General features: G+C 36.6%; 59 protein-coding genes (2 of these 59 running past the window's edge). 51 read left to right on the forward strand and 8 right to left on the reverse strand.

What is annotated here, in order from left to right:
* From rho to IGK72_RS05080, 10 genes are all read left to right on the forward strand, one after another.
* On the forward strand, positions 1 to 1,234 hold the 3' portion of the coding sequence (gene rho, locus IGK72_RS05035; protein WP_002357968.1) for a transcription termination factor Rho. It extends 59 nt beyond the left edge of the window; only the last 1,234 of its 1,293 coding nucleotides appear in the window; its start codon lies beyond the left edge, outside the window; its stop codon occupies positions 1,232 to 1,234.
* Between the two features lie 99 nt (positions 1,235 to 1,333).
* On the forward strand, positions 1,334 to 1,603 hold the full coding sequence (locus tag IGK72_RS05040) for a type B 50S ribosomal protein L31 (RefSeq protein WP_002357967.1): 270 nt from the start codon (positions 1,334 to 1,336) through the stop codon (positions 1,601 to 1,603).
* Positions 1,604 to 1,919: 316 nt separating this feature from the next.
* Positions 1,920 to 3,032 (forward strand): teichoic acid biosynthesis protein TagB, encoded by a 1,113-nt coding sequence (tagB, locus tag IGK72_RS05045; RefSeq protein ID WP_430608909.1) that lies wholly within the window; start codon positions 1,920 to 1,922, stop codon positions 3,030 to 3,032.
* A complete protein-coding gene (locus IGK72_RS05050) occupies positions 3,022 to 3,768 on the forward strand; it encodes a WecB/TagA/CpsF family glycosyltransferase (protein WP_002360559.1) in 747 nt (248 codons plus the stop codon). The genes tagB and IGK72_RS05050 overlap by 11 nt, the downstream gene beginning before the upstream one ends.
* Entirely contained in the window at positions 3,769 to 4,362 is a 594-nt protein-coding gene (locus tag IGK72_RS05055; RefSeq protein ID WP_002363732.1) for a hypothetical protein, read from the forward strand.
* 52 nt (positions 4,363 to 4,414) lie between these two features.
* The gene (gene tagD, locus IGK72_RS05060; RefSeq protein ID WP_002384695.1) at positions 4,415 to 4,825 is read left to right on the forward strand and encodes a glycerol-3-phosphate cytidylyltransferase; all 411 of its coding nucleotides are present in this window, start codon (positions 4,415 to 4,417) and stop codon (positions 4,823 to 4,825) included.
* A gap of 138 nt (positions 4,826 to 4,963) precedes the next feature.
* Complete coding sequence (locus IGK72_RS05065; RefSeq protein WP_070415903.1) at positions 4,964 to 6,028, forward strand: DUF916 and DUF3324 domain-containing protein; 1,065 nt, start codon at positions 4,964 to 4,966, stop codon at positions 6,026 to 6,028.
* Complete coding sequence (locus tag IGK72_RS05070; RefSeq protein ID WP_002357965.1) at positions 6,021 to 6,233, forward strand: hypothetical protein; 213 nt, start codon at positions 6,021 to 6,023, stop codon at positions 6,231 to 6,233. Before IGK72_RS05065 ends, IGK72_RS05070 begins: the two co-directional genes overlap by 8 nt.
* 226 nt (positions 6,234 to 6,459) lie before the next feature.
* The gene (gene scrK, locus IGK72_RS05075) at positions 6,460 to 7,338 is read left to right on the forward strand and encodes a fructokinase ScrK (protein WP_002357964.1); all 879 of its coding nucleotides are present in this window, start codon (positions 6,460 to 6,462) and stop codon (positions 7,336 to 7,338) included.
* 90 nt (positions 7,339 to 7,428) lie between these two features.
* Entirely contained in the window at positions 7,429 to 7,677 is a 249-nt protein-coding gene (locus IGK72_RS05080) for a YtxH domain-containing protein (protein ID WP_002357962.1), read from the forward strand.
* A gap of 57 nt (positions 7,678 to 7,734) precedes the next feature.
* Here the strand turns inward: IGK72_RS05080 and nfsA are convergent, their stop codons facing one another.
* Positions 7,735 to 8,469 carry an oxygen-insensitive NADPH nitroreductase gene (gene nfsA, locus IGK72_RS05085; RefSeq protein WP_002357961.1) on the reverse strand — a complete coding sequence of 245 codons (735 nt, stop codon included), beginning with the start codon at positions 8,467 to 8,469 and terminating at the stop codon, positions 7,735 to 7,737.
* Positions 8,470 to 8,552: 83 nt separating this feature from the next.
* Complete coding sequence (locus IGK72_RS05090) at positions 8,553 to 9,011, reverse strand: S-ribosylhomocysteine lyase (protein WP_002357960.1); 459 nt, start codon at positions 9,009 to 9,011, stop codon at positions 8,553 to 8,555.
* A 206-nt stretch (positions 9,012 to 9,217) separates the two neighbouring features.
* Between IGK72_RS05090 and IGK72_RS05095 the strand changes: the two genes are divergently transcribed.
* The 17 genes from IGK72_RS05095 (at position 9,218) to IGK72_RS05175 (ending at position 26,614) form a co-directional block, all read left to right on the forward strand.
* Positions 9,218 to 10,285 carry an aspartate-semialdehyde dehydrogenase gene (locus tag IGK72_RS05095; protein ID WP_002381968.1) on the forward strand — a complete coding sequence of 356 codons (1,068 nt, stop codon included), beginning with the start codon at positions 9,218 to 9,220 and terminating at the stop codon, positions 10,283 to 10,285.
* 33 nt (positions 10,286 to 10,318) lie between these two features.
* A complete protein-coding gene (gene dapA / locus IGK72_RS05100) occupies positions 10,319 to 11,191 on the forward strand; it encodes a 4-hydroxy-tetrahydrodipicolinate synthase (protein ID WP_002357957.1) in 873 nt (290 codons plus the stop codon).
* A gap of 30 nt (positions 11,192 to 11,221) precedes the next feature.
* Positions 11,222 to 12,910: a ribonuclease J gene (locus IGK72_RS05105; protein ID WP_016634113.1), complete on the forward strand. Its 1,689-nt coding sequence runs from the start codon at positions 11,222 to 11,224 to the stop codon at positions 12,908 to 12,910.
* 124 nt (positions 12,911 to 13,034) lie between these two features.
* On the forward strand, positions 13,035 to 14,417 hold the full coding sequence (locus tag IGK72_RS05110) for a bifunctional metallophosphatase/5'-nucleotidase (RefSeq protein WP_002357955.1): 1,383 nt from the start codon (positions 13,035 to 13,037) through the stop codon (positions 14,415 to 14,417).
* 34 nt (positions 14,418 to 14,451) lie between these two features.
* Complete coding sequence (locus IGK72_RS05115; protein WP_002377795.1) at positions 14,452 to 15,081, forward strand: YutD family protein; 630 nt, start codon at positions 14,452 to 14,454, stop codon at positions 15,079 to 15,081.
* 5 nt (positions 15,082 to 15,086) lie between these two features.
* A complete protein-coding gene (locus tag IGK72_RS05120; RefSeq protein ID WP_002357953.1) occupies positions 15,087 to 15,857 on the forward strand; it encodes a TIGR01457 family HAD-type hydrolase in 771 nt (256 codons plus the stop codon).
* A complete protein-coding gene (locus IGK72_RS05125) occupies positions 15,845 to 16,498 on the forward strand; it encodes a TIGR01906 family membrane protein (protein WP_023894546.1) in 654 nt (217 codons plus the stop codon). Before IGK72_RS05120 ends, IGK72_RS05125 begins: the two co-directional genes overlap by 13 nt.
* Before the next feature lie 126 nt (positions 16,499 to 16,624).
* Complete coding sequence (locus IGK72_RS05130) at positions 16,625 to 17,194, forward strand: DUF1836 domain-containing protein (protein WP_002357951.1); 570 nt, start codon at positions 16,625 to 16,627, stop codon at positions 17,192 to 17,194.
* A complete protein-coding gene (locus IGK72_RS05135; RefSeq protein ID WP_002357950.1) occupies positions 17,187 to 18,047 on the forward strand; it encodes a DegV family protein in 861 nt (286 codons plus the stop codon). Before IGK72_RS05130 ends, IGK72_RS05135 begins: the two co-directional genes overlap by 8 nt.
* Positions 18,048 to 18,164: 117 nt before the next feature.
* Positions 18,165 to 18,866 (forward strand): MIP/aquaporin family protein, encoded by a 702-nt coding sequence (locus IGK72_RS05140; protein WP_002399963.1) that lies wholly within the window; start codon positions 18,165 to 18,167, stop codon positions 18,864 to 18,866.
* 173 nt (positions 18,867 to 19,039) lie between these two features.
* Positions 19,040 to 19,744: a response regulator YycF gene (gene yycF, locus IGK72_RS05145; protein WP_002357947.1), complete on the forward strand. Its 705-nt coding sequence runs from the start codon at positions 19,040 to 19,042 to the stop codon at positions 19,742 to 19,744.
* Positions 19,745 to 19,750: 6 nt separating this feature from the next.
* Positions 19,751 to 21,580 carry a cell wall metabolism sensor histidine kinase WalK gene (walK, locus tag IGK72_RS05150; protein WP_002357946.1) on the forward strand — a complete coding sequence of 610 codons (1,830 nt, stop codon included), beginning with the start codon at positions 19,751 to 19,753 and terminating at the stop codon, positions 21,578 to 21,580.
* Entirely contained in the window at positions 21,577 to 22,887 is a 1,311-nt protein-coding gene (locus IGK72_RS05155) for a YycH family regulatory protein (protein WP_002385989.1), read from the forward strand. The genes walK and IGK72_RS05155 overlap by 4 nt, the downstream gene beginning before the upstream one ends.
* A complete protein-coding gene (locus IGK72_RS05160) occupies positions 22,887 to 23,741 on the forward strand; it encodes a two-component system regulatory protein YycI (RefSeq protein WP_010819928.1) in 855 nt (284 codons plus the stop codon). The genes IGK72_RS05155 and IGK72_RS05160 overlap by 1 nt, the downstream gene beginning before the upstream one ends.
* A gap of 56 nt (positions 23,742 to 23,797) precedes the next feature.
* Positions 23,798 to 24,604: an MBL fold metallo-hydrolase gene (locus tag IGK72_RS05165; RefSeq protein ID WP_002357943.1), complete on the forward strand. Its 807-nt coding sequence runs from the start codon at positions 23,798 to 23,800 to the stop codon at positions 24,602 to 24,604.
* A 210-nt stretch (positions 24,605 to 24,814) separates the two neighbouring features.
* On the forward strand, positions 24,815 to 25,729 hold the full coding sequence (locus tag IGK72_RS05170) for a permease (RefSeq protein ID WP_002379342.1): 915 nt from the start codon (positions 24,815 to 24,817) through the stop codon (positions 25,727 to 25,729).
* 18 nt (positions 25,730 to 25,747) lie between these two features.
* Positions 25,748 to 26,614 (forward strand): TIGR03943 family putative permease subunit, encoded by an 867-nt coding sequence (locus tag IGK72_RS05175; protein ID WP_002379343.1) that lies wholly within the window; start codon positions 25,748 to 25,750, stop codon positions 26,612 to 26,614.
* A 51-nt stretch (positions 26,615 to 26,665) separates the two neighbouring features.
* On the opposite strand, the gene IGK72_RS05180 is transcribed toward IGK72_RS05175, so the two are convergent.
* Positions 26,666 to 27,166 carry a threonine/serine exporter family protein gene (locus tag IGK72_RS05180; RefSeq protein ID WP_002382172.1) on the reverse strand — a complete coding sequence of 167 codons (501 nt, stop codon included), beginning with the start codon at positions 27,164 to 27,166 and terminating at the stop codon, positions 26,666 to 26,668.
* A gap of 5 nt (positions 27,167 to 27,171) precedes the next feature.
* Positions 27,172 to 27,924, reverse strand: coding sequence for a threonine/serine exporter family protein (locus IGK72_RS05185; protein ID WP_002357938.1), 753 nt, complete (start codon positions 27,922 to 27,924; stop codon positions 27,172 to 27,174).
* 435 nt (positions 27,925 to 28,359) lie between these two features.
* Between IGK72_RS05185 and ireB the strand changes: the two genes are divergently transcribed.
* From ireB to IGK72_RS05205, 4 genes are all read left to right on the forward strand, one after another.
* Positions 28,360 to 28,629, forward strand: coding sequence for a regulatory phosphoprotein IreB (ireB, locus tag IGK72_RS05190; RefSeq protein WP_002357937.1), 270 nt, complete (start codon positions 28,360 to 28,362; stop codon positions 28,627 to 28,629).
* Positions 28,626 to 29,048, forward strand: a complete 423-nt coding sequence (ruvX, locus tag IGK72_RS05195; protein ID WP_002357936.1) for a Holliday junction resolvase RuvX — start codon at positions 28,626 to 28,628, stop codon at positions 29,046 to 29,048. Before ireB ends, ruvX begins: the two co-directional genes overlap by 4 nt.
* Positions 29,049 to 29,085: 37 nt before the next feature.
* The gene (locus tag IGK72_RS05200; protein ID WP_002357933.1) at positions 29,086 to 29,391 is read left to right on the forward strand and encodes a DUF1292 domain-containing protein; all 306 of its coding nucleotides are present in this window, start codon (positions 29,086 to 29,088) and stop codon (positions 29,389 to 29,391) included.
* A 500-nt stretch (positions 29,392 to 29,891) separates the two neighbouring features.
* Positions 29,892 to 30,740 carry a helix-turn-helix domain-containing protein gene (locus IGK72_RS05205; RefSeq protein WP_002385984.1) on the forward strand — a complete coding sequence of 283 codons (849 nt, stop codon included), beginning with the start codon at positions 29,892 to 29,894 and terminating at the stop codon, positions 30,738 to 30,740.
* Between the two features lie 72 nt (positions 30,741 to 30,812).
* Here IGK72_RS05205 and IGK72_RS05210 read toward each other — a convergent pair whose 3' ends face one another.
* Positions 30,813 to 31,982 (reverse strand): NAD(P)-dependent malic enzyme, encoded by a 1,170-nt coding sequence (locus tag IGK72_RS05210; RefSeq protein ID WP_002360544.1) that lies wholly within the window; start codon positions 31,980 to 31,982, stop codon positions 30,813 to 30,815.
* Positions 31,983 to 32,013: 31 nt separating this feature from the next.
* On the reverse strand, positions 32,014 to 33,339 hold the full coding sequence (locus IGK72_RS05215; RefSeq protein WP_002363749.1) for a 2-hydroxycarboxylate transporter family protein: 1,326 nt from the start codon (positions 33,337 to 33,339) through the stop codon (positions 32,014 to 32,016).
* A 147-nt stretch (positions 33,340 to 33,486) separates the two neighbouring features.
* Between IGK72_RS05215 and IGK72_RS05220 the strand changes: the two genes are divergently transcribed.
* The 3 genes from IGK72_RS05220 to IGK72_RS05230 all read left to right on the forward strand — a co-directional run bounded on the left by IGK72_RS05220 (position 33,487) and on the right by IGK72_RS05230 (position 37,239).
* Positions 33,487 to 35,037: a Spo0B domain-containing protein gene (locus tag IGK72_RS05220; RefSeq protein WP_002379345.1), complete on the forward strand. Its 1,551-nt coding sequence runs from the start codon at positions 33,487 to 33,489 to the stop codon at positions 35,035 to 35,037.
* On the forward strand, positions 35,018 to 35,710 hold the full coding sequence (locus IGK72_RS05225; RefSeq protein ID WP_070415900.1) for a response regulator: 693 nt from the start codon (positions 35,018 to 35,020) through the stop codon (positions 35,708 to 35,710). The genes IGK72_RS05220 and IGK72_RS05225 overlap by 20 nt, the downstream gene beginning before the upstream one ends.
* Positions 35,711 to 35,895: 185 nt before the next feature.
* Complete coding sequence (locus IGK72_RS05230; protein ID WP_002357926.1) at positions 35,896 to 37,239, forward strand: NADH peroxidase; 1,344 nt, start codon at positions 35,896 to 35,898, stop codon at positions 37,237 to 37,239.
* Positions 37,240 to 37,291: 52 nt separating this feature from the next.
* Here the strand turns inward: IGK72_RS05230 and IGK72_RS05235 are convergent, their stop codons facing one another.
* Positions 37,292 to 38,203 carry an LCP family protein gene (locus IGK72_RS05235; RefSeq protein ID WP_002385983.1) on the reverse strand — a complete coding sequence of 304 codons (912 nt, stop codon included), beginning with the start codon at positions 38,201 to 38,203 and terminating at the stop codon, positions 37,292 to 37,294.
* Positions 38,204 to 38,480: 277 nt separating this feature from the next.
* On the opposite strand from IGK72_RS05235, the gene alsS reads away from it, so the two are divergent.
* From alsS to IGK72_RS05250, 3 genes are all read left to right on the forward strand, one after another.
* Positions 38,481 to 40,133 (forward strand): acetolactate synthase AlsS, encoded by a 1,653-nt coding sequence (alsS, locus tag IGK72_RS05240; protein ID WP_002357923.1) that lies wholly within the window; start codon positions 38,481 to 38,483, stop codon positions 40,131 to 40,133.
* A gap of 11 nt (positions 40,134 to 40,144) precedes the next feature.
* A complete protein-coding gene (gene budA / locus IGK72_RS05245; RefSeq protein ID WP_002357922.1) occupies positions 40,145 to 40,849 on the forward strand; it encodes an acetolactate decarboxylase in 705 nt (234 codons plus the stop codon).
* A gap of 157 nt (positions 40,850 to 41,006) precedes the next feature.
* Positions 41,007 to 42,089, forward strand: a complete 1,083-nt coding sequence (locus IGK72_RS05250) for a PA2928 family protein (protein WP_016627175.1) — start codon at positions 41,007 to 41,009, stop codon at positions 42,087 to 42,089.
* A gap of 113 nt (positions 42,090 to 42,202) precedes the next feature.
* Here the strand turns inward: IGK72_RS05250 and IGK72_RS05255 are convergent, their stop codons facing one another.
* The gene (locus IGK72_RS05255) at positions 42,203 to 42,964 is read right to left on the reverse strand and encodes a WxL domain-containing protein (protein WP_002357920.1); all 762 of its coding nucleotides are present in this window, start codon (positions 42,962 to 42,964) and stop codon (positions 42,203 to 42,205) included.
* Between the two features lie 230 nt (positions 42,965 to 43,194).
* On the opposite strand from IGK72_RS05255, the gene IGK72_RS05260 reads away from it, so the two are divergent.
* The 14 genes from IGK72_RS05260 to IGK72_RS05325 all read left to right on the forward strand — a co-directional run.
* On the forward strand, positions 43,195 to 43,575 hold the full coding sequence (locus IGK72_RS05260; RefSeq protein WP_002392180.1) for a hypothetical protein: 381 nt from the start codon (positions 43,195 to 43,197) through the stop codon (positions 43,573 to 43,575).
* Positions 43,576 to 43,782: 207 nt separating this feature from the next.
* The gene (locus tag IGK72_RS05265; RefSeq protein WP_002382189.1) at positions 43,783 to 44,619 is read left to right on the forward strand and encodes an ABC transporter permease; all 837 of its coding nucleotides are present in this window, start codon (positions 43,783 to 43,785) and stop codon (positions 44,617 to 44,619) included.
* A complete protein-coding gene (locus tag IGK72_RS05270) occupies positions 44,612 to 45,391 on the forward strand; it encodes an ABC transporter permease (RefSeq protein WP_002357916.1) in 780 nt (259 codons plus the stop codon). The genes IGK72_RS05265 and IGK72_RS05270 overlap by 8 nt, the downstream gene beginning before the upstream one ends.
* 38 nt (positions 45,392 to 45,429) lie before the next feature.
* Positions 45,430 to 46,470 (forward strand): ABC transporter ATP-binding protein, encoded by a 1,041-nt coding sequence (locus IGK72_RS05275; RefSeq protein ID WP_002413403.1) that lies wholly within the window; start codon positions 45,430 to 45,432, stop codon positions 46,468 to 46,470.
* A gap of 26 nt (positions 46,471 to 46,496) precedes the next feature.
* Positions 46,497 to 47,561, forward strand: a complete 1,065-nt coding sequence (locus tag IGK72_RS05280) for an ABC transporter substrate-binding protein (protein ID WP_002407115.1) — start codon at positions 46,497 to 46,499, stop codon at positions 47,559 to 47,561.
* Positions 47,537 to 49,321 (forward strand): adenine deaminase, encoded by a 1,785-nt coding sequence (locus IGK72_RS05285; RefSeq protein ID WP_002393188.1) that lies wholly within the window; start codon positions 47,537 to 47,539, stop codon positions 49,319 to 49,321. The genes IGK72_RS05280 and IGK72_RS05285 overlap by 25 nt, the downstream gene beginning before the upstream one ends.
* Entirely contained in the window at positions 49,305 to 50,633 is a 1,329-nt protein-coding gene (locus tag IGK72_RS05290; RefSeq protein ID WP_002393189.1) for an amidohydrolase, read from the forward strand. The genes IGK72_RS05285 and IGK72_RS05290 overlap by 17 nt, the downstream gene beginning before the upstream one ends.
* 184 nt (positions 50,634 to 50,817) lie before the next feature.
* Positions 50,818 to 51,708, forward strand: coding sequence for a helix-turn-helix domain-containing protein (locus IGK72_RS05295; RefSeq protein WP_002382193.1), 891 nt, complete (start codon positions 50,818 to 50,820; stop codon positions 51,706 to 51,708).
* Between the two features lie 219 nt (positions 51,709 to 51,927).
* On the forward strand, positions 51,928 to 52,863 hold the full coding sequence (locus IGK72_RS05300) for an FAD:protein FMN transferase (protein ID WP_023894551.1): 936 nt from the start codon (positions 51,928 to 51,930) through the stop codon (positions 52,861 to 52,863).
* Positions 52,864 to 52,889: 26 nt separating this feature from the next.
* On the forward strand, positions 52,890 to 53,498 hold the full coding sequence (locus tag IGK72_RS05305; protein WP_070415897.1) for an NADPH-dependent FMN reductase: 609 nt from the start codon (positions 52,890 to 52,892) through the stop codon (positions 53,496 to 53,498).
* 18 nt (positions 53,499 to 53,516) lie between these two features.
* Positions 53,517 to 54,773, forward strand: a complete 1,257-nt coding sequence (locus IGK72_RS05310; RefSeq protein WP_070415896.1) for an NADPH-dependent oxidoreductase — start codon at positions 53,517 to 53,519, stop codon at positions 54,771 to 54,773.
* Positions 54,774 to 55,184: 411 nt separating this feature from the next.
* Positions 55,185 to 56,675: a helix-turn-helix domain-containing protein gene (locus IGK72_RS05315; protein WP_002361663.1), complete on the forward strand. Its 1,491-nt coding sequence runs from the start codon at positions 55,185 to 55,187 to the stop codon at positions 56,673 to 56,675.
* Positions 56,626 to 57,300 (forward strand): AP2 domain-containing protein, encoded by a 675-nt coding sequence (locus IGK72_RS05320; protein WP_002397195.1) that lies wholly within the window; start codon positions 56,626 to 56,628, stop codon positions 57,298 to 57,300. Before IGK72_RS05315 ends, IGK72_RS05320 begins: the two co-directional genes overlap by 50 nt.
* A 257-nt stretch (positions 57,301 to 57,557) precedes the next feature.
* Positions 57,558 to 57,671, forward strand: partial view of a metallophosphoesterase gene (locus tag IGK72_RS05325; RefSeq protein ID WP_016633884.1) — the 5' end (the start) only. 777 nt of this gene lie beyond the right edge of the window; only the first 114 of its 891 coding nucleotides appear in the window; the start codon lies at positions 57,558 to 57,560; its stop codon lies beyond the right edge, outside the window.

Genomic DNA, 57,671 nt, shown 5'->3' on the forward strand with positions numbered 1-57,671 from the left:
GTACGCGAAAGAGTTTAAAATTCCTTATTATAGCCAAATGAACAAAAAAGAATTGTCTTTAGCTGTGATTCGTGCACAAGCTGAGAAGCAAGGGTTTTTCTTCATGGAAGGAATTTTAGATATTGTTTCTCAGGATGGTTATGGCTTTTTGCGGCCAATTAATTATGGACCAAGTGCAGAAGACATTTATATTTCTTCTTCTCAAATTCGTCGTTTCGGATTGAGAAATGGGGACAAAGTAGCTGGCAAGGCGCGTCCGCCAAAGGAATCAGAACGTTACTATGGACTCATGCATGTTGAAAGTGTCAATGGGAAAGATCCTGAAGAAGCGAAAGAGCGGCCACATTTTCCAGCGCTAACACCGTTGTATCCTGAAAAACAATTAACGTTAGAAACAACGGCTGGCAGATTATCAACACGAATGATTGATGTATTTGCCCCAATTGGTTTTGGGCAACGTGGTTTAATTGTAGCGCCGCCAAAAGCGGGGAAAACAAGTGTTTTAAAGGAAATTGCTAATGGGATTACAGAAAATCATCCTGATGTGGAATTGATTCTGTTGTTAATTGACGAGCGTCCTGAAGAAGTGACTGATTTAGAGCGAAGTGTTAAAGGCGATGTGGTTTCTTCAACTTTTGATCAACAACCACAAAATCATACGCGAGTTGCTGAATTGGTTCTGGATCGAGCAATGCGCTTAGTTGAAGACAAACGGGACGTAGTTATTTTAATGGACAGCATCACTCGTTTAGCAAGGGCCTATAATTTAGTGGTCCCGCCTAGTGGTCGAACCTTAAGTGGCGGAATAGATCCAGCTGCGTTTTTCAAACCTAAACGATTTTTTGGTGCTGCCAGAAATATCGAAGAAGGGGGCAGTCTGACTATTTTAGCCACGGCATTGGTGGATACAGGTAGCCGAATGGATGATGTCATCTATGAAGAATTCAAAGGCACAGGCAACATGGAGCTCCATTTATCTCGTGAATTAGCAGAGCGCCGTATTTTCCCAGCAATTGATATTAAAAAATCAAGTACGCGAAAAGAAGAGTTGTTAATGACACCAGAACAACTAGAAGAAACGTGGAAATTGAGAAATAATATGTCAGGAGACTCGCTGGAATATACGGATCAATTCATAAAAATGTTGAAACGGACCCAAAATAATCAACAATTATTTGAAGTTTTCCATGATGTTTCGTTTGGCAAACAAATTAAAAGAAATCCAAAAAGATAATTGCATACCAACTGAAAACATGGTAAGATAGCATTGTTGTATACCGACAAAATAACTCTGATACAGCAAATGGATCAGGGCAAAGGAGCGAAAAAACGTATGAAACAAGATATCCATCCAAATTACCAACCAGTAGTATTCATGGATTCAACAACAGGTTTCAAATTCCTTTCAGGTTCAACTAAAGGATCTTCAGAAACTGTTGAATGGGAAGATGGCAACACTTATCCATTATTACGTGTTGAGGTTACTTCAGACTCACACCCATTCTACACTGGTCGTCAAAAATTCACACAAGCCGACGGACGTGTGGACCGTTTCAACAAAAAATACGGTCTCAAAGACGAAAACGCAAATCCAGACGCATAGTCTTTCAAAACATTGTTATGACAAGGTTTATAGAGGTTTTCCACTGTGGTGGGAAACCTCTATTTTTGTTGGATAGGCAGTTTTAAATTCAGAGAAATTATTTAAATATTATTTTATTTAACTGAAAGTATAGCTAGTCCGTATACCGTATAATTTAAATTATTTGGATAGTATACATATTGTAAAGTGCAATTGTCTTTTTAGAATCTTTAAGGTATAATTTGTTTTAATGAGTTTATATGTAAGCTTTTTCTTTTTAAAGACTTTGATCATATCTTTTTTATAAGAAAACTATTGTTTGTGAAAGGATATAAAAGTGCTAAAACAATTGTACTTAACAGTATTAAGATGGAGACCGTACAAGAATAAAAAAGTAAAAATTGTGTACATAATGAGTTTCCCAAGAAATGATGGACATTTAATTGAACAATTAGAACAACAATATCACGGAATGATAATAGTACTTTATACAAAAAATTGTCAATCATACGCAGCATCCTTAAATCAAAAAGGCATAAAGACGATACTTTTTGATAAGAAAACTTTGTTGATTACAACGGCGATTTCATACTTGAAGTCAGCGCCGTTAATTTTTGTAGATAATTATTTTCCAGAATTGGCAATTTTAAAAAAAAAGCAAGTAGTTATCCAATTATGGCATGCTAATGGGGCTTTAAAACAGTTTGGCTGGGGTGCTTATCACACGAAACATAGAAGTAGCAAGGATCAAATCAGGTTTCAAAAAGTTTACGATAAAATGAATTATTTTATCGTTAATTCACTAAAAATGGAAGCAATTTTTAGAAACAGTTATCGTCTCGAGAATGCTCAATTTTGTCATTTTGGTTCGCCGCGTCTTGCTTATCTTGAAAAATTAGAGGTAGGAGAAACAAATCAGAATAATAAAGTTTTATATGCACCAACTTACCGAGAGGGAATGAATGAAATGATGCTTGTGATAAATCAAGCAATGAAGGCTTTTTCTGCTATGCCAAATTTTCATTTTTATATGAAATTACATCCATCAATCCAGTTAGATGCCATTGAACTACCGAGAAATGTTTCTATTTGGGAAAAGCATATTTTTGAAAGCTTTAGTGAAATAGGCTACTTGATTACTGATTATTCGAGTGTGGTCTTTGAATACATGCATGTTAAAGAGCAACCGAACATTTTATTTTTTTGTCCAGATTTAGAAAAATACGCATTAAATCCTGGAATTGAGCCTGATTTTTTTGAATATTTACCAGGACCGTTAGTTGAAAATGAAAAACAGTTGATTGTGGCATTGTCAAATTTTTCAATAAATAGTTATAAAGATAATATTACTAGAATTAACGAAGAATGGAATCAATATCAGTCAAAAGAGACCATTAATAAAATAGTAGAGTTGGTAGAGAGAATCTTGGGGGGATTTTGTGAAAAGTAAGGTACGCACTGAATATATTGGGGGATTACCAGTTGACGTATTAACACATCAAGAAATTATGGATGACTTAGAAAGTTATCTCAAAGCTAAAGAGAAAATGATTGTAACTAGCGTTAATCCGCAGATTTCATTGTTAGCATTTGAACATCCAGAAGTTAAGTTATATTTGAAAAGAGCAACTCATCGGATTGCAGATGGGATAGGTGTGGTCAAGGCATCGAAGCTAATGGGTGGGTCTATTCGTGAAAGAGTTACAGGAATTGATGTCATGGATAATTTTTTAGAGTATGCAAATCAACATAAGGAACGAATCTTCTTGTATGGTGCAAAGCAAGAAGTAGTTGAAGCAGCAGCTAAAAATATTCAACGACAATATCCAGGGATTGTTATTAGCGGTATTTTACATGGCTATACAAAGAAAAAACAGCAAGAAATTGTGGAACAAATTAACAAAGCTGAACCAAGGTTTGTCTTTGTAGCATTAGGTTCACCGAAACAAGAGATTTTTTTGGAACAAACAATTGATCACCTGACAGCTAATGTATTTTTAGACGTAGGCGGTACTTTTGACGTATTAGCTGGATCAGTAAAAAGAGCGCCAGAATTTTATATAAATCACAATTTGGAATGGTTATATCGTTGTTTGACAATGAAGAGATACGATCGGTTAATGCAAATTCCTAAATATATTTATTTGACTATTAAGTATCGGAACAACAAGTCTAGGGGGCAGTAAATGATTATTTTGTTTATTTGGGAAAATGACTTAGACACAACTTTTTATATCGTGAAAATAGAGAAAGATGAGAAGTTCATTTTACGAGTACCACCTATTCACAAACTAAGTAAATTTGTTCAAAATAATCAATGGAATAGTTTGATAGAAGAATTAAGAAAATTGTCTTCATATGAAGTAACTGAGTACATAATTATAAAAAAAGCAATGCTTTTTTCGTATCTTTTTGAAGACGATAAAGAAATTGTTATTTCAAATCAAAGTGAGCGGCATCTAATAGATCAAAATGGCAAAGAATGGTTTTTACCAAAAGGAAAAGTTGCTGTAAATCAAGAGGTGCTTTCAGAATATCTTCGTTTTAGTCATTCAGATGCTGAACGTTCATTTGAGCATCAGGAACACATTTTTCGTTTAACGAAAATTAAATTATTAAAAGATAAAAATCCGTTAAAATTGCAAAAGCAGTTAAAGCAATTAAAAAAAGCTACAACAACGTCTTTCTCTATAAAATCTCTGAGTAAGTTATTACTAATTTATACTGCTACAGAAAATAAAAAATTTGATCGAAAAACCATCAAAGTCAATCAAGAGTAGCCTTTTTTCTATTCACAAAAATTGATAATTAACGAAGAAATATCAAAGTACAATGGAGGTTTTTATGAAAAAAATACTTACTTACGGCACATTTGACCTCCTGCACTATGGTCATATTAATTTGTTGAAAAAAGCGAAACAACAAGGGGACTACCTGATTGTTGGACTTTCAACAGATGCTTTTAATTTAGAAAAAAAGAAACAAAGTTATTTTTCATATGAAAAACGTAAACAATTATTAGAGGCAATTCGTTATGTTGATTTAGTTATTCCTGAAACTAGTTGGAAACAAAAAGTTTCCGATATTGCTGAATTTAAAATTGATACGTTAGTCATGGGCGATGATTGGCAAGGGGCTTTTGATTTTCTAGAAGTTGAAACAACCGCAAAGGTTCTTTATTTGCCACGAACGCCAGAAGTATCAACCACACAGATAAAAAAAGAATTATATTATAGTGAATAATAAAAAGTCTCCTTGGTATTTTTCAAGGAGACTTTTTTCAAGATTATCCTTCCCAAAAGTCAAAGATTGATCAGCATTGTTTCGCTGATTTGTTAGACTAGTAGGTACATTCAGCTTTATAAAGGAGATCTTGAAGAAATGAGTAGAAAAAAAGTCGGTGTTTTCTGTCTATTTCTGTTTTTCACATTTTTTATTATTGTTCCAAAAGTAGAAGCTACAGAAGAAATGAAGACTAAATTTACAGTAACGCCTGTTTTACCAGAAAATCAAGTGTCAGGAACATCAAGTTATTATGATTTAATTCTGGCACCAAAGCAATCTTCCACTATTGTCTTAGATATAAAAAATAAGACAGACGAAAAATTGTCCATCGTATTGACTCTAGCAAATGCATCAACAAATGATAACGGGTTGATTGTGTACAATGATTTTGATAAACCACTTGATTCATCGTTAAAGGTTTCGCTGACAGACTTGGTTACTTTAGAAAATGAGGAAGTGAGTGTGCCGCCTCATCAAACAGTATCAGCAAAGATGAAGGTGAAGGGACTTGATCAGCCTATCAAAGGAGTTGTTTTAGGCGGGGTTTATGCGCATCTCAAAGATGAAAAAACAGAGGAAGAGAACCAAACAACGGGATTAACCAGTCGCTACGGGTTTAATGTTGCGATTGCCATGAGGAGTGCTGAGAATGCTCCTTTAACAGAGGTGAACCAACTGAAATTAGCGAAAGTAACACCTACAATTGCTTTAGGGGCCAAATCACTAAAGGCGGTCATTCAAAATCCATATGCTGCTATTTTTCCAGAAGTTCGTTTAGAAGGTCAAGTGATAAAAAAAGAATCCTCTAAAAAAATTGCACAACGGACACTAAAAAATGTTCGCTTTGCCCCAAATAGTTCCATGAATTTTCATCTTGATTTGGGTAAACAACCGCTAGATGCTGGGACTTATATATTTACAGGACGTGCTATTTTACAACAAGATGAACAACAGTCTTGGCCTTTTCAACAAGAATTTACGATTAACACTCGTGAAGCAAAAAAATTGAATCAAGAGGCTACGGTCAAATGGGTCCTACCTACATGGTGGTTACCGACTTTCTACACGTTGTTAGTAATCACAATTGGGGCAATTTATAGTGTCATTTGGCGCAATAATTATCAAAAAACAAGCGAAAAGGAGAGTGAGAATAATGGCTAGTTGGTTTTGGTTGTCTGGCGGTTTAGCGGTCATTTGTTTTATGTTTTTCCTCTTTTCTTTGCTGACTAGTATGAGTTTTATTCAGCATGCAAAAGAACCCAGAAGTATTCTAAAAGAAACGCTTTTAAGTTGGTTAATGCTTTTACTTAGTGGTGGGTGGATTACAATCGGACTATTGTTATATTTTTCGCTAAAGAATCAATAAACAAAAAACGAGCATTCATTGTTAGATAACCGTGAATGCTCGTTTTTTTGTTTTAGGAAAATGCTCTTTAGCAACTTGCCAGATTTCATTGGGCAACCTGACTGAAATTGTTAAATTGTTCTGTCGAAACGACAAAAAAGTGGTAAACTAAACGTGTATGTTAGTTATTTAATCAAAAGTAATGTATCCGCTTACTTATAAAATGGAAACGAAGGAGCATATTGCAATGACAGAAAAACTTTTAGGAAGTATCGAAGCCGGTGGCACAAAATTTGTATGTGGCGTTGGGACAGATGATTTGACCATCGTAGAACGTGTCAGTTTTCCCACAACAACCCCAGAAGAAACAATGAAAAAAGTAATAGAATTTTTCCAACAATATCCTTTAAAAGCGATTGGGATTGGTTCGTTTGGTCCGATTGATATTCACGTTGATTCTCCTACGTATGGTTATATCACTTCTACACCAAAATTAGCTTGGCGTAACTTTGACTTGTTAGGGACTATGAAACAACATTTTGATGTGCCAATGGCTTGGACAACGGATGTGAATGCTGCGGCATATGGTGAGTATGTTGCTGGAAATGGGCAACATACATCTAGTTGTGTATATTATACAATTGGAACTGGTGTTGGCGCTGGAGCGATTCAAAACGGTGAGTTTATTGAAGGCTTTAGCCACCCAGAAATGGGGCATGCGTTAGTCCGTCGTCATCCTGAAGATACGTATGCAGGAAATTGTCCTTATCATGGAGATTGTTTAGAAGGGATTGCAGCAGGACCAGCAGTTGAAGGTCGTTCTGGTAAAAAAGGACATTTATTGGAAGAGGATCATAAAACTTGGGAACTAGAAGCTTATTATTTAGCGCAAGCGGCGTACAATACTACTTTATTATTAGCGCCAGAAGTGATCATTTTAGGCGGCGGCGTCATGAAACAACGTCATTTGATGCCGAAAGTTCGTGAAAAATTTGCTGAATTAGTCAATGGATATGTGGAAACACCGCCTTTAGAAAAATACTTGGTGACGCCTCTTTTAGAAGATAATCCAGGAACAATTGGTTGCTTTGCCTTGGCAAAAAAAGCTTTAATAGCTCAAAAATAACCATTTATTCGCAGTTCATGCATTATATTTGAAGGAAATGGCTAAGAATGATACTCTTATTATGTAATTAATTATTTAGGAGGGATTAGCATGGCAGATTTAAAAGGACGTTTTGACGATGCAAAAGATAAAGTAGAAGGTACTGCAAAAGAAGCGCAAGGCAAAGTTACGGATGATAAAGGCAAAGAACTTGAAGGAAAAGCTCAATCAACCTTTGCTGACGTAAAAGACAAAGCACGTGATGCCGGCGATGACCTTAAAGAAGGCGCTGAAAAATTAACTGATAAAGTTAAAGAAGGCTTTGAAGACTTAAAAGACAAATTTAGTAAAGATAAATAAAAATTAACAAAAGAGCGTGGGCTTACGTTGAAATAACGTAAGCCCACGCTCTTTTGTTTAGATATCAAATCCTTGCTTCTGTAAAAATGTTTTTACTTCTGGCCGACGATTATAAGAAAAATAGGACAAAGACTTCTGTGACCAATCCGCTGTTTGGGCGTTACTTGAGCGGCTGGCATAATAATCTTTTAATAATTCATCATATGTGTGCATATCTGTCAATTTGTCTGATTGGTAGTGATTTTCGCTTAAAATATTTTCAAAAGGCATCCGTGGTTTTACACCATTTAACGTTTCTGGTACACCGATTGTTAATCCGAAAAGTGGTACAGTTAATTCAGGCAAAGATAAGCGTTTGGCTACTGTGTCTAAGTCATTTCGAATGCCGCCAATATAACAAATCCCTAAATCCATAGATTCAGCCGCAATGGCCATGTTTTGGGCAGCAATCGTTGTATCAACGGCAGCTACTAATAATGATTCTGGTGTCTTTAAGGGTTCCAATGATTGCCCCTCTTTTGACAAAATCGTTGCATGACGATACAAATCAGCAACAAAAACATAGAACACACCAGTGTTAACGACATAGTCTTCACAATTCGCTAAACGTCCCAATTCTCTTCGTAGCTCAGGATCTTTGATTTCTATAATTGTATAAGCTTGTAAAAAATTGGAGCTTGATCCTGCTTGAGCTGCAGTAATTAACTGTTGTTTCTGCTTGTCCGTTAACGCTTGCTTTTTAAAATGACGAACGGAACGGTGACTTAGTAATTGTTCGATTGTTTGATTCATAAAAAACCTCCGTTTAAATTAAGAAAGAGAACAGAAAAACCCACAGCTTAATAGTGGGTTTCTCTGTCGTTAATTGCTAAAGATTACAGAATACGTTCAAATGGATCTAAACTAATTCCTTGGTCTAAGACGATTTTTGCGTATTCTTTCGCTGCAAATAAAGAATGATCTTTGTAGTTTCCGCACTCTTTTGCAGAGACTGCTGGAACAACTTCTGTATTGATTACTTTGTTTAAAACGTTGACTAATGCATCACGGATTTCTTGTGGTGAATGTTGATCCCACATAATCATATAAAAACCAGTGCGGCAACCCATTGGCGAAATGTCAATGATTCCTTTTAATTCATCACGCATGTTAACTGCTAATAAATGTTCCAACGTGTGTAATGCGCCTGTTGGTAGGGCATCTTTGTTTGGTTGTAAGAAACGTAAGTCATATTTTTCGACTAACGCATCACCATTTTGTTCTGTGCCAGCAAGGCGAACATATGGTGCTTTTACTGTGTTGTGATCTAATTCAAAACTTTCTACGCGTGCCATGAAATTTCGCTCCCTTTATAATTAAATTCGTTTTAACTATAACAAATTTAAGTCAAAAGTCAATGGATAGTCCTTTGATGGGTAATAGTTTTAAAATATCATGGGAAAATAAAAAAATCATTTTTTTGACTATGTAGGTTTTTTCAATACTATGGTAAAATAGGACAAGTAGCTTTTATAAGAAGGTAAGAGGGGAGTATGAAAATATGGGAAAAGAATATCATGTTGCCGTGGTAGGAGCAACAGGTGCTGTCGGGACAAGAATGATTGAATTGTTAGCAGAAACAAGTTTGCCAATTGCCAGTGTGAGGTTGTTGGCGTCTAAGCGTTCTGCTGGACAAGAGATTCAGTTTAAAGGGCAACCTCTTATCGTGGAAGAATTAGTCCCGGAATCATTTGAAGGAATCGATTTAGCATTATTTAGTGCTGGTGGGAGTATTTCCGAAAAGTTTGCACCAGAAGCAGTTAAGCGCGGAGCTGTTGTTGTTGACAACACTAGCCATTTTAGAATGGCAAAAGATGTTCCTTTAGTTGTTCCAGAAGTGAACCCGGAAGCCTTAAAAAATCATCAGGGAATCATCGCAAATCCCAATTGTTCTACGATTCAAATGATGGTGGCCTTGGAACCAATTCGGCAAGCGTTTGGCTTAGAACGAATCATCGTTTCAACGTATCAAGCTGTGAGTGGCGCAGGTATCCGTGCAATTAATGAGCTAAAAGAACAAGCCGAAGATTTTTTAGAGGGAAAACCTGTCAGCGAATGGTCAGCTGAAATTTTACCAGCTGGCAGTGACGAAAAACATTATCCAATTGCTTTTAATGCGTTGCCTCAAATTGATGTTTTTTCAGAAGCAGGGTATACCTACGAAGAATGGAAAATGATGAATGAAACAAAAAAAATCATGGGAGACAACAAGCTAAAAGTCGTTGCCACCTGTGTCCGTATTCCGGTAATTTCAGGACATTCTGAGTCTGTTTATATAGAAGTGAAACAAGCAGATGCATCGGTCTCAGCCATCCAAGAATTAATGGCGCAAGCTCCAGGTGTAATTTTGCAAGATGAGCCAAGTGAACAACTATATCCACAAGCGCTAAATAGCGTCAACCAGAAAGAAACATTTGTCGGCCGTATTCGTCAAGACGTTGACGTGAAGAACGGTTTCCATTTATGGATTGTGTCAGACAACCTATTAAAAGGAGCTGCTTGGAACTCGGTCCAAATTGCTGAAACGCTACACGAAATGAATTTGCTTCGTGTACCTGAAAACGACTAGAAGGTTTGTATTGTATACTCGGGAGGGAATAGGATGGATTTAACGAATGCAACAATTATTACGGCAATGGTTACGCCGTTTCAAGAATCGGGAGAAATAGATTTTGATAAACTACCGCAATTGGTAGACTATTTATTGGCCAATCATACAGAAGGCGTTATTTTAGCAGGAACAACTGGTGAATCACCCACGTTAACTCATGAAGAAGAATTACAATTATTCCAGCGAATGATTGAACTGATCGATGGACGTATTCCGATTATTTGTGGTGTAGGTACGAATGATACACGTGACTCAGTCGCTTTTGTGAAAGAGTTAGCGACAATCGCTGGTATCGATGCTGTTTTGGCGGTTGTTCCTTATTATAATAAACCAAATCAAGAAGGTATGTATCAACATTTTAAAACCATCGCAGAAGCAAGTGAACTGCCAATTATTTTGTACAATGTTCCTGGTAGAACGGCTGCATGTCTAGAAGTGGAAACTACTTTGCGCTTAGCACAATTGGAAAAAATTGTGGCAATTAAAGAATGTGCAGGGTTAGATGCAATTACTGAGTTGATTGAAAGAGCGCCAAAAGACTTTCTAGTGTATACTGGAGAAGACGGGTTGGCTTTTGCCACCAAGGCACTTGGCGGACAAGGGGTTATTTCGGTAGCCAGTCATGTCTTCGGTTCGTCAATGTATGAGATGTATCAAGCGCTGGAGCAGGGGAACTTGCCGGAAGCGGCTAAAATTCAACGACAGTTATTACCAAAAATGAACGCATTGTTTTCAGTGCCTTCACCGGCACCCGTGAAAGCGGCCTTAAATCATTTAGGTATTCCTGTTGGAAATTTACGTTTACCTCTAGTTGCTTGTACACCAGAAGAAGAGCAAAGAATTATTCGCACGTTAGAGATTTAAAGAACGTGTAATCATAGAGAGGTGAAAAGAGTGAGTACAATAAAAATCGTTCCATTAGGCGGCGTTCGTGAAAATGGAAAAAATATGTACGTTGCTGAAGTGGAAGATGAAATTTTTGTACTGGATTGTGGATTACAATATCCAGAGAACGAACTTTTAGGAATTGACGTTGTCATTCCGGATTTTACGTATTTAGAAGAAAATAGTGAACGAATTGCAGGGGTCTTTTTAACACATGGCCATGCAGATGCAATTGGGGCCTTACCGTATTTGCTTTCAAAAATTCAAGTGCCTGTTTTTGGGACAGAATTAACGATTGAACTAGCAAAACTAAGTGTCAACAGTCATGCGGAAACGAAGAAATTTAAAGATTTCCATGTGATTGACCCGCATACAGAAATTGATTTTGGTCAAGCAACGGTGAGCTTCTTTAAAACAACGCACACCATTCCAGATTCGATTGGCGTTAGCATCAAAACAAAAGAAGGCAACATTGTTTATACTGGTGATTTTAAATTTGATCAAAGTGCGATTGAGATGTATCAAACCGATTATGGCCGCTTGGCTGAAATTGGGAAAGAAGGCGTCTTGGCGCTACTTAGTGATTCATCAAATGCTGAAAACCCAGTCCAAGTTGCTTCCGAAGCCCAAATCGCTGATGAAGTGTTCGACACGATTCGCTATTGGGAAGGACGAATTATCGTGGCATGTGTGGCAAGTAATTTGCAACGGGTTCAACAAGTATTGAATGCAGCGGATTGTTCTGGTCGTAAAGTCGTTTTGACAGGCCAAGATTTTGAACGGATTATTCGGACGGCGATGAAATTGGAAAAATTACAATTGCCAAGCGAAGATCTATTAGTGAAACCAAAAGAAATGAAAAAATATGCACCCGAACAGTTATTAATTTTAGAAACAGGCCGAATGGGAGAACCGATTAAGTCACTTCAAAAAATGGCTAATAATACACATGGTGTCGTTCGAATTGAAGAAGGCGATTTAGTTTATATTACGACAACGCCGACAACGGCCATGGAAACAACGGTTGCCAAAACAGAGGATATTGTCTATCGGGCCGGTGCTACGGTGAAGCAAATTTCCGACAATTTACGTGTGTCTGGTCACGCTAATCCAAATGACTTGCAATTGATGCTGAACTTAATGAAACCAAAATATTTCATTCCTGTCCAAGGTGAATACCGCCAGTTAGCTGCGCATGCGGACTTAGCACATGAAATTGGCATGCCTTATAAAGATATCTTTATTACAGGTCGTGGGGACATTCTAGAGTATACAAAAGGTAGAATGTCGGTAGCTGGCAGCACAACGGCCGAAAATATTATGATTGACGGGATTGGTGTCGGCGATATTGGTAATATCGTTTTACGGGATCGTCGTATTCTTTCCGAAGATGGTATTTTTGTGGCTGTTGTGACAATTAATCGCCGAGAAAAACGAATTGTTTCCCCAGCTAAAATTACTTCTAGAGGTTTTGTTTACGTTAAAACAAGTAAAGACCTAATGAAAGAAAGTAGCAATATTGTCACAGAAATTGTTGAAAAGCATTTAGAAAGTGACGATTTTGAATGGAGCAAACTGAAACAAGAAATCCGCGAAAACTTAAGCCGTTATTTATTTGAACAAACCAAACGTCGTCCTGTGATCTTACCAGTTATCATGGAAGCGACGCAACGCAAGCGTCCCAAAAATAACGCATAGTTCGTCCTGATAAAAGCAGGTGATTTTAGGAGAAATTCTTCTAAAGTCATCTGTTCTTTTTTGTAACTTTCTTCTATAAATATGGTACTATTAATCAGAGCGCTGAATAAAGGAGGCGATTTTAGTGGAAGAGATTGTGTTGTTCCATACCAATGATCTTCATTCTCACTTTGAAAATTGGCCCAAAATACGGCGTCTGGTTAAAGCCAAACGTTCGCTGTACCAAAAAGAGGGCAAAACAGTCGTAACCATTGATTTAGGTGACTTTTCAGATCGGTGTCATCCTTTGACCGAAGCAACAGATGGTCGAGCAAATGTAGCTATAATGAATACATTAGCGTATGATCTGGTTACAATTGGAAATAATGAAGGAATCGGCAATTCAAAGAAACAATTAGAGCATTTATATGATCAGGCAACATTTGAAGTGGTCTTAGCTAATTTAGAAGATCCAAAAACCCAAACGTTACCAGATTTTTGTCAAGCATATAAAATTATGACAACTAAAGAAGGCACAAAGTTAGGGTTTATTGGCTTAACCGCACCATTTCCTTTAACGTATAATCCCAATGGCTGGACAATCAAACAAGTGGAAGCAGTCCTTCCTCAACTGATTACAGAAGTTGCGCCTCAATGTGATGTTCTCATTTTGCTTAGTCACTTGGGGATAGATACTGATTTTATGATTGCGGCGAATTATCCTGAAATTCAAGTGATTTTAGGTTCCCATACACATCATTTATTTAAAGATGGTGAAAAAATTAATCATGTGCAACTAGCAGCTGCTGGCAAATATGGACAGTATATTGGTGAAGTGCATCTGTTTGTGGATGCCGACACGAAGCAAGTCACAAGTTATGCAAAAACGATTGAAACAGCAAGTTTAGAAGAGCAAGCAACTGATGCCAAGGAAATTGCGGGTTACTTAACGGAAGGTCATCGACTATTGCAAGCGCAGCAAATTGCACAAATCCCTGAAACCTTGTCAACGGACTTACGGCAACCGCATGCCTTTATAACTGTTGCCTTGAAGGCGTTAAAAGAAGCGGGGCAGACCGAAGCGGCTGTGTTGAACAACGGGTTATTTTTAGCAGATTTACCAGAAGGAATAATCAATGCAGACCAATTACATGAGGCCTTGCCTCATCCAATGCATTTAATCAAGGTTACCTTGAAAGGGTCAGACATGAGCCGTTTGATTCGTGAAATGGAAAAAAGTCGTCAATTTCTGCGGAAATTTCCGATTCGCGGGATGGGCTTCCGCGGGAAAATTTTTGGCGAATTATGTTATGATGGGATTCGTTTTGAGCGAAATAGCCAGACCGTTTTTTGGCAAGGGAAACCTATTCAGCCAGAGCAGAAATATACGCTGACAACAGTGGATCACTTTCAATTTGTTCCGTTTTTCCCAACGATTGAGTTAGTTGGAGAAGTCGAATTTTTATTTCCAGACGTTTTAAGAACTGTCGTGGCGAACTATCTGCATGCCCACTATCCAATCAAATAAAAACAAGGTATAATAAAAACTAGGTGGTGAAAAAATGACAGACAAAAAGACAACCGAAAAAAAAGAAACAGAAACTGCTGCAACCTTTACAGAAGAACTAACAGCAGTTCTTGAAGAAATAAAAGAAGAACCTGTAAAAGAAAAGAAAAAAGGGGAAATTGTCACCATTGTGAATGAAACAGATATTCAAATTGGTGAAAGAGAGTACCGAATTGTTAAAAATCATCGTGATGCCTTTGATCCTGAACGCTTAGGTGAACGGTTTAGTGAAGTATTAGCGCGTTATGATTATATCGTAGGAGACTGGGGCTATGAACAGTTACGCTTGCGTGGCTTTTTTGATACTTCTAATCGTCGGGCAGCGCCGGATCAACGCATTGATACACTAGAAGACTATTTGTATGAATATTGTAATTTTGGCTGTGCCTATTTTGTAATTGAACGAACAGGGGAACGTAAAGAAAAAACAACGCATCGTCGTCGTCGCCATAAAAAGAATAATCGTTCTAACGCGTTTGTCGAGGAAAAGAGTGCGCCCGCTAATAAAAATAGCAAGCCAGTGATTCGTACGAGAAAAGAAGAAAATAAAAAAACGACTACACCCAAACAGCCTAGTTCCAAAAAATCTGGCAAAGGCTTTACGATTCGTCAACGTGAGGAGTAAACAGAGTGAAAAAAGACTATCAAGGATATTTAATTGATTTAGATGGAACGATTTATTTAGGAAAAGAACCAATTCCAGCCGGAAAACGTTTTGTCGAGCAGTTACAGGAAAAAGATTTGCCTTTTTTATTTGTAACGAATAATACCACTAAATCTCCTGAAACAGTGGCACAACGTTTAGCAAATGAATTTGATATTCATGTCCCAGCATCCCTTGTTTATACAGCGACTTTAGCGACGATTGATTACATGAAAGAAACCAATCGAGGCAAGAAAGTCTTTGTCATCGGCGAGGCTGGTTTAATTGACTTAATTTTAGAAGCAGGTTTTGAATGGGATGAAACAAATCCTGATTATGTTGTCGTGGGACTTGATACAGAATTATCTTATGAAAAAGTGGTTTTAGCTACCTTAGCCATTCAAAAAGGGGCGTTGTTTATTGGGACCAATCCAGATAAGAACATTCCGACAGAAAGAGGCTTATTACCTGGTGCAGGTTCAGTTGTGACGTTTGTGGAGACAGCTACTCAAACAAAACCAGTTTATATTGGCAAACCAAAAGCGATTATCATGGAACGAGCGATTGCGCATTTAGGCGTGGAAAAAGAGCAAGTGATTATGGTTGGAGATAATTATGAAACCGATATTCAATCAGGGATTCAAAATGGTATTGATAGCTTGTTAGTTACATCAGGTTTTACCCCTAAGTCAGCTGTTCCAACTTTGCCAACGCCACCAACCTATGTTGTTGATTCCTTAGATGAATGGACTTTTTGAGTATGATGAGGTCGAAATTGCGTTTAAGGGAAACACTTGGACTCATTTGTTTGTTTTTAACGATTGTGGCTTTAAGTATCACGATCACGATTAATTTTCGTCCATTGTATCTTTTTGATATCCAACACTTAAATATTTTAAAAGACGTAGAGGTTGATCGTGTGACCTTGATTAAAAATTACGATCATTTAATGATGTACTTAAACAATCCTTTTGAAAAAACATTAGTATTTCCTGACTTTCCAATGTCTGATAGCGCGGCTTTTCATTTTTATGAAGTGAAAAAATTATTTTTATTGTGCTATGGCGTATTACTAGTTACGTTGTTGCCTAGTGTCCTTTATTTAAAATATTTGGTGAAAAATCAGCGTTTATGGACATTGATACGGCCATTTCAGTGGGGAATGTTTTTGCCTGTGCTTTTTGGCTTTTTCATGCTGATTGGCTTTGATCAATTTTTTATTGCGTTTCATGGATTATTTTTTAACAACGATGCTTGGTTATTTAATCCGCTGACTGATCCGATTATCAATGCCTTACCTGAAGCCTACTTTATGCATTGTTTTATCTTGTTTTTTATTTTATTAGAAGGCCTGTTTTTGATAGGTATTTTAATCGGAAAACGTTCTTTAAAAAAATAAAGAGAGAAAAGTGAACAATTCCAAAATTGCTCGCTTTTCTTTTTTATTCAATCTAGTTTTAAAAACTAGATTGAATAATTGTCAAAAGTATGATATTCTTTTTTAGAAATGGTTAGGAGGGTTTTTATGGACGAGATAGAAAAATCACTACAAAATTGGGGCCAACAATTGGAAAACGTTCATTTGCCAAGATGGCATGAGTTACCAGATATTGAATTATATATGGATCAAGTGATTACTCTGATAGAAAAATACTTATCCCCATTGATTACACTGGAAAAACATACTTTGTTAACGTCCTCAATGGTTAATAATTATGTCAAACACGGGTTAATCCCGGCCCCAGTGAAAAAGCGCTACAATCAAAAGCATTTAGCGTTTTTAATTGCGATTACGTTGTTGAAACAAGTGTTAACATTGCCAGAAATTAAGCAAGGCATTTTATTCCAAGGAGCTACGGTTGGTATTCGTGAAGCGTACAATTTATTTTGTCAAGAACAGGAACGAGCGATTTATGTGATTGCTGCTCAAGCGCAAGAAAAAGAAGTTCAGGCCAAATCACAAGAACCTATGGGGATTGAATATTTGGCTGTAAAAGCAGCGACAATGTCTTTTGCTACTAAAATGTTTAGTGAAAAAGTGATTGAATTGGAACAAGAATACTTAAAAGAAATGGATGAGATGACACATGAATAAAGAAAAAATCGCACTACTAGTTGATTCTGGGACAGATGTTCCAGAGGCATTAGTCAAACAATACGGCATGTATGTCTTGCCCTTACAGATTATTTATCCTGAAAAAACCTATACAGATAAGGTAGATATTACACCAGAAGAAGTGTATCAACGTTTAGAGAAAGAAATCCCTAGTACTTCATTACCTGATGGTGCAACAATCCAAGCTATTTTTGACAAAATTAAAGAAGCGGGTTACGAAAAAGTCTTAGCGGTGACCATTTCTAGTGGTTTAAGTGGAACGTATAATGTAGTTCGCTTGCTTGGAGAACAAACCGAAGGACTAGATGTATTTGTTTTAGATACAAAGAACATTGGTATCGGGGCTGGCATTCAGGCGATACGAGCAGCAGAATTAATTGAAACAGGATTAGGATGGCAAGAATTACAACAAAAATTAACAGAAGAAGTAGCCAACGCAAAAGTATTTTTTAATGTAGCCACTTTAGAATATCTACAAAAAGGTGGACGAATTGGTTTAGTCACTTCTATTTTAGGGAATGCGCTAAAATTAAACCCCATTATTTCTTGTAATGAAGAAGGCATTTACTATACGGTGGCTAAGTCTCGCGGCCGTAAAAAAAGTCTTGATAAAACGTTTGAGTTGGTGACGAACTTTATAGGTGAGGCACCCCGTTTCCGTTTGGCAGTCGCTCACGGTGCGGCAGAGGAAGAAGCAAAAGCAATGATGGAACGCTTGAAAGCAGCTTTTCCACAAGCAGAAGAAATTTACTTTGGAACAATTAGTCCGGCATTAGTTGTTCATACAGGACCAGGACTTTTAGGTGTTGGCATACAGTTATTAAATGATTAATTAAATGAAAAATCCCCTCAAATTTTTTTGAGGGGATTTTTCATTTAAGATTTCTCTTTTTCATAGAAATATCATTTTGCTGGAAAAACAACAAAAATTATATTGAAAATTTCACGAATGTGTTACAATTCATCTACAAAGGGGGAATTTTTTGTGAAAAAAGCAATAGCAGAATGTTTAGGAACATTTATTCTTGTCTTTTTTGGGACAGGAACAGCCGTTCTAGGAAATGGTATGGAAGGGATTGGAACAACGGGGATTGCCTTAGCATTTGGGTTAACAATCGTTGCTGCTGCCTATAGTATTGGCACAATTTCAGGTGCACATCTAAACCCAGCTGTTTCTATAGGAATGTGGCTTAATAAACGAATGACAACAATGGAACTAATCTACTATGTAGTGGGACAAATTGTTGGTGGCTTGATTGCCTCATTTGCTTTATTAAGCATTCTAAAAGGTGCTGGTAAAAGTATTGAGAACTTAGGTCAAAATGGCGTAGGGGAATTAAGTGTTGCTGGTGCATTGACAGTCGAAATTATTTTAACATTTATTTTTGTTTTAGTTGTCATGACAGTTACAAGTGCTAAGAAAGGCAATGCTTCATTAGCAGGAATCGTAATTGGGTTAACACTAACAATGATTCACTTAGTCGGCATTCCTTTGACAGGAACTTCTGTCAACCCAGCTCGTAGCATCGCGCCAGCCGTTTTTGCGGGTGGTTCAGCGTTATCTGAGTTGTGGATTTTTATCGTTGCGCCATTAATTGGTGGATTATTAGCCGCTCTTGTAGCAAAATTCGTCTTAGATACGGAAGAATAGATTAGCGAAAGAAGAATCTTTGATAACAAGCGTCAATTGTTGTCAGAGATTCTTTTTTTGTTATACTAGGAGAACCTAAAGGCGCATTTTTAACCAAAGATGAAAACATCATCAAAATAAGGTATAATAGGAAAGTATCAAATAAGATTAGAAGGAAAAAGAGGTGTCTCTTTGTGAAGAAAATTTTAGTAGTTGATGACGAGAAGCCAATTTCAGAGATCGTTAAATATAATTTGGTTAAAGAAGGATATGAAGTATTTACTGCTTACGATGGAGAAGAAGCACTTGAAAAAGTGGAAGAAGTGGAACCAGACTTAATTATTTTAGACTTAATGCTCCCTAAAATGGATGGCTTAGAAGTCGCGCGAGAAGTGCGCAAAACACATGATATGCCAATCATTATGGTGACTGCCAAAGATTCTGAAATTGATAAGGTTTTAGGATTAGAATTAGGAGCCGATGACTATGTAACGAAACCATTTTCAAATCGTGAATTAGTTGCTCGTGTAAAAGCCAATTTACGGCGAGGTGCAACCAATGCGAAAGAAGCCGAGGTGACAACACAATCTGAATTAACGATTGGTGATTTAACCATTCATCCTGATGCATACATGGTCTCAAAACGGGGTGAAAAAATTGAATTAACCCACCGTGAATTTGAGTTACTTTATTACTTAGCAAAACATATCGGACAAGTGATGACTCGTGAACATTTGTTACAAACCGTTTGGGGTTATGATTATTTTGGTGATGTGCGGACAGTGGACGTAACCGTGCGTCGTTTAAGAGAAAAAATTGAAGATAGTCCAAGTCATCCAACGTATTTGGTTACTCGTCGTGGGGTTGGTTATTATCTAAGAAATCCTGAACAGGAGTAATCAGGTATGAAGAAAAAAGTTCACTTTTTTCAATCTGTTAATTTTAAGATTGCGTTATCATTTATTCTGCTGTTACTGATTGCGATTCAAATCATTGGTGGCTATTTCATTCGTGAATTGGAAGCCACTACAATTTCCGATTTTAAAAAGAATATGGATTCCCAAGTTGTCCAATTGTCAAATACGTTAAGCACGCAGATGAGCAACAAAGATCTCGAACGTAGTGACGTTGATGCAAATTTAAAAAAAGCGTTATCTGATTTTTCAAATGCAGATATTTCTGAAGCGAGAATTGTCGATGATAAAGGGATTATTCGGGCAACCAATGATTTAAATCAACAAAATATTATTGGGAAAAAGAATGATTATCGTGATTTAAATGACTTTACGAGTAAAAAATATCAAGCTTTAGATAATGATAAACGCGTGTATGTGAATGTTCAGCCGATTCAATCGCCTACTGGAGAAACAGTGATTGGTGTCCTTTATGTGAAAAGTAATTTAGAAAATAAATACCAAGAAATTACCAACACAGCAAGTATCTTTTTCACTGCTTCTATTATTGCCGCAGCAATCTCGATTATTGTGACCTTACTGATTGCACGATCAATCACGAAGCCGATTGGTGAAATGCGCGAGCAAGCCATTCGAATCGCTCGTGGTGATTACGCTGGAAAAGTAGAAGTCCATGGAAAAGATGAATTAGGCCAATTAGCAGAAACATTTAATCAATTATCAGAACGGATTGAAGAAGCACAAGAAACAATGGAAGCAGAAAGAAATCGTTTAGATAGTGTCTTAACGCATATGACAGATGGTGTCATTGCGACGGATCGCCGCGGAAAGGTGATTACGATTAATGAGATGGCCCTTTCATTATTAAATGTAAAAAATGAAAATGTGATTGGGACCTCGTTATTAGAGTTGTTAGATATTGAAGAAGATTACACATTGCGGAAGCTGTTAGAAGAGCCAGATGAACTGCTGATTGATCGCTCAACGTCTGATCGTGAAGAAGACCAAATGATTATCCGGGTAGACTTTACAATGATTCGTCGGGAATCAGGATTTATTACTGGCTTAGTTTGCGTACTTCATGACGTCACAGAACAGGAAAAAAACGAACGGGAAAGACGGGAATTTGTTTCCAATGTTTCTCATGAGTTGCGAACGCCTTTGACAAGTATGCGTAGTTATATAGAGGCTTTGAGTGAAGGAGCTTGGGAAAACCCTGAGATTGCGCCGAATTTCTTAAAAGTCACGTTAGAAGAAACCGACCGGATGATTCGTATGATTAATGATTTGTTAAATTTATCTCGGATGGACTCTGGGAATACACATCTTCAATTAGAATATGTGAATTTTAACGAATTGATTAATTTTGTCTTGGATCGCTTTGATATGATGATTGAAAATGAGCAAAAAAATTACAAAATTCGCCGTGAATTTACTAAACGCGATTTATGGGTAGAGTTAGATACAGACAAAGTAATTCAGGTTTTAGACAACATTTTGAACAATGCGATTAAGTATTCGCCAGATGGCGGCGTCATTACCTGCCGACTAGTTGAAACACATAATAATGTCGTCTTTAGTATCTCGGACCAAGGTTTGGGCATCCCTAAAAAAGATCTCGGGAAAGTCTTCGAGCGTTTTTATCGTGTGGATAAAGCACGTGCGCGAGCACAAGGTGGGACTGGTTTAGGTTTAGCAATTTCTAAAGAAGTAATTCGGGCCCATAACGGGAGTATTTGGGTGGAAAGTACAGAAGGTGAAGGATCGACTTTCTATATTTCACTACCATATGAACCTTATGAAGAGGATTGGTGGGAATGATGAAATTATCAGAATGGATTACAAGAATTGGCTTGATTTTGATGGTCATTTTAAGTATATATTTTTCAGTCAATATCTGGCTGAATTCTGCCAAAAAAATACCAGAAATGAAGTCGGGAAGCCAAGTCACAACAGCTGTCAATGAAAAAGCCATTGGCGATGTCTATTTACCTTTGCAATTGATTCGAATAACTGATGGAAAAGCGATGCAAAGTAATCGTGAAACATTAATTAGTAATGTTCAAAATGATATTAAAATGGCTACGTTTGGTAAATTGACACAAGTTGTGACAAAAAATGCAGAGCAACTTAAGCGCTACAACCAAATGGAACAAGGCATTGAACTTCTTTATCAAGGTCCCTTTTTAATCTCGGACTATGCTTCGATTTATAATCTATCCATTAATTTTACTAACTTTAATGAGTTGACGGACCAGTATTTTACGAAAATTCAATTGGATTTTAACGAAAATAAGATACGCTTTTTAGATTATGACCAAGCCAATGTCTATGAAGCGCCCATGACTGTCAATAAGGCGCGCTTAATGGGAATTATCAATAAAGAGGGATTACAATATCAAGACGTTTCCGAAAATACGCTAACCAAACAAGGGCAATGTTATTTAACCAATGATATGAAGTTGAAAAAGTACAGTTATATTTTAGCTTCGCAACCAGTTACTCGTTTTAGGAATGCTTTTTTCAATGAAACGGAAGATATCCAAACCAATGAAGACAGTCAAGACTTAACCTATACGAGTAAAGAAGAACGATTGTTTGCAGAAGAAAAACTGGGAAAAATTGATTTTAAAGGGACCTTGCCAGAAGAGAATAAACGGGATTCAATCTATAATCAAAGCTTTTCTTATGTAAAACGTTTAGGAACCAATATGGGGAATTTACGTTACTTTGATCGAACGAAAGATAGTGTCAATTATCGGACTTTTGTGGAAGGTTTTCCAGTGTTCAGTAATGATTTAAAAGGCCAAGTGGATATTCGCATCACGAACAACGATGGTGCTGCGCCAAGCGTAACCATTAACACAAGTGTGAATACGATCCAAGTGCCGATTCCTTCAGAAGAAGAAGTGACGCTGGAAAGCACGGAAAAATTGATTAAGCGTTTAGAAACGGCTGGTGCTAAAAAGGAAAAAATCCAATCGGCTGTTATCGGTTATACGTGGCAGACAATTGAAGAAGTCAAACAAGTCGTTGATTTAAGTCCGGAATGGTATGTCCTTTATAACAACAATTGGTACACTGCAACGGACTTGGTAAAACAATTACCAAGCTTGGAGGTGGGCTAATGGATTTTAAACGAATTGAGTGGATTTTCTTCTTAGCATTTTTAGGATTAAATATCTTTTTATTTGGAATTTATCGGGAAGGTCAACAAGAGGAGAGCAACGTCTCTTCTTCCAGCCAAACAGAATCGATTGAAAGTCGGTTGGAAAAAGATAACATCTCGTATAAAGGGACACTTTCTTCAGAACGATTGGAAGGCTATTATTTAAGTGGCGAACAAACCAATTTTTCTGCTGCTTTAAAAATCCAACGTGAAAAGAATAAAAACTTTTTGAGAAATGGGCTGCAAATTGCGGATAATACTTTAACGAGTGTGCCTAGTAAAAACTATTTTATTGATCCTAAGAAAATTGATAAAGATTTAAGTACCTTTTTAAATGAAAAAAATGCTTTATTATTCGGAGACGAATATCAATACTTACCAGAATTTTCTCATTTAAAAGAGCCGACGGCAGAAATTGTGGCTGCACAATTGTATAAAGGAATTCCCTTTAGAGATGACACGGCAAAATTAAGTATTTTAGCAGATACGTCAGGTGAATTATGGAAAATTAGTAAATATTCGCAAACGCACATTGAAAATATTGAAGAGTTACGAGACAAAACGGATTTATATTCCAATCGTGATGCGATAGACACGCTCTATATGAATAATCGGATTCCTAGTAATTCTAAAATAACATTCATTAAATTGGCCTATTCAAGAATTTATAAAATTCGTGAGAAAAATGTATACGTTCCAGTCTGGTTTGTAGGAATTTCTACTGGTGAAGATTCAGTTGAAATTGAACAGGTGAATGCCGTAAGTAATACCATCATCACAAATAATACTGTGCCAAAGGTGGAAAAACATTAAGGTCCGTTGTATAATGAAACACGTTAATGTTGTAATGTAGAAGGGAAGAGTTTTAAATGGATTCAGAGTTTGCTTTTAATATCAGTGTTCTTGCCAGTGGCAGTACAGGCAATTCCCTTTTTATTGAAACCAACCAAAAGAAAGTATTAGTAGATGCGGGTTTAAGTGGCAAAAAAATCACTTCACTGTTAGCAGAAGTCAATCGTAAACCAGAAGATTTAGATGCGATTTTAGTTACACATGAACATCGGGATCACATTCATGGCGTTGGCGTGTTAGCGCGAAAATATAAGTTAGATGTCTATGCCAATGAAAAAACGTGGCAAGCGATGGATCCCATGATTGGCAAAGTCGATGTCGCTCAAAAACATATTTTTGAAATGGGCAAAGTTTTGACCTTGGGAGATATGGACATTGAAAGTTTTGGTGTCTCACATGATGCGATTGCGCCTCAATTTTATCGTTTTCATCGCAATAATCGTTCCTTTGTTGTTCTAACGGATACAGGTTATTGTAGCGATCATATTCGTGGTACGATTGAAAATGCAGATGCTTATTTAGTCGAAAGCAATCATGAAATTGAAATTTTGCGAGCAGGACCTTATCCATGGAGTCTTAAACAACGGATTTTAGGAGATAAAGGCCATTTATCCAATGATGATGGTGCTCTTGTGATGGCGGATGTGTTAGGTGATAAAACAAAACGCATTTATTTAGGTCATCTTAGCAAAGAAAATAATACGAAACTTCATGCGCGAATGGCAATGGAGTCTACTTTGAAGCAAAAGGATTTAGGCGTCGGTGAAGCATTTAAGGTATATGATACAGACCCCGATTCAGCCTCAGAGTTATTTCAAATTTAGAATAATGGTGGTTTATCAGTTTTTGAGCGTGGAGCAAAAATCCAAAGTGATTTTTGTCCCATGCTCATTTTTTGTTCTTTTATCTAGCTGGTTTGACAGAGACATCGGTGATAATACTTTTAAACTCTTAGTTAATTTTTTGACAAATACTTGTGTTTGTCTGGTGTTAGGAGTATAGTTAACTAGATTTTTATTAGTGGGAGGTCTATAATGTTTCAATTTTTACCAAACTCTGTTTTACAGATGAGCACTATTTTTCTTTCGATTATTATCGAAGCATTGCCTTTTGTCATGTTAGGTTGCTTGATTTCAGGCGCTTTACATGTTTTTTTAACACCAGAACGAGTAAAAAAAGTGTTACCTAAAAATAAATTTTTATCAATTTGTGTAGGTAGTTTCCTAGGGTTTTTCTTCCCTTCTTGTGAATGCGGGATTGTACCAATTGTGCATCAATTTGTAAAAAAAGATGTACCAACACATACCGCTTTTGCTTTTATGTTAACGGCACCAATCATTAATCCAATTGTGCTATTCTCAACATACGTAGCTTTTAGTGGCGCAACAAAATTTGTGATTTGGCGAGTTTTAGGTAGTATGATTGTCGCGTGGGTTATCGGCATTTGGTTAGCTTATTTTCGAAAAGAATCAATTTTAACAGAAAAAGAGTTGGCGCAGATTAAAGAAGAGCAGGTTGCTCATACGCATGAACACGTTGATGAAGTTCGTTCATTTTGGAAAAACGGCTGGTCAGCGTTAACCCATAGTATTGATGAATTTTTTGATACAGGTCGCTATTTAATTTTTGGTTCTTTGTTGGCAGCAATCATGCAAACGTATATCCCAACTGGTGCACTTATGCAATTAGGCCATTCAAAGATTTTAGCGATTCTAGTCATGCTAGTCATCGCTGCCACTCTATCACTTTGTTCAGAAGCGGATGCATTTATTGGTTCTTCTCTTTTGAGTTTATTTGGCACAGGACCAATTGTCGCCTTCTTAGTTTTTGGTCCAATGGTAGATATTAAAAATTTATTGATGATGAAACGTTATTTTAAGATGTCATTCATTGTACAATTTGTTTTGATAGTGGCGCTTGTCGTAACTATTTATGCGGCAGTAGTTTAGAAAGGAGGCCTACAATCGATGATACGATTTATTATTTTAATTGGATATATGGGGTTGATGATGTATCTTCAAATTTCAGGTGAACTGAACCAATATATCAATATTCATTATAATTACTTAGCTGTTTTATCAATGGTTTTAGCTTTTATTATGGCGATTGTCCAATTGATTTTGTGGAACCAAGCAGATCCATCAATACAAAAAAAACATGAAGACATGCACCAACATGGGGGACATGAACATCATGGCCATCAGCATAATTTGGAAAAACCCAGCCAAAGAGGGCTTGCCTATTTACTACTTTCTTTACCGTTGATTGTTGGCTTATTATTTCCGACAGTTAGTTTAGACACAACAATTGTTGAAGCAAAAGGATTTAACTTTCCAGTAAGTAAAGAATCAGTAGGGGATCCTGATATGCAAACGCAATATTTGAAACCTGATACAAGTATGTATTTCAATAAGACGGATTATGACAAGCAGATGGCAAAAGCCATGAAACAATATGATGGCCAATCTGTGATTTCAATTACGGATGAAAACTATTTGGAAATTATGGAACTAATCTATAATTATCCAAGTCAATTTGCAGGGAAAAGGATTTCTTATAAAGGCTTTGTCTATAATTCAAAACGAGAAGAAAGTGTTGACCAGTTTGTCTTCCGTTTTGGGATTATTCATTGTGTCGCTGATTCTGGCGTTTTTGGCTTGTTGGTTCATTTTCCTGAACATACTCAATTTCAAAACAATGATTGGGTAACGATTACCGGAACGGTTGAGTTATCCTATTATCCACCGTTTAAACGGCAAATACCAACTGTGCAAGTTGAGAAAGTCAAAGCAGATCAAGCACCAAAAAATCAATATGTCTATCGTTCCTTTTAAAAAAAGTTGGTTGCTTCCTTATCAAATGGAAGCAACCAACTTTTTTGCTATCTATTTTTTAATTTTGTTGCGTTTACGACGAATAAAACCCAAAGATTCTCTTTTTTCTCGAAAGCTGCGGATATTCTGATTGAAAACCTCAGAAGCGACTAAGCCTAACGCAATTGCCCCAGCAATCATTACAGCTTGCACGGTAAAATAGGCACCTTTTTCATAATTGCCAATTACGATATTCCGAACAGCTTGATAAGCTAAGCCACCAGGTACCAATGGAACAATACCAGGAATATTAAAAATCGTGACAGGCATTTTCAATATTTTTGAGAATAGGTAGCTTACTGCCGCAACACCGACAGCACCGATGAGGGAACCTAATGCCGCATTCCCACTAAAAACTTCAACGATTACCCAATAAAGCATCCAGCTCACACTACCAGTTAGACCACAAGCCACCAGTGATCGTCGAGGAACATTAATAATAATCGCAAACGCCGCAGAAGCTAAAAAACTAAAGATAAATTGTACCAAAACGATTCCTAGCAAGTAAGTCACTCCTTTTAATAGAAAAGTTGAAAGACAAAAGCAATGCCAAAACCAATCATTCCTGAAGTCATTAATGCTTCAGTCCCACGAGAAACACCCGATAAGTAGTGTCCAGCTAGCAAATCGCGAAGAGCATTGGTAATTTGCACACCAGGCACTAAAGGCATGACACAACCAATGATGATTAAATCTTGCGATTGTCCGAGTCCCAATTTGACTGAAAGAATAGCGGCTGCACCAATGAACAGCGAAGCTAAAAATTCAGATAAAAATTTAATCTTGAGAAACTTTAAACTAAAATAATAAAGACTATAGCCGCAACCACCAATCAGAAAAGTCAAGAATAAATCGGACCAGACACCACCAAAAAGAATCATAATTGTAGCGCTGACAACGGCCGCACTAACAATGCGTGCGCTAATTGGAAAATGTCGGTGTTCACTATCTATCACTTTTAGTTTATTCAGTAATTCCTCTAAAGAAAAATCACCAGCCACATAAGCACGAGACAGCTGATTCACACGAGAGATTTTTTCTAAATCAATGCCACGTTTCATTACTTGAACCATACGAATCGTGGAGGTTCCATCTATGCCAACAAATAACCCGGTTTGTGTCACATAGCTAACCATTCGATAGTTGCCAGAAGCAAGCGCAATTCGGCTCATTGTATCTTCAACACGGTACATTTCTGCATCGCTTTCTATCATAATTTTACCAGCTAACAAACAGGTTTCTAAAAGTAAATCCAAATGAGCAGGAGTCATTGAGCAAGCCTCACTTTATGTATTTTCTTCTAGTGTACTACAAACGAACCAAAAAGAGGAAATAAATAACAGCTGCAATCGAAAATTTACATCGTAAACAGATTGTTAGCGAATTGTAACATTAAAAGGCTGATATTATTTAATCATAGATATTTAAAAGTTTTTAAAAGAAAAACGTCGATTTTTTCGCAAAATGAATTGGAGGGAAAGGTGATATTCTGGCGATTTAGCAGAGTTTTATTCTTGTTTTATAAAGTTGTGTATTTGTTTTTATAATTTTAAAATTATCGATGGCTGTCATTTTTTTACGAAGCCTTTATTAATAAAAGACTAAGAAATAACAAAAAAGAGAGAAGGAGAAGAAATTTTGTTTGTAGTTTCGGTTCTTTTCTAGTAAAATAAAATTGTATAAAAGTAGAAGTGAGGTGTAGTAAAATGGGTTTTACAGACGAAACAGTACGCTTTGATTTTGATGATAATCGAAAAAAAGCAATCAGTGAAACGTTAGAAACCGTATATCGGGCATTAGAAGAAAAGGGATACAATCCTATTAACCAAATAGTAGGGTATTTACTTTCTGGGGACCCGGCTTACATTCCTCGTTATCAAGATGCTCGAAACTTAATTCGTCGTCATGAACGTGATGAAATCATGGAAGAATTAACCAAATATTATTTAGCGAACCACGGAATCGATATCAAATGAGGATCATGGGGCTAGATGTAGGTTCACGGACAGTCGGTGTGGCTGTTAGTGATTTATTAGGTTGGACAGCACAAGGCATCGAAATTATTCGCATCAATGAAGAGGAAGAGAACTTCGGTTTTGAGCGATTAGGTGAATTGGTGAAAGAATACGAAGTCACAAAATTTGTCGTAGGTTTACCGAAAAACATGAATAATTCCATCGGTCCTAGAGCTGAAGCATCCATGGCATATGGTGATAAGATTCAAGAATTATTTCAATTACCTGTTGACTATCAAGATGAACGATTAACAACTGTCCAAGCAGAGCGTTTCTTGGTGGAGCAAGCAGATGCTTCAAGAGCCAAAAGAAAAAAAGTCATTGATAAACTAGCGGCAGTAATGATTCTACAAAATTATTTAGATGCACATAGCCGATAATTATCGAGCTTTGAATACATCAAGGGAGAGAAGAAGAATGACAGAACACAACCACGATCATGATCACGAAGGACATGAACACATTACTTTAGTAGACGAACAAGGAAATGAAACATTATACGAGATCTTACTAACTGTTGACGGTCAAGAAGAATTCGGTAAAAATTATGTTTTATTATATCCAGCAGGAATTCCTGAGGATGAAGATGTTGAATTGCAAGCTTACTCATATGTGGAAAACGCAGAAGGTACAGAAGGCGATTTACAGCAAATCGAAACAGACGCTGAATGGGATATGATTGAAGAAGTTTTCAATACATTCATGGCTGAAGAAGAAGAGTAAAACTGTAACGAGAGAAGCGCTACTTCTCCTATTGAGAAGTAGCTTTCTTAATAATAATTGTTATAATGTGCATGTTGTTTCTATCATAAGATACTATCGCTATCATTGAGTGTGGTGAATAAAGAAGAACAGTAATGTCTAGTTTTACAAGATGTTGTAAAAACGTAACATCCTTGTAATGACGTTAATTTGGTAACTATCTAGCATAATTTATAATTTGTGTTATACTAAGTATGAGGTTTTGGAAATACTGTTAATTTTATAATATTAAATAAAAAAATGGCTCCACCTACTGGCATAGGTAGAGCCGTCAGAAATTCAGTTAAACAAACACGTAATTATTGGTGTGGTGCATTGCCACGAACTGAAATTCCAGTTAATAAAGCAAGTAAATCAAACATATATTTCACCTCCTTTATTATGATAGCTTCATTATAACATTATCTGTAAAATGATGGTATGTTTAATACAAAAAAAATAGAAAGATTGGAGTTTTGACTGTGAGAGTAGCGGGAGAAAAAATCAAAACAGCGCGTAAAAAGAAAAAATTATCGCAAGCTGAATTGGCAAAAGGAATTTGTACACAAGCAACAATTAGTAACATTGAAAACAAAAATGTGTGTGACAGTTTAGACATTTTCTCATCTGTATGTCTACGTTTAGACTTACAAGTAGAAGAATGTATCGAAGGTTCTAGTGAGAAAAAACTCGAAAGCTTATTAAATAAAGTAGAAGAATTATGCTTTTACTTTAAGCACGATGAAGCCTATGATTTGTTGAAAGACTATCCAGATGATATCGAAAGTTCAAACAGAATTTTAGAAACAAAATTTTTCTATTATAAAGGAATTACGAGTTTATTAGGTAAGAAAAATAATAGCGAAGCATTGTTCTATTTACATCGTGGTTCTGAAATTAGTCGTGATATTAATATTTATAATATTTTGAGTATGAATGCGATCGGTATTTTATATGAATTAGAAGATGATATTGAAAAAGCAAAAGTTTATTACGATAAATCTTTACAATTGCTAAGCGAATTCAAATTAGATTATCCATTAGAGCAATGCCGTATTTATTATAATACCGCAAAATTCTATTCATTAATTAAAGACTATGCAAAGAGTATTGAATTAAGTGATAAAGGAATCGAAATTAATCGGACGCACAGTTCTATTTACTCTTTAGATTGCTTATTATACGAAAAAGCGTTTAATAAACAAATGCTAGGACTAGATGCTGTTGAAGATTATCGTATTGCGTACTACTTTACACGTTTCTTTGAAAATAAAAAATTACTTACTTATATTGAAAAAGATATGCAAGAGTTTAACATCAGTTTTAAATAATGAATTATCGTTTCAGATTTTAAAAAGAACAACCTAACTCAAGAGGAGTTAGGTTGTTCTTTTTTTCTCTTTTTAATTTGTTTCTTTGACAGCGTTACGGACGCTTTCGGCGACGACTTTTGCGACTCCTTCTTGGAATGGATCGGGAATAATATTGGTCGGCGTGAGTTCGTTATCGGGAATCAATTTTGCAATACCTTTGGCAGCGGCAATTTGCATTTCAATCGTAATCTTTTTCGCCCGAGCATCTAAGGCACCGCGGAAAATACCAGGGAAGGCCAACACATTATTAATTTGATTCGGAAAGTCACTACGACCAGTTCCGACAATATAAGCGCCTGCCGCTAAAGCTTCATCAGGAAAAATTTCAGGAACTGGGTTAGCCATTGCAAAAATAACTGGCTGCTCATTCATCTGTTGAATCCACTCAGGTTTTAAAACACCTGGTGCCGAAACACCAACAAAGACATCAGCGCCTTCAAGAGCAGTAGCTAAATCACCGGTACGGTGTTCCCGATTGGTTAGCTTCGCAATTTCTGCGTGGTGTGGTGGCAGAGCTGTATCTGTTTCGCTCAGAATCCCTGCACGGTCAACAATGATAATATGTTTTACGCCAGCAGCTAAAAATTTTCTTGTGATCGAAAGACCAGCGGAGCCACCGCCGTTGATTACCACATGAATGTCCTCTATTTTCTTGTTGATTAATTTTAAGCTGTTGTACAAAGCCGCTAGAACAACAATCGCTGTCCCGTGTTGATCATCATGGAAAACGGGAATATCTAGTTCATCGATTAAACGCTGTTCAATTTCAAAACAACGAGGAGCGCTGATATCTTCCAAGTTAATCCCCCCAAAGGTTGGAGCCAAAAATTTCACCGTTTGAATAATTTCTTCGGTATCTTGTGTATCTAAAACAAGGGGAATCGAATCCACACCAGCAAAGCGTTTAAACAATGCAGCTTTTCCTTCCATGACAGGCATCGCTGCTTCAGGACCAATGTTACCTAAACCTAAAACTGCTGAACCATCACTAATAACGGCGACGGTGTTTTTCTTTGTCGTTAATTCGTAAGCGCGTTCTTTTTTTTCATGTATGGCAGAAGAAACAGCCGCAACACCTGGTGTGTAGGCAATTCCTAAATCTGCTTTTGTTTCAATCGGAACTTTAGGGCAGACTTCTAATTTCCCCCCAAATTTTTTTGCTTGCTCAATCGCTAATTCTTTTACATCTTTTGTTGACATATCATTTTCCTCCTAAATAATTCACTTATAGTTAAAAAAGCATTCTAAAAATAGCAGTCATTGTTATTACTGTAATGGCACCGCCTAAACGTGTCGCAACTTGTGCAAACGGCATTAAGTTCATTCGATTGGCTGTACTTAAAATAGCCACATCGCCAGTCCCACCCATACCACTCTGGCAAGCGGAGACAATGGCAGCCTCAACGGGATTCATATTCATGAAGCGTGAAACGAAAAATCCTGTAGCAATAACAGTGAAAACGACACTAATTACCACAACAAAATATTGCCAGCTAAGCATTCCTACGACATCTTTTAAAGGAATATATAACATACCTAAGCCGACCATTAACGGGAACGTAAAATTGCCAGAGATAAATTTATAAAGCTGTTTTGATCCGCGTTGGGTTTCTTTCGGTACTACGTTTAAGTATTTTAAAAAGGCTGCGACAACAATCATCAAAACAGGACCAGGAAAGCCTGTTAAGTGTTGCAATAAACCGCCTGTAATAAATAAGGTACACGCAATTAAAACACCAGCGCCCATTAATTTTACATCAATTGGTGCTTTGTCTTCTTCTAAAGCATCACTTAAATCATCTGAATTGGTAATTTTAATCAACTGACCTTGTCCAGAAAGTTCAGGGCGTTTTTCTCCTAAACGACTAAGTAAACCAGAACACATAATAGCAAAAAAATTACCAATAATGGTTGCGGGAATTAATTGCCCCACTAATTGTTCACTTGGCAATCCAGTAATGGCACTATAACCAAGGGATAAAGGAAGAATGCCTTCACCGATTCCACCAGCTAAAACAGGAGTGACGATATAGAAAAGGCTATGTTTCCAACCGAGACCTAACAGTGTTCCAACAAGGGTCCCAACGCCCATTGCTAAAATCATTCCTAATGCCATCGGGACAATCATGCGCATTAAACCTTGGACTAAAATTTTGCGGTTCATTCCAAGGATACTTCCACAGACCAAACATGCAATATAGAAATAGAGAAAGTTTGCTTGTTTCATTAAAATATCTGTTGAGTCTAAGACATTTTGGTTGAGTAAATTGAAAAAGACCATAATTGATGGTACTAATAAAGATAAAATTGCTGGACCGCCAAAATGTTTCAAAATAGGAATATTTCCACCAATTGTTCCAAGTAACCAACCCATTGTTAAAATTACGGCAAAACCACCTAACATATTGACTGGTAGTTGTTCTAATAGAGCCGTAACAAGAATAATGCTAGCTGTTACAAGATAAACAGGTAACGTAACCGAACCAATCCTCGTTTTGGTTAATTTGTTGCGCCAATCTGTTTCATTAGCAGCTGTTGCGGGCAATTTCTTTTCCATGCTATTTCCTCCTATAACTTTAATCTATATTCATCATAATGTAAACGTTTTCTGTAGAGTAGATTATTTAATTAATTTAACTAAAGAAAAGTTTTTTAACCAAATCTTCCTATGCTATACTTTATTTGAAGAGAAAAGAGGGATGGAATGAAGCGTGGCGGGAAATTATGGTGTTTCTTATCAGTGATTTTTATTGCAACATTAATTATTATGATTACTTTCTTTTACGGAGTAACGACGGTTCAAACAATTAAAGAAGTTCGTAAAAACCAAGAGCAAGCACTTTTAGCCGTCGGGGAACAGTTGGCTATTGAACCGAATGTTATTGAAGCCTTAAAGAATGATCACTATTCAGATGAATTGGAAGCGTATACGGTTCGTTTAGGTGAAATCCATCAGTTGGATTTTATCGTGATTATGAATATGCAGGGGATTCGTTTAACACATCCTGATCGCCAAAAAATAGGTAAGCATTTTGAAGGTGGCGATGAAGTGCGAGCATTAAAAGGGGAGGAACATTTGTCTGTTAGTCAAGGGAGTTTAGGAGAATCATTACGAGGTTTTGTCCCAGTCTATGATCAAGGAAAACAAATTGGGGTTGTGGCAATGGGCATTAAAATGACCTCGCTTTCACAATTGATTGAACGAACAAAAAATGATTACACAGTGAGTGTCCTTTTAAGTGTTGGTTTTGGCTTTATATTAGCCATCGTGGTTTCTTATTATTTAAAAAAACAACTTCACGATTTAGAGCCAAGAGAAATTGCTCGTCTATTAGAAGAGCGAAACGCCATGCTTGAGGAAACGAAAGACGCAATCCTTGTGATTGATACCGATCAAAATATTTTATTAGCAAATATTGAGGCGACTAAAATGTATCATAATATAACAAATAGTGAAGAAAATTTACTAGGAAAGAAACTTTCAGCATTGGTTTTATCTCCTGAAAAATTAGTCGTACATTCAAAAACAGAGCAATTCTATCGTCAAAATGGCCAGGATTATTTCGTCTCAATCGCCCCGATTAATGTCCGTAAAAAAACAATTGGGCATGTTATCTTTCTGAAAAATGCGACAGAAACGTTTATTGTCGCAGAACAGCTTGTCAGCACAACAACATATGCTTCGGCATTACAAAGTCAATCACACGAATTTATGAATAAGATGCATGTCATTTATGGCTTAGTCGATTTAGAAGATTATGAGGCGCTAAAACATTATCTAGCCGATTTATTGAAACCAGAAAAGGAATTTGCACAGCGCTTAGCTATTTTGGTCAGAAATCCTATTCTAGCAGGTTTTTTAAGTGGGGAAAGAATCAAGTTTGCAGAAATTAAAACACAATTAGCTATTGAAATTTATCCAGAAATTCCACCAAATAAACGAGATGAAGATACGCAAAATTTGATTGCTATCTACCGTTATATTCATCGTTTCCTGATGGAGCAAACGTTGCCAGAAGAGATCATTGAAACCATTGATTATCAGCCAGGAAGTTTGACGACGACTTATTCGTTTGCTTATCCAAAAGAACAACTGGAACGCTTTGAGCAAGAGTTTTTCACTTCTTATTTGGCAAGATTATTAGAGAATGCGGAAGCGACATTGACTTGGGAAAACCAACAAAACAATTGGCTTGTCCTTCGCATAAATGTTCATTACGAAGGAGCAGAGGAAAATGAACCTATTGATTATTGAAGACGATCCTATGGTTGCATATATACATCAAAAATATCTTGAAAAATTAATTCACCAACCGACTATTTTTACGGTTGCAACAATTGCTGAAGGTCTACTACTAACGAAAGAAAAACAACCAGCACTTGTTTTATTAGATGTTCATTTAAAAGATGGCAATGGCTTGACCTATCTGGCAACAATTAGAGATGAAAAAATTGATACAGAAGTTATCCTGATTACGGCTGCCAACGAGTTGGAAAATATTAAACGAAGCTTACATTTAGGCGTTTTAGACTATTTAGTTAAACCCTTTTCTTTTGAGCGATTTCAACAAAGTATCGAAAACTATCAGAAAAAAACTGCTCAATTCACGCTGGAAACGAAGGAGCTTTCGCAAACAAAAGTGGACCAATTATTTCATTATTCACAGACAAACGCACGTAAAAATGAACAAGCTCTTCAAAACATGTCCTTAGAAAAAGGACTAACACAAGCAACATTACAATTATTGTTAAAAAAAATAGACGAATTTACCGACTATTTTACGATTCAAGAATTATCAGAAGCGAGTCAGCTTTCACATGTTTCTGTTCGCAAATATGTGTTGTTTCTAGAAAAAAATAACCTTTTAGAAAGTAAAAATAGCTATTTAAAAGTGGGGCGTCCCTATCAATCGTATCGGAGAATTTAGTATTTTTTATTTTTTAGTAAATAAAAAAAGTAATTGAAAAGTGGCGAAATACAGAGGATACTCCTTTTTATTCTCATTTAAAGCACTTAATTGAGAATGGAAAAGAGGATATTATTTGTTATTTTTTGAGAATATATGATATTCTTTATTATGTAAGAAATAATATTATATGGGAGGAACGAGCGATGAAAGTTATTGTTTTAGGATCATCACATGGAGGTTATGAAGCGGTAGAGGAATTACTAAATCTTCATCCTGATGCAGAAATTCAATGGTATGAGAAAGGTGATTTTATCTCATTCTTGTCTTGTGGCATGCAGTTGTACCTAGAAGGAAAAGTGAAAGATGTTAATTCTGTTCGCTATATGACTGGCGAAAAAATGGAGAGTCGTGGTGTGAATGTCTTTTCTAATACTGAAATTACAGCGATTCAACCAAAAGAACATCAAGTGACAGTGAAAGATCTAGTGTCAGGTGAAGAACGTGTTGAAAATTATGATAAATTAATCATCAGTCCCGGAGCTGTCCCATTTGAATTAGATATTCCAGGTAAAGATTTGGATAATATTTACTTGATGCGTGGTCGTCAATGGGCCATTAAATTAAAACAAAAAACAGTAGATCCAGAAGTCAATAATGTGGTTGTGATTGGTAGTGGTTATATTGGGATTGAAGCTGCCGAAGCATTTGCAAAAGCCGGCAAAAAGGTTACTGTTATTGACATTTTAGATCGTCCATTAGGGGTATATCTAGATAAAGAATTTACAGATGTTTTAACAGAAGAGATGGAAGCTAATAATATTACCATTGCAACTGGTGAAACAGTTGAACGTTACGAAGGCGACGGTCGTGTGCAAAAAGTCGTTACAGATAAAAATGCGTACGATGCTGATTTGGTCGTTGTAGCGGTTGGTGTCCGTCCAAACACTGCTTGGTTAAAAGGTACCTTGGAATTACATCCGAATGGCCTAATCAAGACGGATGAATACATGCGGACAAGTGAGCCGGATGTATTTGCAGTAGGGGATGCTACGTTAATTAAATACAATCCTGCAGACACAGAAGTAAATATTGCCTTAGCAACGAATGCTCGTAAACAAGGTCGCTTTGCTGTGAAAAACCTAGAGGAACCAGTTAAACCTTTCCCTGGTGTTCAAGGATCTTCTGGCTTGGCCGTCTTTGATTATAAATTTGCTTCAACAGGGATTAACGAAGTCATGGCTCAAAAATTAGGAAAAGAAACAAAAGCGGTGACAGTAGTAGAAGACTACTTGATGGACTTCAATCCAGACAAACAAAAAGCTTGGTTTAAATTAGTGTATGATCCTGAAACAACACAAATTTTAGGCGCTCAATTAATGTCGAAAGCAGATTTAACTGCAAACATTAATGCTATTTCATTAGCGATTCAAGCCAAAATGACAATTGAAGACTTAGCCTATGCGGATTTCTTCTTCCAACCAGCGTTTGACAAACCTTGGAATATTATTAATACAGCGGCTTTAGAAGCGGTGAAACAAGAACGTTAATAGAAGAGAAAATAAAACCCATGAGTATTTATAGTACTCGTGGGTTTTATTTTTATTTTGTATTCAATTGATTTTTCAACTCTTGTTGGACACGAGTTAATTCTTGTTCATCCACACGTTGATAGGAAACACCATCTTGCATAAAACCAGTACCTTGAAGTTGGTCTTGTTTCACTTTACCAAAGGCACTGCGATAATCTAAGGCAATTTTTTTCATGTCATCAAAACTTAAATCTGTCTTCATATTATCAGAAACAGCTGTTAAAATTTCTTGATAGTTGCTCACGCTATTAAGGCTTAAGACTTTTTGGACGATGCCTTCAATCACTTTTCTTTGACGTTCTTGGCGGCCGTAGTCACCATTAGGATCTTCGTAACGCATTCTTGAATAGGAGAGTGCTTGTTCACCATCCAATGAAATTTTACCAATCGTAAAATCATACCCGTCTTGAGAAAAAGTCAGATTATTGTTCACTTCGATTCCGCCAACCGCGTTGACTAATTCTTTTAAACCAGCCATATTAATTGAAACATAATGATTAATAGGTATGTTTAAATAGTTTTCAACTGTGTCCATTGCTAAAGATGCGCCACCAAAAGCATAGGCGTGATTCAATTTATCTTGTTTTCCTTGACCTGGAATATCAACATAGGTATCGCGAGCAAGACTGACTAAGGTTGTTTGCTTGTCACGAGGATTAACTGTTGCAACAATTGTTGTATCCGAACGACCTTGCTCGACACGCCCATCATCGCCTGTATCAATCCCTAATAATAAAACAGAAAAAGGCTCCTTATTGTTTAAATTGACCTGACTTTTTTTAGATCGTTCTACTGTTTCATAGGTTTTATCCATTGATTTAGAAACATCCCAATAAAGTTTTGCTCCCATTCCAACAACTGCAAGAAATAGAACCAAGATAATTCCAAAGATAATGGCAAAAATTTTCTTCCCTTTTGACATATTTTTCCTCCAATAATTTATCACAGGTTGTGATTTTTTTCTTATAGGTTAATCTTACTAATTTTTAGTGAAGAAGTATATAATAATTGTTGAAAGACTATAAAACTTTAAGGTATTTTGCATTATTTTTGCTTAATCTTTTGAAATATCTCAATTCTATTAAAATATGCGAATTAGTATATTACACGTTTTCAAGGTGTTTCATTGTTGATTAATTAGAATTTTAGTGGTATTTTTGTATTTGTAATTAGTACAGATTTTAATTGGAGGTATAACAGTGAGTAAAAAAGGATCAGATATCATAGTAGAAAGTTTAATCAATCACGAAGTGCCCTATATTTTTGGGATTCCCGGTGCAAAAATTGATGGGGTTTTTGATGCATTAGTTGACAAAGGTCCAGAATTAATTTTAGCTCGACATGAACAAAATGCAGCCTTTATGGCACAAGGGATTGGTCGTTTGACGGGAGAGCCTGGCTTAGTTATTGCAACTAGTGGACCTGGTGCCAGCAATTTAGCAACTGGGTTAGTAACTGCGACTGCAGAAGGGGACCCTGTTTTAGCATTGGCTGGACAGGTGAAACGGTCCGATTTGTCAAAATTAACTCACCAAAGCATGAATAATGCTGCATTATTTAGTCCAATAACAAAATTCAGTACAGAAATTCAAGATCCAGAAACATTATCTGAAAATATTGCCAATGCTTACCGTATCGCCAAAACAGCGAAAAAAGGCGCAACATTCTTATCGATCCCACAAGATGTCACAGATAGTCCGGTGACAGGCGAAGCAATTAAGCCTTTGTCGGCTCCGAAACTGGGCCATGCATCAGCAGAAACAATCGCAGCTTTAGCTGAACGAATCAAGCAAGCGAAATTACCTGTTTTACTTTTAGGAATGCGGGCCTCTGCACGAAAAGTTACCGCAGCCATTCGTGAATTGGTTGCTATAACTGGTTTGCCAGTCGTGGAAACGTTCCAAGGAGCAGGAATTATTTCAAAAGAATTAGAAGAACATTTCTTTGGGCGTGTTGGTTTATTTCGAAACCAACCTGGGGATCGTTTGTTAAAAAGAAGTGATTTAGTGATTGCGATTGGTTATGACCCAATTGAATATGAGGCACGTAATTGGAATGCAGAAAAAGATGCGCGCGTTATTGTTATTGATGAAGTTCAAATGGAAATTGACCAATATATGCAACCGGAAGAAGAGCTAATTGGTGATATGTCTAAAAATATTTTGAAATTATCAGAAGCATTTAGTGAACCAATATTAACAGAAGATGCGCAAGATTATTTAGAAACGCTTCAAGAAAAATTAACGATTAAAGAAGTAAAAACAAGTACAATTGAAAATCGATTACATCCATTAGAAATTGTTCAAACGCTTCAAGAAAAAACCACGAATGAAATGACAGTTACTGTTGATGTAGGGAGCCATTACATTTGGATGGCTCGCCACTTTAGAAGTTATGAACCGCGTCATTTATTATTTAGTAACGGTATGCAAACATTAGGTGTCGCTTTGCCTTGGGCAATCTCGGCTGCGCTGGTTCGTCCGAATACACAAATTATCTCTGTTTCTGGGGACGGCGGTTTCCTATTTTCAGCGCAAGAATTAGAAACAGCGGTTCGTTTAAAGCAAAATATCGTGCATATTATTTGGAATGATGGTAGTTATGATATGGTTAAATTCCAAGAAGAAATGAAATATAATCGATCCTCTGGCGTAGATTTTGGTCCAGTTGATTTTGTGAAATATGCTGAAGCTTTTGGAGCCAAAGGGGTTCGAGTGCATTCACAAGCAGAATTTGCCGCAGCTTTAGAAGAAGGAATGCAAACAGAAGGCCCAGTGATTATTGATGTTCCTGTGGATTATTCAGATAATCAAGAATTAGGTAAAACATTGTTACCAGATCAACTTTATTAGGAGATGGAAAAATGAGCGAACAATATGTTTATCAACATGGTACGCTAGGCGGTTTAATGGAAAGTTTGATGGCAGGAACGGCAGAAATTGGTACGTTACTCACGCAAGGTGATTTTGGAATTGGGACATTAGAAGGCTCAAATGGCGAAATTATTTTATTGGACGGTACATTGTATCATGCAAATCAAACTGGCGAAATTACTATTCTAGAAGGCGAAGAATTAACGCCATATGCCGCAGTTACTCGTTTTCAAGAAGATGGCGCATTCCCTGTATCAACAGAAACCGATGAAAATATTAAAGCACAAATTTTAGAAAAAATTAGTCCTAATTTTTTTGCGGCAATTAAAATTAGCGGTCTTTTTGCGAAGATGCATGTCCGTGTGGCACCTAAACAAGAAAAACCGTATCCACCATTTGTAGAAGCCGCACGCAATCAACCTGAATTTACAGCGGAGAATATTCAGGGAACAGTTGTAGGGTTCTTTACACCTAAATTATTTCATGGTGCTTCTGCCGCAGGGTTTCATTTGCACTTTATCAGTGAGGATCACCAATTTGGTGGGCACATTCTTGATTTTGGCATTAAACAAGGGACTGTTTCGTGGATGGAAACAGCAGAATTGCGGCAGCATTTTCCAGTTCATGATGCTGATTATCGGAATAAAGAAATTGATATTGCAAAAGCTTTGTCCGCAATTGAAGAAGCGGAATAACTGAATAACAAGGCACATTTCTCCACGCCCATTCAAGTTGACCTAGTTAGTCAACTTGAATGGGCTTATTGCTGTTTGGCGCTTTTTGTTGTTATTTTTCAAAAAAAAATAGTATCCTTTTTATAATAAGCAAATAACAATTGGAAAGGATGGTGTAATGGACACACTTTATAGAAGTTGGCAATTATCTGGTTGGCTCTATCATGATATTTTTGTTATCATTGTAGCAATTATTTTTATAGTAATTAGTGGTATTTTGGTTATTTCCTTAATAAGAAGGCGGAGTACAAGGAGACTGGTTCCCTATGCGTTAATTTTATTGGTTTATCTTGCAGTGGTACATTTTGCTGGTTTGATATTTTTCGGAATGTTTCGTTCAGTAACGATTGAAGAGAAAAGTGCGACGTTTTATTCTGAAAAAACGAAAGGCTTAACTTCAATCGAGCGAATGATTATTCCGAATGGACGAACGAATGGCATTAGCACCAGTAACTCATTGTTCCAAGTGATTTCTGTTAATAGTCAGACGGGCGAACGAATGTGGAGTAAACGTTTAGGCTGGCGTGATTATTTAATTGGTCAAACAGATCAATATGTGGTTTTGAATAGTGCTGATAACGAGGCCATTTACTTACTAGATACAAAAACAGGGAAAAAACAGTTTTCTGAAGCGGATTTAGTGAAGAAATTCCCTGAATTAAAAGACTATTTAAGCTCTGATTTCGTTGATTATCGTTTTATGGATAATCGCTATCTCTATATTTATGGATTAAACAATCGATATTATCAATTAGATTTGAAAAATTGGCAGTTAAAACAAGACCCAACTTTCAAAGAAGTCTTTCAAACACAAGAAGCGCCTAAATGGACGGTAGATTCAAATGAGAGTCAAATTGGTCAAGAGCTGTCATCGGAAGAGCGTACAACAGTGCAAGGAAAACTAGAAGAGCAACTAATAGCACCAGTTTTATTAGGCAAGAAAGATGAAGCAAATTATTATGTTCTGTCATACAAGAAAAGACAAAGTAATCAAGCGATAGTTGGCTTATACAATTGGCAGAAAAAAACATACGAGTGGCAAACACCGTTGCTTTTAACTAAAGAAAATGTACCTATTGAAGCTTTTCAAGTAGAGGATGCGTTATTCATTAAAGTCCCGCGTTATTTATACAAAATTAACCTGAATAATGGTAATCAAGAGTATCAGTTTGATTACCGTTGGGGCCAAGTGATTCGTTAAACGAAAAGTGGTAAAGCATGCTTAGACAAATAGAAGGAGCAAATAGTCCTTATGATATAAAAAAACGCTTAGAAGAGTAGTGATTCCGCTAGTTTTCTAAGCGCTTTTTTATTTTATGCAGGTCCAGAGATTAAATTCCAGATAATCGAACCTGTATATGCGCCAGGAAATAATTGTGAAACAGGGGTTTGGATTGCAAGAGAAATATCGGTCATGCGGCCGCTCCACATTCCTTGTCCTTTTCTATCACCAGCGTTACTCATTAAAGTCGCACCGTTACCGATAATAATTGGGTTGGTCGGGAAGTCGGGTGCAGCAGGATCTTCTGAAAAATCCAGTCCATACATTGTATTTGTCATAAAGAAACGCCTTAACGTTTTGTCATAGCGAGCATAGCCGCCTGTTAATTGAAACGTAATGATGCCTAGTAAAGAATGAGCTTCGTTTCGCATGTGTGGGATTTCAGCAGTGACATGCCAACCAGTTAAGGCTCCGCGAACATCCCCCATCCCGAAGTGTCTCATTGTATGAGTATTGCCTTCAGAAGGTCGTATAGGAACTGCCGTTAAATCACCAGAAATCGCTTGGGTTTCAAAAGTAAATTCTTTCGGAATAAAGAGCAAGTCAAAACTAGTGTTAGGATTTTCTAAATCAGGATCAATGGCATCGTCAACCGATTCATCACCAGGCAGCCCTCCAAGTTCTAGTTCAACTGAAACAGGCGTTTTTCCAGAACGGGTGGCAAAAGAAACCGATGGGTCAAAACTAAAGAGACTGAATACTAGCAACAAGGCTGCAAGTGATTGATAAGTGAGTAGATTTTTTTGCTTCAAGAAAGTTCCTCCTTTAGGGGCTGATAATATAAGTATACGCAAAAGGAGCTGTTTTTATTTATCAGTAATTTACAGGGAATTCGAAAATATTGAGACAGATAGTGTTTAATATTAGTAGAGAAAGATGAGTCGACAATTTTTACTTGTTGATTCTGTCTTTTTTGAGCACAATTCGTTATATCAAGCATGCTAAAATATAAAAGAAATCATCAAGTATCACTAATCAAAATGGAGAGGAGGAGAAAACTTTGAGTAAGTGTTTCGGGTTGTTGATGATTTTATTTGTATTATCTGGCTGTTCAGGAAGTAGGAATTCGCAACAGGAAGTCGTTATAGAAAAGTCTGCTAATAATGACAAAGCAAGACAATTTGTTGATCAAAAAAATCCGCATTTAGGAACGCAATTAGAAGCAGAATCTTATACTAAACAGGAAGCGATTGAATTTTTACAAAATGGTTTAGGGATACCAACGAATGACTCGGCGTTTCATTATACGTTTAAGCAGTCAAATAAAGGAAGTTATGTTGTTCAAATTATATCTGAAAAGAATAGTGTCTCAAAAGAGAATGAATTGTTCGGATATTATCAGGTGTATCAAGATGGTATTATAGTGAAAATGATGGAAAAGGATCAAACGTTCCAAGAAAATTAAGTGATAAATAAAAAAGTTGACAAAAAACACAAACAGTCTTGTTTGTGTTTTTTTGTTTAATGTTCGTGTTTTATTTTTTAATAACCTTTTTCGAAAAAATATACGAACGTTCGGGTTTAAAAACGAACAAAAAGATGAAAATGTGTTGAAATATACGTTTTCCTTGCGTATACTGATGAAGTGAAAAAACGAACGAGGAGTGTACGAATGAACAAGAAAGTTCCTTATTTAATTGTGGCACCGGGGCTAGTACTATTATTATTTTTCTTAATGATTCCATTAATTACTAGCATTTTGCCAACCATTTTTACTGATCATGGCTTGACACTAAATCAGTATGTTACTTTTTTTAAAGATGACTATAATGTTTCAATTTTCTGGCGAACGATAAGAGTTTCGTTAATTGTGACGGGTATTTCAATCGTGTTGGGCATTCCAACGGCATACTTTATTGCTGGGGTTTCCAAAAAATGGCGTGGCTTTTTAATGGCTATGACCTTGTTTCCACTATTAACCAATTCAGTTATTCGAAGTTTTGCTTGGATTAACATTTTAGGAAAAAACGGTGTAGTGAATACGTTGTTATTAAAAACAGGCTTAATTGAGCAACCGCTGAATTTATTGTATACAGAATTTGCAATTATTATCGGTTCAGTGTATTTATTTTTACCAACAATGATTATGACCTTAGTTGGGGTTATGGAAAACATTGAAGGAGAAATGCTAGAAGCGGCTGAGACGCTAGGCGCCAATCCAATGACGGCTTTTCGGAAAATTGTTTTACCTTTATCAATTCCAGGCACCATTGTAGGAAGTATATTAGTGTTTACAGGAACTTTAACGGCTTATACGACGCCACAGCTGTTAGGTGGTAACCAAAAAATGATGATGTCGACCTTCTTATATCAAAAGGCTAATACTTTAGGTGATTGGCAATCGGCGAGTGTTCTTGCATTTATTATGATTTTAACAACATTAATTGTGATGAAAGGCCTAGACATGGTCGCTAAGAAAGTAGATCGGAGAGAAGCAAATCATGCGTAAGCAAAAAGGACTATCTGTTATTGCAATTCTAGTTTTTCTGTTTTTATTTTTACCATTATGTTTGATTGTGGTGACTTCTTTTGGAACAGCCGCAGCGATTCAATTTCCGATTAAAGGATTTACTTTAGATTGGTACGCCAAAGCCTTACAATCGGAAACGTTTATGGACAGTTTTAAGTTAAGCTTGTTGATTGGGGTATTAGCGACTGTTTTAGCATTAATAGTAGGGATTCCGGCTTCCTATGCGCTGGCACGTTATTCCGTTCGCGGGCGCAACTTTATTAAAAGCTTTTTCTTATCCCCAACTGTGATTCCAGGAATTGTGGTCGGGTATACGTTATTTCAATATATTGTTATTAAATTAGGTTTGCCTGTCTTTCAAGGATTATTAATGGGGCATTTTTTAATTAGTTTGCCTTATATTATTCGAGTGGTTGGGTCAAGTATGGAACAACTAGATTATTCAATGGAAGAAGTAGCTTGGACATTAGGTTGTACAAGATTGCGAGCTTTTATTCAAATTGTTTTACCCAATGTGTCTTCAGGAATTTTTGCAGCCTTTATGTTAGCATTTGTCAATTCGTTTAACAATGTTCCTGTATCGATGTTTTTATCAGGTCCCGGTGTGACGATGCTGCCTACTTCTTTATTAAGTTATATGGAATACAATTATGATCCAACTGTTTCAGCAATTTCTGTATTGTTGATGCTACTAACAATGGGCTTAATGTTTTTAATTGAAAAAACGTTGGGACTAGCTTCCATTGCCTAAAACATGGAAGAAGCACGAGATAGAAAGAGGAGAAAATTTTGACTTTTGTGGATTTAAAAGATATTCGCGTCAGCTATGACGGAAAACAAGATATTTTAAAAGATTTAAATATTTCAATGGAAAAAGGAGAATTAGTTTCTTTATTAGGACCGAGTGGTTGTGGTAAAACGACTACGCTAAGAGTGATTGCTGGATTAATTAAGCCAAACGACGGACAGTTTTTCGTTGACCAAGAAGAACTAACAAAGGTTCCTGTCCATAAAAGAAACTTCGGGATGGTTTTTCAAAGCTATGCGTTATTTCCCCATTTAACGATTGCAGAAAATGTCGCTTTTGGGCTGAAATTACGCAAAGAAAACAAACAAACCATGGACCAAAAAGTCACGGAAATGCTAAAAGTATGTGGTTTAGAAAGCTTGGGCGACCGTTATCCAAAACAATTATCTGGTGGTCAAAGACAGCGGGTTGCGCTAGCACGTGCTCTGATTATCGAACCTAAACTATTACTACTAGATGAACCGTTGAGTAATTTAGATGCAAAATTGCGAGTGGCAATGCGGATTGAAATCAAACGGATTCAACAACAATTAGGCATTACGACAGTTTTTGTCACACATGACCAAGAAGAATGTTTTTCTATTTCAGATAAAGTGGCCATTATGAATAATGGCGTGATTGAACAATATGATTCACCAGAAACGATTTATCGTTTGCCTCGTACTAAGTTTGTTGCAGAATTTATCGGTTTTGAAAACTTTTTCTCTGTCGAAAAAATGGAAGCCGGTCATTATCGGACACAAACAAATCAAATAGTGAAAACGACTAATCCTGAACCAAATGTTACAACGACGGTGGCAACGATTCGTCCAGAGGACATTGAGATTGTTTCAGAAGCTGCTACTAATACTGTCGCAGGTACTGTCGCTGTCCGAACATTTTTAGGGAAAAGCTATCAATATGAAGTGGAAACAGCGTTAGGTACATTGCTGGTTAATGGAACAAGTGAACAGTTATATGAAACAAACGAAACCATTCACTTGGCTTTTCCAGCTGAGAAATTAGTTATTTTAGAAAAATAAAAACCATTTTGGAGGAAGATTTAAAAATGAAAAAACGCGTAATTTTAGGGACATTAGTCGCTGCAACGTTATTAATGACTGCTTGTGGAAACAGCGAAGCAACTACGAAAAGCGAGAGCAAAGGTGGAAGTAATGCTTTAGTCGTTTCAACTTTCGGATTAAGTGAAGATATTGTCAAAAAAGACATCATCGCTCCATTTGAAAAAGAGAATGAAGCGAAAGTTACCTTAGAAGTAGGCAATAGCGCAGACCGCTTTACGAAATTAAAAAATAATCCCAATGCGGGAATTGATGTCATTGAATTAGCACAAGCAAATGCAGCACAAGGTGGAAAAGAAGGGTTATTTGAAAAAATTACAGAAAAAGAAGTACCTAATTTAAGTCAGTTAACACCAGGAGCAAAAGAGGTTTTTGAAAGTGGTGCTGGCGTACCAATCGCTGTAAACAGTATCGGGATTGTTTACAACAAAGAAAAATTAGGCAAAGAAATTAAAAACTGGGATGACTTATGGTCAGCTGATTTGAAAGGTAAAATTTCTGTTCCAGACGTTGCCACGACGGCAGGTCCTTTAATGTTATACGTTGCCAGTGAACATGCTGGTCAAGATATTACAAAAGATAACGGGAAGGCCGCTTTTGAAGCGATGAAAGAATTAAAACCAAACGTTGTTAAAACGTATTCAAAATCGTCAGACTTAGCTAATATGTTCCAATCTGGTGAAATTGAAGCAGCTGTGGTTGCTGATTTTGCGGTTGATATTATTCAAGGCGCAGCAGAAAACGTGACGTATATCGTTCCAGAAAGCGGCACGTATGCCAACTATAATACAGTCAATATTTCTAAAAAAGCACAAAACAAAGAAACCGCCTTTAAATTTGTTAACGCACGGATTAGTGAAGAATCACAAAAGGCCAAAGCGATTTCGTTAAATGAAGGACCTACAAATCAACAAGTAACGCTAAGCGAAAAAGAAGCGAAAAATAAAACATATGGTGCCATTGCCGAACGTGCCAAAACAGTCGATTTTAATTTTATTAATAGTCAACTAGCGGATTGGATTGATCAATGGAATCGGACGATGAATCAATAGTTTTAGAAAAGAGGGACAAAATGAACGTCGATGTATTACTAAAAAATGTGTGGCTGTATCAAACAGTCACTCAAACATTCGTTCAACGAAATGTTGCGATTAAAAATGACAAATTTTATTACATTTATGAAGAAGAGAACGTCAATTTGCAGCCCCAAAAAACAATTAATGCCGAGAATCAATGGATGATTCCCGGCTTAATTGATGCACACATGCATATTGAAAGTTCCATGACGACACCTACTATTTTTTCCAAAGCAGTAGTGCGTTACGGTGTGACAACGGTGATTGCCGATGCCCATGAAATGGCTAACGTATTTGGCTTAGAAGGCTTAAAAGCTTTTATGGCCGCTGAAACAGAACTAGATATCTTTCACGCAATTCCTTCCTCGGTTCCTTCGACCACTCCCGAATTAGAAACAACTGGTGGGATTATCGGCTTAGCAGAAGTAGCAGAATTACTCAAAGAGCCAAAAGTGATTTGTTTAGGGGAAGCCATGAATTTTAAAGGGATTTCCTATGAGCCAGATTCTTTAATTCGTCAAATTATCGATTTGTGTCAAAAACAACGACCAACCATGCCTTTAGAAGGCCACTGTCCTAAAATCGAAGATCAAGAGTTAGCAGATTTTCTATATAGTGGTATCACTTCAGATCATACCCATCAATTTCCTAAAACGTTAAAAGAAAAAATTGAAGCGGGCGTCTTTATTCAATTTCAAAATAAATCAATCACTCCTGAAAACATTCAGGTGATAGTAGACAATGACTTCTACAATTATGCAAGTATTATCACGGATGACGTGATGGCTGATGATTTGCTAAAAGGTCATCTAAATGAAAATGTCAAAAAAGCCGTTCATGCAGGATTGCCTATCGAAAAAGCCATTTATATGGCAACTTATACGCCGGCCAAACGAATGGGTCTCCATGATCGTGGCGAAATTGCACCTGGTAAAAAAGCTGACTTTTTGTTATTAAATGACTTAGAAAGTTTTGATATTAATACGGTTTATAAATCTGGAAAGGTCGTTTTTGAAAAAGGCGAGCCCTTCCATTATCCAGAAAAAATCGAAGAGTTTCCAGCCGCTTATCAACAAACCATCCAATGTAAAAAGTTAACAGAAGAAGATTTACTTTTAAAGGTGGCTACAACAAAAGAAACAGTTCGTTGTAATGTGATTCAAAAACAAGAAATTGGCACATTTACAGAGCGAATTACAAAAGAAATTCCTGTTGAAAATGGATTGTTGCAATGGCAAAAAGCCAACTGTGCCTTATTAATTGTGATGGAACGTTACGGAAAAAATGGCAATATTTCTTTTTCTTTAATGGATCAACCCCTTTCCGAGAAAGGAGCCATTGCGACAACCTGGGCCCATGATCATCATAATTTAATGGTGATGGGTAATACGATTGAGGATATTCTGTTAGCGCAGAATGAATTATTAGCGATGCAAGGCGGCTATTTGGTTGCTTCGGATCAGCAAGTGATGGCAACTTGTCCTTTACCAATTGGTGGGATTTTATCGCAAGCACCGATTGAACAATTAGGCGCTTCTTTACAAAAAGTCCGACAAGCTATGCAAGCGTTAGGTTATCAAAATATGAATGAAATCATGTCCTTTTCTACACTATCATTGCCTGTCTCGCCAGCCATTAAAGTGACAGATTTTGGGATGATGGATACGAAGTCACAACGTTTCTATCCATTAGTTTTTCCAGAGGATGGAGTTCTTTTGCATGAAAACACTCATTAAAAATGTGCATATACTAACAATGGATGAGCAATTTTCAGAAATCAAAGCCGGCTATTTAGTGATTGAAGAAGACACAATTGTGGAATTAGCACCAATGACCACACTTGATGAAAAGCGAATGGCTGCAAATCAAGTAATCGATGGTCAAAATGGAATTTTAATGCCTGGGATGATTAACACCCATACCCATGTAGGCATGATTCCGTTTCGTTCGTTAGGAGACGATGTGCCAGATCGACTCCGGCGTTTTCTTTTTCCATTAGAACAATTCATGACAAAAGAATTAGTAGGATGCAGTAGTGATTATGCAATTGCCGAAATGTTACTGAGTGGTATTACGAGCTTTTGTGATATGTATTATTTTGAAGATGAAATTGCTAAAAGTTGTGAAAAAATGAGTGTTCGTGCTTTGCTCGGAGAGACGATCATTGATATGCCCACTTGTGATAGTCCAGAACCTTCAGGCGGTCTTTTTTACGCGGAAACCTTTATTCGCAAGTGGCAAGGCCATCCGTTGATTACGCCTATACTTGCGCCACATGCACCGAATACCAACTCACCAGAAGTGTTGGCAAAAATTATTGAACTTAGTCGGCGATACCAAGTTCCTGTGACCATGCACGTTGCTGAAATGACTTATGAAATGGCTGAGTTTGAAAAAGCCTATCAAAAAACACCAATTGCTTTCTTAGAAGAACTGGATTATTTGAGCGAGCCGTTTATTTTAGCGCATTGTATTTTGGCAACAGATGAAGATCTTGCGAGTTTAGCTGCGACTAATGGAAAAGCGCGTGTCGCTCATTGTATCGGTGCGAATACTAAATCAGCCAAAGGCGTAGCGCCGATTAAGCAAATGCTTGATCAAGGGATTATTGTCGGTTTAGGCACGGATGGACCTAGTAGTGGGAATACATTAGATTTATTCACCCAAATGCGTATGGTTGCGAATTTTCATAAGACAGCACACCAAGATCGCTCTTTGTTTCCTGCTAAAGAAATTGTTTATCTGGCAACGATGGGGGGCGCTAAAACGTTAGGCTTGGCGGAGCAAGTCGGCTCATTGGAAGTGGGCAAAAAAGCGGATATAACATTAATTGAAACGCAATCAGTTAATATGTTTCCGATTTTTGATGCCTATTCAGCGTTGGTTTATTCAGCAAATGCTAGCAATGTTGAAGCTGTTTGGGTGAACGGTCAACAGTTAGTTGCCAATAAAGAATTACAACAAGCTAATCTCAAAGAAATCAAGGAAAAATTATATCAGGCCATGAATACGTTTGTGAAAGAAGCTAAAAAAAGAGCTGCTCTCTAAACAGAACAAGTAGGACGTATCGGATTGATTAAATAACGCTGGATTGACGTTTAGTGATTCAGGTTCTAATAGAGCGCAGACAAACTTTTAATGAAAGAGTTGTCTGTGTTCTTTTTTGTTATAAACATTTTTCTTTTTCTATATATATTTTTAAGGTAAGTTGTATTATAGTAAGTTTGAGAAGATGAGAATGAGAGGAAAAGCAATGAATATACAACGGTTTATAGAAAAACGCAAAGCACGTGGTTTGTCGCAAAGTGAATTAGCTAAAGGGATTTGTACGCAAGTTACGGTTAGTCGCTTTGAAAAGAATGGTCAAGTCCCAACTTTAAAAATATTGATCCAACTATGTAATCGTTTAGAGCTACCTTTGGGGGAACTCTTCCCGCGCGTAGGGATTAAACAACCTGAAATTCTTGAAAAAATGGAAGAAGCAGAATTCTTCTTGATTACCAGCGAACATGACCAATTGCAAACAATTTTAAAAAATATTCCTTTTGATGAAATCAAAGATTCCCAACTGTTATTAGAATATTATTATTTACAAGGCTTTGTCATGATTTTTCAAAATGCTTCGTTGATGGATTGCTTATTTACCTTTGAAAAACTTCTGTTTGAAGAGCAAAAATACACGAGCGATATTTACCGTTTGTTAGCTTTTACTGGAATTGGCATGGCCTATGCCAAAGAAGGCGAAATTGAGAAAGCGGAATTTTATTTCAATAAGGTCTTCAAGGAAATATATCTTTATACTATTCAATCAATGGAAGATACTTGGCGAGTATTAAATGTTGTCTTTCACTGTGGTGTTTTTTATGCAGAAAAAGGCGATTTAGAAACAAGTGATGCTTTGTTAGAGTATGCGATTTCCATCTGTTCTGATAATCACGTCACGTATTACTTGGCAAGAGCAGCTTTCCAACTTGCGAAAAATGCCTTAGCTGAAGAAAAGCCGCAAGAGCAAATTTTAGAACTACTACAAGATGCCCGCGCGTATGCAAAAATCAATAAAAACCGCATCTTGTTGGAAGCAATTCAAACATTGAAAGAAACAATTTTATCTAAGAATAATTAGTTTATATAGAAAATTATATATTTATTTTCAAAATATAATAAAAAAAGCGTTTTTTAAAAGAGTTCAAGACATGTTACGACCTTAAATGAAAATTTTAAGGTCGTTATTTTATATAAAAAAATATATAAACGACTTGACTGGCATCAAATAAAGGCGTATGATTCATTTGTGAATAAATGTGAAATAAAACACAATCTTTCGTGGAGAGGAAGTCTTGAGGTGCAACAAAGTCAAACTATTTATTTGATGGGCACAGTAATAGATGTATTTGTAGACCATGAAGAACCTGAAAAAATTCTAGAAGAAGTGCATCAACGATTGATCACTTATGAACAACGATTTAGTGCAAATGATTCCACTTCGGAACTGATGGCTGTCAATCAACAAGCTGGGCAAAAACCAGTCAGCGTTCATCCAGAGTTGTATCAATTAATTGCATTAGGGAAAAAACATAGTTGTGATCCAGCTAGTCATTTGAATGTTACCATTGGCCCGTTAGTTCAAACATGGCGAATCGGTTTTAAAGATGCCCGTGTCCCGTCAGAAGAGGAAATTAAAGCCTGTTTGAAAAAAATTAATCCAGAAAAGATTCACTTAAATCCCTTAAAACAAACGGTTTTTTTGGAAGAAGAAGGAATGAAATTAGATCTGGGGGCTTTAGCAAAAGGCTATATCGCTGATTTACTAATTGCCTATTTGAAAGAAGTCCATGTGACGTCTGCTTTGATTAATCTGGGCGGCAATATTGTGACATTGGGGCCCTCTACGCATCAAAACAAAAAATGGCGAATTGGTATTCGCAATCCGCAAAAATCCAGAGAAACAATCAGCTTACTTGTCGAAGTGGCTAATCAATCGGTTGTGACGTCGGGCATTTATGAAAGAAGTTTAACCGAAGCTGGGCGAGTCTATCACCATTTGTTGGATCCGACAACCGGTTACCCATTGGAAACTGAAATGGCCAGCCTTACAATTATCTCGGATGCTTCAGTGGATGGTGAGATTTGGACAACGCGTTTATTTGGCTATCCAATTCCAGAAGCGCTTGAAATCCTCAATCAACTAGATGGGATTGAAGGAGTCATCATTACACAAGACCAGCAAATTTTATATAGCAGCGGGTTAGCAGATACTCTTCACATTATCCATTCATAGAACCGAAAAAGAAAGGACAGCTCATTATGAAAAAAATTATCGGCTTAGTAGGAACGAACTCAGAGCAATCAACCAATCGTCAACTTTTGCAATTTATGCAACACTATTTTGCGCAGGAGGCTGATATTGAACTAGTTGAAATTGTTGACTTTCCTATGTTTAACAAGCCAGAAGACAAAGTTTTGCCAGAAATAGTTAAAACGGTTGCTGAAAAAATTGAAGCAGCAGATGGCGTCATTATCAGTACGCCTGAATATGACCATGCGGTGCCGGCTTCTTTGATGAATGCCCTAAGTTGGTTATCTTACGGGATTTTTCCGTTTGTTGATAAACCAGTTATGATTACTGGTGCATCCTATGGCACGTTAGGTTCCTCTAGAGCACAAGCGCATCTACGTCAAATTTTAGATGCTCCTGAATTGAAAGCACGAATTATGCCAAGCTCTGAATTTCTATTAGCGCATTCCTTACAAGCTTTTGATGAAAACAATGCGTTAAAAGATTCAGAACAAATAGATAAACTAGCTGGTTTGTTTGCAGATTTTTGTGTATTTATTGAAATTACAAAACAGCTGAAACATGCGCATGCGCAAAATAAAAAAGAAGCAGAAAATTTCTCATGGGAAACGATTTAACGAAATGGAGTGAATAAAATGAAATTAATTGGGATCGTCGGATCAAACGCTGATTCTTCTTATAATCGGTTACTACTGCAATATATTGGCAAAGAGTTTTATAAAATGTTCGACTTGGAAATTTTAGAAATTAAAGATATTCCAATGTTTAATCAAAGTAAGGATCAAACGAACAGTGTCTTGATTCAGAATATGAATCGCAAAATTTTACAAGCAGACGGCGTAATTATTGCGACGCCCGAACATAACCATACCATTCCTGCCGGTTTGAAAAGTGTGTTAGAATGGTTATCTTTCAAAATTCATCCGCTGGAAAATAAACCAGTAATGATTGTTGGTTGCTCTTATTATGATCAAGGAACTTCACGTGCGCAATTACATCTCCGTCAAATTCTTGATGCACCTGGTGTCAATGCAATCGTGATGCCTGGAAACGAGTTTTTATTAGGAAAAGCTAAAGAAGCATTTGATGAAAACGGCAACTTAATTGCGGAGGGAACACGTCAATTTTTAGAAAGCACATTACAAAAATTCGTGGAATTCATTGATGTGATTTCAAAATTAGAAGGGGCTAAGCCAAAAGACTTACCTGAGGATTTACATGCAAAAGGAACCATTGAAACAACGATCGAAGGGGTTGATATGGCAGCAGATGATTGGGTAGAACAAGCAGCAGAAGCGGTTCAGGCTGTGGAAGGCGACACATATGTAAAATTAGATCGAGGCATTTTAACCGTAGATCAGCTAAATTATTTCTTAAAATCAATGCCAATGGAATTGACTTATGCAGACAGTAACAATCAATTTTTATATTACAATAAAAAAATGGCTGCTGAAGAAATGTTTGCTAAACGGCAACCAGGACAAGTTGGTAATCCATTATCGAATTGCCATCCGCCAAAAGCATTGAAAAATGTAGAATGGGTGATTCAACAATTACGGTCAGGAAAAACAGATGCTATTCGCGTTCATGTTCCAATGCACGGACCAGATACCTATGTAGTGCATAATTATCAAGCGATGTATGATGATAATGGAAATTACGCGGGAATTAATGAGTATATTTTAGACTTTAAACCAATTGTTGATTGGTATTTAAAACAAACTGGGCAAGAATTAGTCGGTGGAAAAAACGTCGATGCAGTCAGTGGTGCCTCCAAAAAAGAAGCGCCAGAAACGGCAGATAGTGTATCAAGTGCATCAGTCCATGAAGAAGAGTCAGCGACCGACAAGCCAACAGTTGACAGCGTTTCTAGCGCTTCAATTAAAGAGTAAAATAACAGCAAAAAATAGCGGCAACAAGTAGTCATACTGTATTCAGATTAGCAATGCCAAATGAGGACTTTTATTGACAGAAGCTGATACTTAAAAGAGTAAGAACTTTATAGGAAGATAGTATAGAAGACGAACCAAAAGTTTCAATCATTTTTGACGAATAGGCTAGAAAAGAAACAGAAAATTAGTCAAACAAATCAGCTTTTCTTTAAATTTAAAGTAAAAAAATAACAAAAAAAGCCTCCTTGGTGACGCAAGGGGGCTTTTTTTGGTTAAAATAATACTTTTCTATGAAGATTCCTAAATATTGAAAGAATCATTTTTAAATTTGTGGAAAAAATAAGCAAGATTGACACTCACGTCTTGTTAAAAAAATAGATACTTAAGGCGTGATAGTTTGGAGTTGAAAATGTGACTACTTTGTTAGATGAATTATTAGACCAAGAATTCCGAGATAAATTACTTATTTATCAAACTTTTATGAATAGTGAAGGTCCATTATTAAAAGAAGAATTTTATGGATATTTTGATTTATCCACTCAAAAGTTAGAATCGTTGTGCCGTCAAATAAATTATGAATGTACACAGATTTCTTCAAGGAGTCAAATTCTTTTTCCAGCTAAAGGACTGATTAGTGCGCAAAAATTATCGCAAATTGATTATCAAGCCTTAAGAAAATATTATTTTGATCAATCACTAATGGCCAAGTTGCTTCTTGATGTGGGCCTCTATCAAAAGCACACGATTCAAGAATTTTCTCAAATTCATTTTATGAGCAAAAGCAAAATTTATGCCTTCTCGTATAAACTAAATCTGATTTTAGCTAATTGGCGTATTAAATTAAAGTCAACAGGCTTGGTTGGAGAAGAGAAAAATATCCGAAGTTTTTGTTTTCAATGCTTGTATTATTTTTATGGAAGTAATCAAGAAAGGCTGCCTAACATTTTGCTGGAAAATAGTCCTGGCATTAAGCGATTTATAAACGATTTACAACTGATGTATCAAAGAACGTTTAGTCTTAATCAAAGCGCACAACTATTTATTCTTTTAACGATCCAACGTTTTCGTGTATTTTCTGATCATGTAGTGGACTCTTTTACGGAAGTTCATGTGCCTAGTTGTTTACAGCATGCGTTTGAAAAAATTTATACAAGCGAAACCCCTCTTTTTAAAGAGGATTTTGGCAAAGAGACTTCATATATTTTTCTTTTTTTAAGTTTAAATGAATACATTGATAGTCCGATTGTTTTTCCAGATAAGTTAACCATGTTAGACGAATTTATTGATCATATGAATAGTGTTATTCCTTTCTTTGAAAAGCGAATTACGGTGGAAACAAAAGAAAAATTAAAGTTGATTTGTTATCGCTGGGACCGCCTATACTTTTCGGTGGCTGCATTTATTCCCGCCAAGCAGAGCAGTTTCTTTGAAGAGCGGTTTCCTCAAATTCATCGCGCCTTAGATGGTTTTATACAAAAGACAGAGTCGCTGCATCAAAAACGATTTTTAATGTATGAACGCGTGCATCTATACTATGATTTTATGTTTTGTTTGTTAAATGATCGTTCTTTTTGCGCAATTGAAAAAACGATTCATGTATTTGTTGATTTTTCTGGTGGGGAGGATTATAACCGCTTTATTGCAAAAATTATTGCTTCTTTCAATTATATGGATGTTATGATTGATCACAAATTAACCTTAGAAACCGATTTGTATTTGTCCGATTTTTATAGTTCGAAAGTACGGTGTCGTCAATTGACATGGCGTCATTTGCCGGAAACAAAAGATTGGCAAGTATTTGCTGAGGTAGTCAGAGAACTAAGAAAGGGAGAGACTCAGAAAAATGAGCACTATGAGAGAGACCCAATCGAGATGTGGCGAGAACAAGAATACGAAGGATAGTCAATTGAGACAAGCAGTTAACTATAAAGACTTAACTGGTCAAAAGTTTGGTGAGTTGACAGTAGTAGCACCAACGGCAAAAAGAAAAGAAGGGCTGATTGTTTGGGCCTGTCGCTGTTCTTGTGGGAGCTATGCAGAAGCTTCAAGAAGACAACTAATTCGTGGGTATCGAACGAAATGTGCTCACCATCGCTATCAAACAATGTTGAAAAAAAACTATCATGAATTAGTCGTGGTACGGATTGAAAGTATTCAACAGACAATGAAAGCGTATTGTCTGTGTTCGTGCGGACAATCTTGCTGGGTTCGCTGTGAAAATTTGTTGAATGGCCATACCAAAAGTTGCGGTCATCGTAAAAAGAAGGATTACCGACAAAGAGTTGCTGGCGTAATTCCAGGGAAGTTACAAAGTAAACGCCCCAAAAATAATAGCAGTGGACACAAAGGAGTGAGCCAGACCGCTTCTGGGAAATGGCTGGCTTATATCTCTTTGAAAGGCAAGCGCCATAACTTAGGTATCTTTACGAAAAAAAGTGAAGCAATTTTAGCAAGAAAATTAGCAGAACGTCGTCTATTTCAACCAATTTTACAACAAGAAATAGTGACTACAAATAAGGAAGTTTAGCGACAGAGAGGATGCGAAAGATGTTAGCAGGCTTATTTTCAGTAACTGGAATGATTTTATTGGGGATTTTATTTTGCTTAATTGGTTATCAAACGTTTCGAAAACATCATCATTAAGAGAAGAATGTTCTAGCTAGATAATTTCATCGACAGATGAAATTATCTAGCTTTTTTTATAAAAAAGCTAAGAAAAGGATAAGAGATTGTGGAAATTCTTTAGGTTGTTTAACAAAGCCTTAATTTCCTTTGTTTTAGATTGTGGTTAAGAAGATTTTTCTCTATACTAAGTCTTCGGAAATCAAAGAAAAGAAAGGAGCGAGTGATGTGGTTAAAAAAATTGGTTTAAGTATAATGCTCTTATTTTTTTTCTTA

The organism is Enterococcus sp. DIV0183, from assembly GCF_050541505.1.
In the GTDB taxonomy this organism is placed as follows: Bacteria; Bacillota; Bacilli; order Lactobacillales; family Enterococcaceae; genus Enterococcus; species Enterococcus faecalis.

Coding starts and splice junctions, on each gene's coding strand:
- IGK72_RS05040 (WP_002357967.1), top strand. CDS start 1,334: ATGAAACAAGATATCCATCCAAATTACCAACCAGTAGTATTCATGGAT.
- IGK72_RS05055 (WP_002363732.1), top strand. CDS start 3,769: ATGATTATTTTGTTTATTTGGGAAAATGACTTAGACACAACTTTTTAT.
- tagD (WP_002384695.1), top strand. CDS start 4,415: ATGGAGGTTTTTATGAAAAAAATACTTACTTACGGCACATTTGACCTC.
- IGK72_RS05065 (WP_070415903.1), top strand. CDS start 4,964: ATGAGTAGAAAAAAAGTCGGTGTTTTCTGTCTATTTCTGTTTTTCACA.
- IGK72_RS05070 (WP_002357965.1), top strand. CDS start 6,021: ATGGCTAGTTGGTTTTGGTTGTCTGGCGGTTTAGCGGTCATTTGTTTT.
- scrK (WP_002357964.1), top strand. CDS start 6,460: ATGACAGAAAAACTTTTAGGAAGTATCGAAGCCGGTGGCACAAAATTT.
- IGK72_RS05080 (WP_002357962.1), top strand. CDS start 7,429: ATGGCAGATTTAAAAGGACGTTTTGACGATGCAAAAGATAAAGTAGAA.
- nfsA (WP_002357961.1), bottom strand. CDS start 8,469: ATGAATCAAACAATCGAACAATTACTAAGTCACCGTTCCGTTCGTCAT.
- IGK72_RS05090 (WP_002357960.1), bottom strand. CDS start 9,011: ATGGCACGCGTAGAAAGTTTTGAATTAGATCACAACACAGTAAAAGCA.
- IGK72_RS05095 (WP_002381968.1), top strand. CDS start 9,218: ATGGGAAAAGAATATCATGTTGCCGTGGTAGGAGCAACAGGTGCTGTC.
- dapA (WP_002357957.1), top strand. CDS start 10,319: ATGGATTTAACGAATGCAACAATTATTACGGCAATGGTTACGCCGTTT.
- IGK72_RS05115 (WP_002377795.1), top strand. CDS start 14,452: ATGACAGACAAAAAGACAACCGAAAAAAAAGAAACAGAAACTGCTGCA.
- IGK72_RS05125 (WP_023894546.1), top strand. CDS start 15,845: ATGGACTTTTTGAGTATGATGAGGTCGAAATTGCGTTTAAGGGAAACA.
- IGK72_RS05130 (WP_002357951.1), top strand. CDS start 16,625: ATGGACGAGATAGAAAAATCACTACAAAATTGGGGCCAACAATTGGAA.
- IGK72_RS05135 (WP_002357950.1), top strand. CDS start 17,187: ATGAATAAAGAAAAAATCGCACTACTAGTTGATTCTGGGACAGATGTT.
- IGK72_RS05140 (WP_002399963.1), top strand. CDS start 18,165: ATGTGTTACAATTCATCTACAAAGGGGGAATTTTTTGTGAAAAAAGCA.
- walK (WP_002357946.1), top strand. CDS start 19,751: ATGAAGAAAAAAGTTCACTTTTTTCAATCTGTTAATTTTAAGATTGCG.
- IGK72_RS05155 (WP_002385989.1), top strand. CDS start 21,577: ATGATGAAATTATCAGAATGGATTACAAGAATTGGCTTGATTTTGATG.
- IGK72_RS05160 (WP_010819928.1), top strand. CDS start 22,887: ATGGATTTTAAACGAATTGAGTGGATTTTCTTCTTAGCATTTTTAGGA.
- IGK72_RS05165 (WP_002357943.1), top strand. CDS start 23,798: ATGGATTCAGAGTTTGCTTTTAATATCAGTGTTCTTGCCAGTGGCAGT.
- IGK72_RS05170 (WP_002379342.1), top strand. CDS start 24,815: ATGTTTCAATTTTTACCAAACTCTGTTTTACAGATGAGCACTATTTTT.
- IGK72_RS05175 (WP_002379343.1), top strand. CDS start 25,748: ATGATACGATTTATTATTTTAATTGGATATATGGGGTTGATGATGTAT.
- IGK72_RS05185 (WP_002357938.1), bottom strand. CDS start 27,924: ATGACTCCTGCTCATTTGGATTTACTTTTAGAAACCTGTTTGTTAGCT.
- ireB (WP_002357937.1), top strand. CDS start 28,360: ATGGGTTTTACAGACGAAACAGTACGCTTTGATTTTGATGATAATCGA.
- ruvX (WP_002357936.1), top strand. CDS start 28,626: ATGAGGATCATGGGGCTAGATGTAGGTTCACGGACAGTCGGTGTGGCT.
- IGK72_RS05200 (WP_002357933.1), top strand. CDS start 29,086: ATGACAGAACACAACCACGATCATGATCACGAAGGACATGAACACATT.
- IGK72_RS05210 (WP_002360544.1), bottom strand. CDS start 31,982: ATGTCAACAAAAGATGTAAAAGAATTAGCGATTGAGCAAGCAAAAAAA.
- IGK72_RS05215 (WP_002363749.1), bottom strand. CDS start 33,339: ATGGAAAAGAAATTGCCCGCAACAGCTGCTAATGAAACAGATTGGCGC.
- IGK72_RS05220 (WP_002379345.1), top strand. CDS start 33,487: ATGAAGCGTGGCGGGAAATTATGGTGTTTCTTATCAGTGATTTTTATT.
- IGK72_RS05225 (WP_070415900.1), top strand. CDS start 35,018: ATGAACCTATTGATTATTGAAGACGATCCTATGGTTGCATATATACAT.
- IGK72_RS05230 (WP_002357926.1), top strand. CDS start 35,896: ATGAAAGTTATTGTTTTAGGATCATCACATGGAGGTTATGAAGCGGTA.
- IGK72_RS05235 (WP_002385983.1), bottom strand. CDS start 38,203: ATGTCAAAAGGGAAGAAAATTTTTGCCATTATCTTTGGAATTATCTTG.
- budA (WP_002357922.1), top strand. CDS start 40,145: ATGAGCGAACAATATGTTTATCAACATGGTACGCTAGGCGGTTTAATG.
- IGK72_RS05250 (WP_016627175.1), top strand. CDS start 41,007: ATGGACACACTTTATAGAAGTTGGCAATTATCTGGTTGGCTCTATCAT.
- IGK72_RS05260 (WP_002392180.1), top strand. CDS start 43,195: ATGATTTTATTTGTATTATCTGGCTGTTCAGGAAGTAGGAATTCGCAA.
- IGK72_RS05265 (WP_002382189.1), top strand. CDS start 43,783: ATGAACAAGAAAGTTCCTTATTTAATTGTGGCACCGGGGCTAGTACTA.
- IGK72_RS05270 (WP_002357916.1), top strand. CDS start 44,612: ATGCGTAAGCAAAAAGGACTATCTGTTATTGCAATTCTAGTTTTTCTG.
- IGK72_RS05280 (WP_002407115.1), top strand. CDS start 46,497: ATGAAAAAACGCGTAATTTTAGGGACATTAGTCGCTGCAACGTTATTA.
- IGK72_RS05285 (WP_002393188.1), top strand. CDS start 47,537: ATGGAATCGGACGATGAATCAATAGTTTTAGAAAAGAGGGACAAAATG.
- IGK72_RS05290 (WP_002393189.1), top strand. CDS start 49,305: ATGAAAACACTCATTAAAAATGTGCATATACTAACAATGGATGAGCAA.
- IGK72_RS05295 (WP_002382193.1), top strand. CDS start 50,818: ATGAGAATGAGAGGAAAAGCAATGAATATACAACGGTTTATAGAAAAA.
- IGK72_RS05305 (WP_070415897.1), top strand. CDS start 52,890: ATGAAAAAAATTATCGGCTTAGTAGGAACGAACTCAGAGCAATCAACC.
- IGK72_RS05310 (WP_070415896.1), top strand. CDS start 53,517: ATGAAATTAATTGGGATCGTCGGATCAAACGCTGATTCTTCTTATAAT.
- IGK72_RS05320 (WP_002397195.1), top strand. CDS start 56,626: ATGAGAGAGACCCAATCGAGATGTGGCGAGAACAAGAATACGAAGGAT.